The organism is Rhizobium sp. 10N414 (genome assembly GCF_056394785.1).
Genome location: NZ_JBFTIN010000010.1, coordinates 1 through 55950, shown reverse-complemented (window position 1 = coordinate 55950; position 55950 = coordinate 1). Strand labels below are relative to the sequence as shown.

55 protein-coding genes and 1 pseudogene (1 of these 56 only partly in view) are annotated in these 55950 nt (G+C 60.8%); 30 read left to right on the top strand and 26 right to left on the bottom strand.

All coding sequences use genetic code 11. The features are described 5' to 3' along the window. From leuC to rplS, 5 genes are all read right to left on the bottom strand, one after another. Window positions 1–454: the start of a 3-isopropylmalate dehydratase large subunit gene (gene leuC, locus AC1DE4_RS11920; RefSeq protein ID WP_018855831.1), read on the bottom strand. The gene continues 956 nt to the left of window position 1, outside the view; the window shows 454 of its 1410 coding nt (coding positions 1–454); its start codon is at window positions 452–454; the stop codon falls past the left edge of the window. A 245-nt stretch (window positions 455–699) separates the two neighbouring features. Beyond that, window positions 700–1521, bottom strand: a complete 822-nt coding sequence (locus AC1DE4_RS11915; protein WP_477881421.1) for an amino acid ABC transporter permease — start codon at window positions 1519–1521, stop codon at window positions 700–702. Between the two features lie 22 nt (window positions 1522–1543). After that, on the bottom strand, window positions 1544–2341 hold the full coding sequence (locus tag AC1DE4_RS11910; RefSeq protein ID WP_112665701.1) for a transporter substrate-binding domain-containing protein: 798 nt from the start codon (window positions 2339–2341) through the stop codon (window positions 1544–1546). A 165-nt stretch (window positions 2342–2506) separates the two neighbouring features. Beyond that, window positions 2507–3376 (bottom strand): aldo/keto reductase family oxidoreductase, encoded by an 870-nt coding sequence (locus tag AC1DE4_RS11905; protein WP_477881419.1) that lies wholly within the window; start codon window positions 3374–3376, stop codon window positions 2507–2509. Window positions 3377–3599: 223 nt separating this feature from the next. Beyond that, window positions 3600–4136 (bottom strand): 50S ribosomal protein L19, encoded by a 537-nt coding sequence (gene rplS / locus AC1DE4_RS11900; protein ID WP_018855826.1) that lies wholly within the window; start codon window positions 4134–4136, stop codon window positions 3600–3602. A 345-nt stretch (window positions 4137–4481) separates the two neighbouring features. Between rplS and AC1DE4_RS11895 the strand changes: the two genes are divergently transcribed. Next, window positions 4482–5936, top strand: coding sequence for an NCS1 family nucleobase:cation symporter-1 (locus AC1DE4_RS11895; protein WP_062374075.1), 1455 nt, complete (start codon window positions 4482–4484; stop codon window positions 5934–5936). Window positions 5937–5975: 39 nt separating this feature from the next. Here AC1DE4_RS11895 and trmD read toward each other — a convergent pair whose 3' ends face one another. The 5 genes from trmD to ffh all read right to left on the bottom strand — a co-directional run bounded on the left by trmD (window position 5976) and on the right by ffh (window position 9675). Next, complete coding sequence (trmD, locus tag AC1DE4_RS11890) at window positions 5976–6656, bottom strand: tRNA (guanosine(37)-N1)-methyltransferase TrmD (protein ID WP_025658132.1); 681 nt, start codon at window positions 6654–6656, stop codon at window positions 5976–5978. An 8-nt stretch (window positions 6657–6664) separates the two neighbouring features. Further along, window positions 6665–7234 carry a ribosome maturation factor RimM gene (rimM, locus tag AC1DE4_RS11885; protein WP_018855823.1) on the bottom strand — a complete coding sequence of 190 codons (570 nt, stop codon included), beginning with the start codon at window positions 7232–7234 and terminating at the stop codon, window positions 6665–6667. A gap of 117 nt (window positions 7235–7351) precedes the next feature. Next, a complete protein-coding gene (gene rpsP / locus AC1DE4_RS11880; protein ID WP_016556657.1) occupies window positions 7352–7720 on the bottom strand; it encodes a 30S ribosomal protein S16 in 369 nt (122 codons plus the stop codon). 49 nt (window positions 7721–7769) lie between these two features. After that, window positions 7770–8090: a chorismate mutase gene (locus AC1DE4_RS11875; RefSeq protein WP_016556656.1), complete on the bottom strand. Its 321-nt coding sequence runs from the start codon at window positions 8088–8090 to the stop codon at window positions 7770–7772. Between the two features lie 16 nt (window positions 8091–8106). Next, the gene (gene ffh, locus AC1DE4_RS11870) at window positions 8107–9675 is read right to left on the bottom strand and encodes a signal recognition particle protein (RefSeq protein ID WP_025658134.1); all 1569 of its coding nucleotides are present in this window, start codon (window positions 9673–9675) and stop codon (window positions 8107–8109) included. 303 nt (window positions 9676–9978) lie between these two features. On the opposite strand from ffh, the gene AC1DE4_RS11865 reads away from it, so the two are divergent. Beyond that, window positions 9979–10983 (top strand): MBL fold metallo-hydrolase, encoded by a 1005-nt coding sequence (locus AC1DE4_RS11865; RefSeq protein WP_062374086.1) that lies wholly within the window; start codon window positions 9979–9981, stop codon window positions 10981–10983. On the opposite strand, the gene AC1DE4_RS11860 is transcribed toward AC1DE4_RS11865, so the two are convergent. Further along, window positions 10984–12936: an elongation factor G gene (locus AC1DE4_RS11860; protein WP_025658136.1), complete on the bottom strand. Its 1953-nt coding sequence runs from the start codon at window positions 12934–12936 to the stop codon at window positions 10984–10986. 206 nt (window positions 12937–13142) lie between these two features. On the opposite strand from AC1DE4_RS11860, the gene dapF reads away from it, so the two are divergent. The 5 genes from dapF (at window position 13143) to AC1DE4_RS11835 (ending at window position 18220) form a co-directional block, all read left to right on the top strand. After that, window positions 13143–14048, top strand: a complete 906-nt coding sequence (dapF, locus tag AC1DE4_RS11855; RefSeq protein ID WP_025658137.1) for a diaminopimelate epimerase — start codon at window positions 13143–13145, stop codon at window positions 14046–14048. Next, entirely contained in the window at window positions 14045–15319 is a 1275-nt protein-coding gene (mtaB, locus tag AC1DE4_RS11850) for a tRNA (N(6)-L-threonylcarbamoyladenosine(37)-C(2))-methylthiotransferase MtaB (protein ID WP_025658138.1), read from the top strand. The genes dapF and mtaB overlap by 4 nt, the downstream gene beginning before the upstream one ends. Before the next feature lie 15 nt (window positions 15320–15334). After that, a complete protein-coding gene (ftsY, locus tag AC1DE4_RS11845; protein ID WP_477881413.1) occupies window positions 15335–16927 on the top strand; it encodes a signal recognition particle-docking protein FtsY in 1593 nt (530 codons plus the stop codon). 64 nt (window positions 16928–16991) lie between these two features. Continuing rightward, window positions 16992–17636, top strand: a complete 645-nt coding sequence (locus tag AC1DE4_RS11840; RefSeq protein WP_018855815.1) for a septation protein A — start codon at window positions 16992–16994, stop codon at window positions 17634–17636. Next, window positions 17633–18220, top strand: coding sequence for a DUF2585 domain-containing protein (locus AC1DE4_RS11835; protein ID WP_025658140.1), 588 nt, complete (start codon window positions 17633–17635; stop codon window positions 18218–18220). The genes AC1DE4_RS11840 and AC1DE4_RS11835 overlap by 4 nt, the downstream gene beginning before the upstream one ends. On the opposite strand, the gene AC1DE4_RS11830 is transcribed toward AC1DE4_RS11835, so the two are convergent. The 5 genes from AC1DE4_RS11830 to ccmA are packed head-to-tail and all read right to left on the bottom strand — an operon-like array spanning window position 18221 to window position 21106. Next, the gene (locus AC1DE4_RS11830; protein ID WP_025658141.1) at window positions 18221–18826 is read right to left on the bottom strand and encodes a DsbE family thiol:disulfide interchange protein; all 606 of its coding nucleotides are present in this window, start codon (window positions 18824–18826) and stop codon (window positions 18221–18223) included. It abuts the gene before it with no gap. Beyond that, complete coding sequence (gene ccmD, locus AC1DE4_RS11825; RefSeq protein ID WP_025658142.1) at window positions 18823–18990, bottom strand: heme exporter protein CcmD; 168 nt, start codon at window positions 18988–18990, stop codon at window positions 18823–18825. The genes AC1DE4_RS11830 and ccmD overlap by 4 nt, the downstream gene beginning before the upstream one ends. Before the next feature lie 2 nt (window positions 18991–18992). Next, window positions 18993–19754 (bottom strand): heme ABC transporter permease, encoded by a 762-nt coding sequence (locus AC1DE4_RS11820; RefSeq protein WP_018855811.1) that lies wholly within the window; start codon window positions 19752–19754, stop codon window positions 18993–18995. A 48-nt stretch (window positions 19755–19802) separates the two neighbouring features. Next, window positions 19803–20462 (bottom strand): heme exporter protein CcmB, encoded by a 660-nt coding sequence (ccmB, locus tag AC1DE4_RS11815; protein WP_025658143.1) that lies wholly within the window; start codon window positions 20460–20462, stop codon window positions 19803–19805. After that, on the bottom strand, window positions 20459–21106 hold the full coding sequence (ccmA, locus tag AC1DE4_RS11810; RefSeq protein ID WP_025658144.1) for a heme ABC exporter ATP-binding protein CcmA: 648 nt from the start codon (window positions 21104–21106) through the stop codon (window positions 20459–20461). Before ccmA ends, ccmB begins: the two co-directional genes overlap by 4 nt. 258 nt (window positions 21107–21364) lie before the next feature. Between ccmA and acnA the strand changes: the two genes are divergently transcribed. The 3 genes from acnA (at window position 21365) to AC1DE4_RS11795 (ending at window position 25795) form a co-directional block, all read left to right on the top strand. After that, a complete protein-coding gene (gene acnA, locus AC1DE4_RS11805) occupies window positions 21365–24055 on the top strand; it encodes an aconitate hydratase AcnA (protein WP_025658145.1) in 2691 nt (896 codons plus the stop codon). 235 nt (window positions 24056–24290) lie between these two features. Beyond that, window positions 24291–25028: a DUF1223 domain-containing protein gene (locus AC1DE4_RS11800; RefSeq protein ID WP_018855807.1), complete on the top strand. Its 738-nt coding sequence runs from the start codon at window positions 24291–24293 to the stop codon at window positions 25026–25028. A gap of 365 nt (window positions 25029–25393) precedes the next feature. After that, window positions 25394–25795, top strand: a complete 402-nt coding sequence (locus AC1DE4_RS11795) for a DUF2794 domain-containing protein (protein ID WP_018855806.1) — start codon at window positions 25394–25396, stop codon at window positions 25793–25795. A gap of 7 nt (window positions 25796–25802) precedes the next feature. Here AC1DE4_RS11795 and AC1DE4_RS11790 read toward each other — a convergent pair whose 3' ends face one another. From AC1DE4_RS11790 to AC1DE4_RS11775, 4 genes are all read right to left on the bottom strand, one after another. After that, window positions 25803–26360, bottom strand: coding sequence for a GNAT family N-acetyltransferase (locus AC1DE4_RS11790; protein ID WP_025658146.1), 558 nt, complete (start codon window positions 26358–26360; stop codon window positions 25803–25805). A gap of 109 nt (window positions 26361–26469) precedes the next feature. Beyond that, window positions 26470–27198 carry a Bax inhibitor-1/YccA family protein gene (locus AC1DE4_RS11785; RefSeq protein WP_025658147.1) on the bottom strand — a complete coding sequence of 243 codons (729 nt, stop codon included), beginning with the start codon at window positions 27196–27198 and terminating at the stop codon, window positions 26470–26472. A gap of 178 nt (window positions 27199–27376) precedes the next feature. Further along, window positions 27377–29920 (bottom strand): ABC transporter permease, encoded by a 2544-nt coding sequence (locus AC1DE4_RS11780; RefSeq protein WP_025658148.1) that lies wholly within the window; start codon window positions 29918–29920, stop codon window positions 27377–27379. Further along, a complete protein-coding gene (locus AC1DE4_RS11775; protein ID WP_025658149.1) occupies window positions 29917–30624 on the bottom strand; it encodes an ABC transporter ATP-binding protein in 708 nt (235 codons plus the stop codon). The genes AC1DE4_RS11780 and AC1DE4_RS11775 overlap by 4 nt, the downstream gene beginning before the upstream one ends. 53 nt (window positions 30625–30677) lie before the next feature. Here AC1DE4_RS11775 and AC1DE4_RS11770 point away from each other — a divergent pair, with 53 nt between their 5' ends. Both AC1DE4_RS11770 and thpR read left to right on the top strand, forming a co-directional pair. After that, window positions 30678–31322 (top strand): arylesterase, encoded by a 645-nt coding sequence (locus AC1DE4_RS11770; RefSeq protein ID WP_025658150.1) that lies wholly within the window; start codon window positions 30678–30680, stop codon window positions 31320–31322. Between the two features lie 68 nt (window positions 31323–31390). Continuing rightward, the gene (thpR, locus tag AC1DE4_RS11765; protein ID WP_025658151.1) at window positions 31391–31984 is read left to right on the top strand and encodes an RNA 2',3'-cyclic phosphodiesterase; all 594 of its coding nucleotides are present in this window, start codon (window positions 31391–31393) and stop codon (window positions 31982–31984) included. Here thpR and AC1DE4_RS11760 read toward each other — a convergent pair. Next, window positions 31891–32391 (bottom strand): low molecular weight protein-tyrosine-phosphatase, encoded by a 501-nt coding sequence (locus AC1DE4_RS11760; protein WP_025658152.1) that lies wholly within the window; start codon window positions 32389–32391, stop codon window positions 31891–31893. The genes thpR and AC1DE4_RS11760 overlap by 94 nt on opposite strands. Before the next feature lie 34 nt (window positions 32392–32425). Between AC1DE4_RS11760 and AC1DE4_RS11755 the strand changes: the two genes are divergently transcribed. Both AC1DE4_RS11755 and AC1DE4_RS11750 read left to right on the top strand, forming a co-directional pair. Further along, entirely contained in the window at window positions 32426–32731 is a 306-nt protein-coding gene (locus tag AC1DE4_RS11755) for a 4a-hydroxytetrahydrobiopterin dehydratase (RefSeq protein ID WP_018855798.1), read from the top strand. Between the two features lie 51 nt (window positions 32732–32782). After that, window positions 32783–33172, top strand: a complete 390-nt coding sequence (locus AC1DE4_RS11750) for a YkvA family protein (protein WP_018855797.1) — start codon at window positions 32783–32785, stop codon at window positions 33170–33172. 7 nt (window positions 33173–33179) lie between these two features. On the opposite strand, the gene AC1DE4_RS11745 is transcribed toward AC1DE4_RS11750, so the two are convergent. Then, window positions 33180–33740, bottom strand: coding sequence for a sigma-70 family RNA polymerase sigma factor (locus tag AC1DE4_RS11745; protein WP_025658153.1), 561 nt, complete (start codon window positions 33738–33740; stop codon window positions 33180–33182). Between the two features lie 333 nt (window positions 33741–34073). Here AC1DE4_RS11745 and AC1DE4_RS11740 point away from each other — a divergent pair, with 333 nt between their 5' ends. From AC1DE4_RS11740 to AC1DE4_RS11720, 5 genes are all read left to right on the top strand, one after another. Continuing rightward, window positions 34074–34643 carry an invasion associated locus B family protein gene (locus AC1DE4_RS11740; RefSeq protein WP_025658154.1) on the top strand — a complete coding sequence of 190 codons (570 nt, stop codon included), beginning with the start codon at window positions 34074–34076 and terminating at the stop codon, window positions 34641–34643. Window positions 34644–34870: 227 nt separating this feature from the next. Continuing rightward, window positions 34871–36103, top strand: a complete 1233-nt coding sequence (gene rlmN / locus AC1DE4_RS11735) for a dual-specificity RNA methyltransferase RlmN (RefSeq protein WP_025658155.1) — start codon at window positions 34871–34873, stop codon at window positions 36101–36103. 94 nt (window positions 36104–36197) lie between these two features. Beyond that, a complete protein-coding gene (locus AC1DE4_RS11730; protein ID WP_477881404.1) occupies window positions 36198–37151 on the top strand; it encodes an ABC transporter substrate-binding protein in 954 nt (317 codons plus the stop codon). 122 nt (window positions 37152–37273) lie between these two features. Beyond that, a complete protein-coding gene (locus AC1DE4_RS11725) occupies window positions 37274–38155 on the top strand; it encodes an ABC transporter permease (RefSeq protein ID WP_016556625.1) in 882 nt (293 codons plus the stop codon). Next, a complete protein-coding gene (locus AC1DE4_RS11720) occupies window positions 38152–38946 on the top strand; it encodes an ABC transporter ATP-binding protein (RefSeq protein ID WP_025658157.1) in 795 nt (264 codons plus the stop codon). Before AC1DE4_RS11725 ends, AC1DE4_RS11720 begins: the two co-directional genes overlap by 4 nt. Before the next feature lie 42 nt (window positions 38947–38988). Here the strand turns inward: AC1DE4_RS11720 and AC1DE4_RS11715 are convergent, their stop codons facing one another. Then, the gene (locus AC1DE4_RS11715; protein WP_025658158.1) at window positions 38989–39630 is read right to left on the bottom strand and encodes a LysE family translocator; all 642 of its coding nucleotides are present in this window, start codon (window positions 39628–39630) and stop codon (window positions 38989–38991) included. Window positions 39631–39711: 81 nt separating this feature from the next. Further along, window positions 39712–40566, bottom strand: coding sequence for an SDR family NAD(P)-dependent oxidoreductase (locus AC1DE4_RS11710; RefSeq protein WP_025658159.1), 855 nt, complete (start codon window positions 40564–40566; stop codon window positions 39712–39714). Window positions 40567–40752: 186 nt separating this feature from the next. Here AC1DE4_RS11710 and AC1DE4_RS11705 point away from each other — a divergent pair, with 186 nt between their 5' ends. Beyond that, complete coding sequence (locus tag AC1DE4_RS11705) at window positions 40753–41976, top strand: argininosuccinate synthase (protein WP_025658160.1); 1224 nt, start codon at window positions 40753–40755, stop codon at window positions 41974–41976. A gap of 261 nt (window positions 41977–42237) precedes the next feature. Here AC1DE4_RS11705 and AC1DE4_RS11700 read toward each other — a convergent pair whose 3' ends face one another. Beyond that, window positions 42238–43422, bottom strand: coding sequence for a multidrug effflux MFS transporter (locus tag AC1DE4_RS11700; RefSeq protein WP_025658161.1), 1185 nt, complete (start codon window positions 43420–43422; stop codon window positions 42238–42240). Between the two features lie 202 nt (window positions 43423–43624). Here AC1DE4_RS11700 and AC1DE4_RS11695 point away from each other — a divergent pair, with 202 nt between their 5' ends. The 10 genes from AC1DE4_RS11695 (at window position 43625) to AC1DE4_RS11650 (ending at window position 55402) form a co-directional block, all read left to right on the top strand. Further along, the gene (locus AC1DE4_RS11695; RefSeq protein WP_025658162.1) at window positions 43625–44266 is read left to right on the top strand and encodes a LysE family translocator; all 642 of its coding nucleotides are present in this window, start codon (window positions 43625–43627) and stop codon (window positions 44264–44266) included. A gap of 158 nt (window positions 44267–44424) precedes the next feature. Continuing rightward, entirely contained in the window at window positions 44425–46512 is a 2088-nt protein-coding gene (locus AC1DE4_RS11690; RefSeq protein WP_477881399.1) for a M3 family metallopeptidase, read from the top strand. A gap of 138 nt (window positions 46513–46650) precedes the next feature. Next, complete coding sequence (locus AC1DE4_RS11685; protein ID WP_113162708.1) at window positions 46651–47766, top strand: ABC transporter ATP-binding protein; 1116 nt, start codon at window positions 46651–46653, stop codon at window positions 47764–47766. After that, the gene (locus AC1DE4_RS11680; RefSeq protein ID WP_477881396.1) at window positions 47759–48718 is read left to right on the top strand and encodes an ABC transporter substrate-binding protein; all 960 of its coding nucleotides are present in this window, start codon (window positions 47759–47761) and stop codon (window positions 48716–48718) included. The genes AC1DE4_RS11685 and AC1DE4_RS11680 overlap by 8 nt, the downstream gene beginning before the upstream one ends. A 10-nt stretch (window positions 48719–48728) precedes the next feature. Beyond that, window positions 48729–50408 carry an ABC transporter permease gene (locus AC1DE4_RS11675; protein WP_062374139.1) on the top strand — a complete coding sequence of 560 codons (1680 nt, stop codon included), beginning with the start codon at window positions 48729–48731 and terminating at the stop codon, window positions 50406–50408. A 138-nt stretch (window positions 50409–50546) separates the two neighbouring features. Beyond that, window positions 50547–52124, top strand: coding sequence for an alkaline phosphatase D family protein (locus AC1DE4_RS11670; RefSeq protein ID WP_477881393.1), 1578 nt, complete (start codon window positions 50547–50549; stop codon window positions 52122–52124). A gap of 125 nt (window positions 52125–52249) precedes the next feature. After that, window positions 52250–54067 (top strand): translational GTPase TypA, encoded by a 1818-nt coding sequence (gene typA, locus AC1DE4_RS11665; protein WP_018855781.1) that lies wholly within the window; start codon window positions 52250–52252, stop codon window positions 54065–54067. 201 nt (window positions 54068–54268) lie between these two features. After that, a complete protein-coding gene (locus AC1DE4_RS11660; RefSeq protein ID WP_018855780.1) occupies window positions 54269–54775 on the top strand; it encodes a GNAT family N-acetyltransferase in 507 nt (168 codons plus the stop codon). 70 nt (window positions 54776–54845) lie between these two features. Then, a complete protein-coding gene (locus tag AC1DE4_RS11655; RefSeq protein WP_477881391.1) occupies window positions 54846–54989 on the top strand; it encodes a hypothetical protein in 144 nt (47 codons plus the stop codon). After that, window positions 54986–55402: a hypothetical protein gene (locus AC1DE4_RS11650; RefSeq protein WP_477881389.1), complete on the top strand. Its 417-nt coding sequence runs from the start codon at window positions 54986–54988 to the stop codon at window positions 55400–55402. The genes AC1DE4_RS11655 and AC1DE4_RS11650 overlap by 4 nt, the downstream gene beginning before the upstream one ends. Before the next feature lie 328 nt (window positions 55403–55730). On the opposite strand, the pseudogene AC1DE4_RS11645 reads toward AC1DE4_RS11650, so the two are convergent. Next, window positions 55731–55950 (bottom strand): annotated as a pseudogene (locus AC1DE4_RS11645) (LysR family transcriptional regulator); the annotation flags it as partial.

Genomic DNA, 55950 nt, shown 5'->3' with positions numbered 1-55950 from the left:
CCTCAGACGTGCCGATGCCATGGGCGAGCGAGCCGAAGGCGCCATGCGTCGAGGTGTGGCTGTCGCCGCAGACAATCGTCATGCCGGGCAGGGTGAAGCCCTGTTCCGGTCCGATGATGTGAACGATGCCCTGGCGCTTGTCGTTTTCCGAGTAGTACTCGACATTGAATTCGGCGGCGTTGATGGCGAGTTGCTCGACCTGGATACGGCTCTCTTCGTTCTTGATGCCGAGATGGCGATCAGGCGACGTCGGGACGTTGTGGTCGACCACAGCCAGCGTCTTTTCCGGCGCGCGAACCTTGCGGCCAGTCATGCGCAGGCCTTCGAAGGCCTGCGGCGAGGTGACTTCGTGGACCAGGTGGCGGTCGATGTAGAGGAGACAGGTGCCGTCGTCCTGCTGATCGACCAGGTGGTCGTCCCAGATCTTGTCGTAAAGGGTACGCGGTGCGCTCATGGCGGTAGGTCCGTTCTTGGATGCGTATGGAAAAATGGAGCTGGTGGCGGTGAGGCCCGCCGGGCCGTCATTCGATCAACGAAGTCGGCTGTTGAGTGCACCGGAAACGGCCGCAAAGAAGCGTGCCGGCAGGCGGTAATGATCCTGCAGCACGAAAATATGCGCCCCAATGCAACTGAACTTGGATTCCATGCGCTGTCACATACCAATTTTTCGCGACGGCGGCAATTCGAATCATTCGGCCGCTAACGCCGGTCTTTCCCGCGCATCCGTTTCTCCACCTGCCTCAGGGCAAGCGACAAACCGATCGTCAGGATGAGGTAGATATAAGTGACGATCGAATAGGTTTCAAAGAAGCGAAACGAGCCGGAGGCGTAGATCTTGCCCATCTGGGTGATGTCGGAGACGCCGAGCACCGAGACCAGCGACGAGTCCTTGACCATCGCCACGAAATCGTTCGACAGCGGCGGGAAGATCACCCTGATCGCCTGCGGGAAGACCACAAAGCGGAAGCGGTGATAGCGCGACAGGCCGAGCGCCTTGGCCGCCTCGATCTGGCCGTGATCGACCGACTGGATCCCGGCACGGAAGACTTCCGCGATGAAGGAGGAGTAGCCGATCATCAGCGCGATGATGGCCCGCCACATCAGCGAGAAGTCGCGCACCATCACAGGCTCGCTGAGGCCGGCCTGGATCAGCGGACTGGCCAGGAAATTGTAGGCGGCGACGATGCCGGGGGCGCCGACGAAGGCCACGTAGAACAGCAGCACCAGCATCGGCACGCCGCGGATGACTTCGACATAGAAGCGTGAGATCTGGCGGAGCGCGACACTGTCGGACAATCCGAGCAACGCGACGCCGAGGCCGAGAAGGGTCGCCAGCGCAAAGCCCACTAGCGTCACGAAGATGGTAACGCCGACGCCATTGAAGACGGTGCGGAAGACCTGCGCATAGATGTCGTTGGCGATGATGACGACGGCAAGGACGATGCCGATCGCGACAAGAGCGACCAGCCACCAGGGGTAGTCGCCCATAACATGCCCGCCAGGGGCTGGCTGCGGAGCCATCACGCGTTAACCGAAGACGGGATCATTCGCCCATCTTGTAGTCGAGGAACCACTTCTTGTTCAGTGCGTCGAAGGTGCCGTCAGCCTTCAGGCTTGCGATTGCGGCATTGACCGGGGCGACGAGATCGGAGCCCTTCGGGAAGATGAAACCGAAATCCTCGGTGCCGAGCGGACCGCCGATGACCTTCAGGCCGCCGTTCGAGGCGTCGACATAACCCTTGGCAGCGACGCTGTCGGTCAGCACCACGTCGACATCGCCGGCCTTGAGCGCCTGGACGGTGGCGCCGAAGGTTTCGAAGAGCTTGACGCGCGGGTTTTGCTCGTTGCCATCAAGGATTTCGTAGACGGCGGTGTAGAAAGGCGAGGTGCCCGGCTGCGCGCCGACGAGGCCGTCATTGAAGGCGCCGAAGGTCTTGGCGTCGGTGAAGCGGCTTTCGTCGCCGCGCACCAGCATGAACTGCTGCGAGCGCATGTAGGGATCGGAGAAGTCGACCTTGGCCTTCCGGTCATCCTTGATGGTGATGCCGGTCATGCCGATGTTGTACTGGTTGTCGGAGACAGCCTGGATCATCGCGTCCCAGCTGGTGTTCTGATACTCGACCTTGAAGTTCAGCCGCTTGGCGATCTCGTTCATCGCATCATATTCCCAGCCGATCGCCTTGCCCGACTTCGGATCGACGAACTGTAGCGGCGGATAGGCGTTCTCGGTGACGACGACGACCGACTTGCCCTTGAGGTCGGGAAGGTCGGCGGCGAGGGCGGCGAGCGGCGACAGGACAAGGGCGGTCAGTCCTGCAAGAACGGTGCGACGGAACGGCATTAAATATCTCCCCGAAATATAGTCCGCGAAACCTGTCATAGTTGCGAAGCGGATGGCAAGAGAATTGCCGCGTGTCGCCATTCAAAAACAGAAAAGGCGGTCCAAAGACCATCCAAAGACCGCCCTTCCATGCAAAGATTTTTGCGGGACAGATTGCAAATGTCGTCAGCGAGACGCGATACCATCCAGTTTCTGAATGGCTTCGGTGGGCAAGGTGATATCGGCGACCGCGAGGTTCTCCCTGAGGTGGAGACGTGACGAGGTCCCGGGTATGAGCAAGATATTCGGCGCGCGTTGCAGAAGCCACGCAAGAGCAACCTGCATCGGTGTTGCATCAAGCTCCGCAGCGACATCCGACAGCGTGGACGATTGCAATGGCGAGAAGCCCCCGAGCGGAAAGAAGGGCACATAGGCTGTTCCTTCCGTCGCGAGCTGTTCGATCAGCGGATCGTCCCCGCGGTGCACAAGATTGTACTGGTTTTGAACGCAAACGATTTCGGTGATCTTTCTGCCGTCCGCGACTTGCTTGGTGGTGACGTTGGAGAGGCCAACGTGTCTGACAAGGCCCTGGCGCTGAAGATCGGCGAGGATGGTGAGGGGTTCTTCCAGAGATCCCTCCGCCGGGCCATGGACATCAAACATGGCCCGCAGATTGACTACATCGATCACCTCGAGGCCGAGATTCATGAGGTTGTCGTGAATTGCCTGCGTCAGCGCTTCTTTTGAGAAGGCCGGATTCCAAGACGCGTCTGGCCCACGCGTTGCTCCGATCTTCGTGACGATCACAAGATCATCCCGATAAGGATGCAGCGCCTCCCTGATGATCTGGTTGGTGACGTGCGGGCCGTAGAAGTCGCCGGTGTCGATGTGGTTGACTCCGCTTTCGACTGCTTCGCGTAACACAGCGATTGCCTCGGCACGATCCTTCGGTGGCCCGAAGACGCCTTTGCCGGCGAGTTGCATGGTCCCGTAGCCAAGCCGCGCCACCGTGCGGTCGCCGAGCGTGAATGTGCCCGATTTTTCGAGATTGGACATGATCTGCTCCGTTTAAAGATAGGGCAGAAATAGGTCAGACCGGCTCTTGCGATAACGGCATACATTCCGCACGGGCTGTTCGGAATTTCGGACAATGACGGGTAGAGGACCGGACGTCAGGCCCAACCGCTACGCGGTCCGACCTGCCAGTGACTCGCTATTGCCAGCAACAAAAAAAGGCGACCCGAAGGCCGCCTTTCCGACAATCACGAAGGATTGAAACTTATTCTGCTGCCGGCTCAGCTGCTGCGGCAGCTTCTGCTGCTGCCTTGGCTTCTGCAGCTTCCTGTGCTGCCTTTTCGGCTGCGAGCGCCTGAGCTGCTGCAACCTTTTCGGCTTCCAGGCGTGCCTTTTCCTCGGCAACGGCCTGACGCTCGGCGTCGTTGAGCTTGCGAGCGCGGGTGCCGGTGTTCTCGACGATACGAGCCGACTTGCCGCGACGATCGCGCAGGTAGTAGAGCTTCGCGCGACGGACCTTACCGCGGCGAACAACTTCTACGCTTTCGATAGCAGGGGAGCAGACCGGGAATACGCGCTCGACGCCTTCGCCGTAGGAGATCTTGCGAACCGTGAAGTTCTCCTGCAGACCGCCGCCGGAGCGAGCGATGCAAACGCCTTCGTAGGCCTGTACGCGGGTACGGTTGCCTTCCTTGACGCGGACGTTGACGCGAACGGTGTCGCCCGGGGAGAATTCCGGAAGCGTGCGCTGGGCTTCGATCTTGGCGACCTGTTCGGCCTCAAGCTGCTGAATGATATTCATGACTCAACCTCTTTGTTGGTTCAACAGCCAGAGCGCTCTGAACGATCTATCCTTGGTCGAGCCGCAGATATTTGCCGGTGAGGGCAGGAGCGAATTCGTCTGTTTTTCTTTACGTGGTTGATGGGAGTTTTCCCATTCCGGGCGTGCGCATACCGTATTGCGCAGGCTTTGTCACCCCTTTGGCCCGGAAATTTCGCCGTGCCGACCGCCAAACTGGGCTTTTGCCAGTGCTGCACGATATCAAGCCTGTGACTCATTTGATTAAATATTTGTCAAATGCACAACAGGGGAGCAGATTCTCATTTGGGTCAAATTGTGATCCGTGGGAGTTTTGGAGGGGAATGAATGACAATAAGTAATCCGTCGTCCTCGCTCTATAATGAGGACTTGGCGCCCGCTCAGGAGAGGAAGTGGGGCGCCTTCAGTATTTTCAATGTGTGGACCTCGGACGTTCACAGCCTCTGGGGTTATTATCTCGCCGCCAGCCTTTTCCTGCTGTGCGGCAGCTTTATCAACTTCGTGATTGCGATCGGCTTCGGCTCGCTCGTCATCTTCTTCCTCATGAGTCTCGTCGGCAACGCCGGCGTCAAGACGGGTGTGCCGTTCCCGGTTCTTGCCCGCGCCTCGTTCGGTACGTTCGGGGCCAATGCGCCGGCGCTCGTGCGCGCCGTCGTCGCCTGCTTTTGGTACGGCGCGCAAACGGCGGCGGCATCGGGCGCGATCGTGGCTCTTCTCATCCGCAATGAGAGCATGCTTGCCTTCCACCAGAATAGCCACATGCTTGGTCATTCCACGCTTGAGGTCATCTGCTACGTCGTCGTTTGGTCCCTGCAGCTCCTGATCATCCAGCGTGGTATGGAGACCGTGCGCAGGTTTCAGGACATGGCCGGGCCCGCTGTCTGGATCATGATGCTTGTCCTGGCGGTTTATCTTGTCGTCAAGGCCGGCACCTTCTCCTTCGGCAGCGAGATCCCACGCGACGTTCTGCTCGAGAGGACGAAGGAAGTCGGCATCGCCGGCGAGCCTGGCTCGTTCGCGGCTCTTGCCGCGGTTGCCGCGACATGGATCACCTACTTTGCGGCTCTCTACCTAAATTTCTGCGATTTCTCGCGCTACACCAAGGACACCAAGACCTTGCGCAAGGGCAATCTCTGGGGTCTGCCGATCAACCTGCTCGCCTTCTGCCTCGTCGCGGGCGTCACAACCACGGCTGCATTCACCGTCTACGGCGAAGTACTGCTGCATCCGGAGGCGATCTCCGCGAAGTTCGACAACTGGTTCCTGGCACTGCTTGCGGCACTGACTTTCGCCGTTGCAACGCTCGGCATCAACGTGGTCGCCAACTTCGTCTCGCCGGCCTTCGATTTCTCGAATGTCTTCCCGCGCCAGATCAGCTTCAAGCGGGGCGGTTGGATTGCGGCCCTGATTGCGCTGGTGCTCTATCCGTTCGCGCCGTGGGAAACGGGTGCCGCGCACTTCGTCAACTTCATCGGTTCGACGATGGGCCCGATCTTCGGGATCATGATGGTCGACTACTATCTGATCCGGAAGGGTGAGCTGAACGTCGCGGATCTTTATCAGGAGAATGGCGAGTTCCGCTTCCAGAATGGCTGGCACACGAATGCCTTCATCGCCTTCGTGGTCGGCTCGCTGTTCTCATCGATCCTGCCGACGTTCACGTCGATCTTGCCGGAATGGTGGGGGACCTATGGCTGGTTCTTCGGCGTCGGCATCGGCGGCGTTGTCTACTACGCATTGCGCGCGAGCGCACGCGGCTCTGCGGTGGGCGCTACCAACTGACACCCGAAATTCGAATGCCCGGCTTTGGCCGGGCATTTTTCATTCTTCCAGCAGATCCGGGCGTCGTTCCCGGGTCAGCTGCAACGCCTGCTCGCGGCGCCATTTCTCGATCGCGCCGTGATTGCCCGATGTGAGGATCGCCGGAATCTCGCGGCCCTCCCATACTTGTGGGCGCGTGTAGTGCGGATGCTCGAGCAGGCCGCCTTCGAAGCTCTCGTGCAGTCCGGAAAGATCATTGCCCATGACGCCAGGCAGGATGCGGACGATCGCATCCAGTATGGTGAGTGCAGCCGGTTCGCCGCCCGACAGCACGTAGTCGCCGATCGAGACCTCTTCCAGCTCGCGCGCATCGATGACGCGCTGATCGACGCCCTCAAAGCGACCGCAAACGATGATGACGCCATCGCCGGAAGCAAGCTCGCGTACGCGTTCCTGCGTCAGCGGTTTTCCGCGCGGGCTCATCAGCAGCCGGGGGCGGCTGTCGTTCTCGGAAGTGCTGTCGATGGCGCGGGCGAGAACATCGGGCTTGAGCACCATGCCCGCGCCGCCGCCAGCGGGCGTATCATCGACAGTGCGGTGTTTGTCGGTGGCAAAGTCGCGGATCTGCAGGGTATCGAGCGACCATTGGCCACGCTCCATCGCCTTCCCGGCGAGGGAGTAGCCGAGATGGCCCGGAAACATTTCCGGATAGAGGGTCAGCACGGTCGCGCGAAACGCCATCGACGGCCTCACTTCTTCTTTTTCGGCTTGTCGGGCGTGAAGTTCGGTGCGTCATCCTCACTATCGACGAGGCCAGCGGCGAGCGGATCGATGGTGATCCTGCCGCTTTCAAGGTCGATATCGAGAACCGAGGCTTCAGAGAAGGGGATCAATACCGGGCGCTTGCCGGGACCCTTGAGCTCCAGCAGATCGCCGGCGCCGAAGTCGAAAACGCCGGTCACGGTGCCATAGCTGACGCCCTGGTCGTCGAGCGCTTCCAGACCCTCGAGATCGGCGTAGAAGAATTCGTCTTCTTCCAGCTCCTCGTCCGGCAGGTTGTCGCGCTCGATGTAGAGCTCCAGTCCGTTCAGCGCCTCGGCGGCATTGCGGTCGTTGATGCCGCGGAATCGGACGACGACGACGTTCTTCATTTCCCGGATATCGAGAATCTCGAAGGTGCGGCCATCAAGGCTGTGCAGGTTGCCGTAGTCGCCGAGCGCGGTCGGATCGGCGGTATAGGCCTTAGCGCGTACTTCGCCGCGCAGGCCTTGGGCGCCACCGATCGTTGCCATCAGAACCGGATTTTCAAGCTTTGGCATGACGTCCTTCACATGAAGCCGCAAATCTGGGCTTCTCTTAAACGAAGTGCAGCGGAATGGAAACGAAAACGGGCGGCATGTCGCCATGCCGCCCGTTCGATAAGGGAAGGTTCCCGATTATTCTGCGGAAGCAGCAGCTTCAGCAGCGTCGGCGGCCTTCTGAGCCTTTTCAGCAGCGCGCTCCTGAGCCTTCTTGCCCGGCTTTGCCTTTTCCGGGTTGCTCTTGGCATCGCGCTTTGCGAGGCCGGCTTCGTTGAGGAAGCGCAGAACGCGATCGGTCGGCTGTGCGCCCTGATCGAGCCAGTGCTTGATGCGGTCGTTGTTCAGCGTGATGCGAGCGCCGTTGTCCTTGGCGAGCATCGGGTTCCAGGAACCGAGGTTCTCGAGGAAGCGGCCATCGCGCGGCGAACGGGCGTCGGCGAGAACGATGTGGTAGTACGGGCGCTTCTTGGAACCACCGCGTGCGAGACGAATTTTCAGTGCCATTTTCTTTACTCCTTGGACTTTTCTGGACCGCCTGATCCGGCGGTATGGTTCATTTTGCTGCGGCGCCGTTTTCGGCGTGGTCTGCAGCGATCTGCTCATGATGCCGGATGACTTCCTTGATGATGAAGTTCAGGAACTTCTCGGCGAAATCCGGATCCAGATTGGCATCCTTCGCCAGATGGCGGAGACGTTCGATCTGGTATTCTTCGCGCGCCGGATCGGCCGGCGGCAACTTGTACTTGGCCTTGAGAACGCCGACCTCTTTGGTGCAGCGGAAGCGTTCGGCCAGGATATGGACCAGCGCGGCGTCGATGTTGTCGATCGACTGGCGATAGTTCGAAAGTTGGGCTTTGATTTCAGGATCAATCATTGTCTACGCGACCCCTTCACTTCTTCTTGGGCAGGCCGGGAAGGCCTGGGAAACCACCGCCGAGACCCGGCAGCTTGGCGCCGCCCAGACCCGGCAAACCACCACCGCCGAGGCCGGGCAGCCCGCCGCCCGGCTTTCCTAGACCGGCAGCTTCAGCTTGCTTCTGGAGCGCTTCGAGCTGCTTGGGGTCGATATTCGAAAGATCGGGCATGCCACCGCCAAGGCCACCAAGGCCCATCTTGCCGGCAAGGCCACCCATCATCTGCTTCATCAGGCCGCCCTTACCCTTGCCGCCCATCATCTTCATCATGTCCGCCATCTGGCGATGCATCTTCAGAAGCTTGTTGATGTCGGCGGCATCGGTGCCAGAGCCGGCGGCGATGCGCTTCTTGCGCGAATGCTTGAGAATATCGGGGTTGGCGCGCTCGGCCTTGGTCATCGAGCCGATGATGGCGAGCTGACGGCCGAACAGGCTGTCGTTCAGACCGGCCGAGGCCATCTTGTCCTTCATCCCAGCCATGCCGGGCATCATGCTCATGATGCCGCCCATGCCACCCATCTTCTGCATCTGGCGCAGCTGGTCGGCGAGGTCGTTGAGATCGAACTTGCCCTTGGCCATCTTGGCGGCCATGGCAGCCGCCTTCTCGGCGTCGATGTTTTCAGCGGCGCGCTCGACGAGCGAAACGATATCGCCCATGCCGAGGATGCGGTCAGCAATACGGCGGGGATGGAACTCTTCGAGTTCGCCCATACGCTCGCCGACACCGATGAGCTTGATCGGCTTGCCTGTCACCGCGCGCATCGAAAGTGCTGCACCGCCACGGCCATCGCCGTCCATGCGGGTGAGCACGAGGCCGGTGATGCCGACGCGCTCGTCGAAGTTGCGCGCCAGGTTGACGGCGTCCTGACCGGTCAGCGAGTCCGCGACCAGCAGGATTTCATGCGGATTCGACTTCTTCTTGATGTCGGCCATTTCGACCATCAAGGGCTCGTCGATATGCGTGCGGCCGGCGGTGTCGAGGATGACGACGTCATGGCCACCGAGTTTCGCTGCCTGTACGGCGCGGGCGGCAATGTCGGTCGGCGACTGGCCAGCGATAACAGGAAGCGTGTCGACACCAGTCTGGACACCAAGCTGGCGCAGCTGCTCCTGGGCGGCCGGACGTCGCGTATCAAGCGACGCCATCAGCACCTTCTTCTTCTCGCGGTCGGTGAGCCGTTTGGCGATCTTCGCGGTCGTCGTCGTCTTACCGGAGCCCTGCAGACCGACCATCATGATGACGACGGGGGCGGCCGCATGCAGGTCGACGCCGACGCCTTCGCCGCCGAGCATCTCGATCAGCTCGTCATGGACGATCTTGACGACCATCTGGCCGGGCTTGATCGACTTCAGGATCTCGGCGCCGACGGCCTTTTCGCGGACGCGATCGGTAAAGGAGCGCACGACATCGAGCGCCACGTCAGCCTCCAGAAGCGCGCGGCGAACCTCGCGCAGCGCTGCGGAAACATCGCTTTCCGAAAGCGCGCCACGGCCTGTCAGTCCATTCAGAATGGATCCAAGACGGTCCTGGAGGTTCTCAAACATCGGCTCTTCCTTGTGATTTCCTGAAGACGGAAACCTTGTGCTTTTCCTTGACGAAAACAAGACGCATAGCCAAAAAGCACCCGAGGGCGCATCGCGCTGTCGGGTGTGGACCTCCGGGATCTCTTTATACCTTTACGGGTCCCGGTCGGTGGCTCGAGTCTTGAAGCTCGTCGCAGATTGAGCGGCGGTAAACAGGAAAACGGGCCGCGAGTCAAGGGAAGGCCGAGAAAAGACGGCGTTTCGACCTTTCAAAAGCGCGCGCCCGATCCCAGATCTGCTTTCCCTGCAACGGAATCGCTTTGTATGCCTACGGCCAAAAGACGCAATCCCTACTATCAAGGGCCTGTCTCCGATCACTTCGATGGCACGCATTTCTTCAATCCGGATGGTATCGAGCCTCTCGGTTTTCGAGATCTGATGCGATGGCAGTTTGGCGGCAACCGCGATCGCTGGCCGAAGTCGGTTCCGAGCCCCTTCGTACCGGCCAAGCCGGATGCGCGCGTTGATGGCGACGATCTGCGGGTAACCATGGTCGGCCACGCGACGATGCTGGTGCAGGTCGCGGGGCTCAATATCCTGACAGATCCCGTATGGTCCGATCGGGCCAGCCCCTTCGCCTTCGCCGGACCGAAGCGCGTCGTGGCACCCGGTATCGCGTTCGACGACCTGCCGCCGATCGACCTCGTTCTCGTTTCGCATAACCACTACGATCATCTCGATGTCGCGACGCTCAGGCGGCTGCAGGCGAGGCATCGGCCGCATGTCGTAACGCCGCTTGGCAACGATACGATCATTCGTCGCGCCGTTCCCACCATGCAGGTGACGGCGATGGATTGGGGCGAGCGCATCCCGCTTGCCGGCATCCGCATCGATGCCGAGCCGGTGCATCATTGGTCGGCACGCGGCACCGGGGATCGTCGCATGGCGCTCTGGGCCGCCTTCGTCCTGTCAACGACCGCCGGGAAGATCTACCATGTCGGGGATACGGGCTTTCATGGGGGCGTCAACTACAGGGCTGCCCAGCAGAAGCATGGTGCCTTTCGCCTCGCCGTCCTGCCTTTCGGAGCCTATGAACCGCGCTGGTTCATGAAGGGCCAACATCAGAATCCTGATGAAGCGGTGATGGGAATGGAGCTTGCCAATGCTGCCTATGTGGCCGGCCATCACTTTGCGACGTTCCAGCTGACCGACGAGGCAATCGAGACGCCGGTCAAGGCGCTAAAGACAGCCTTGGCCGAGCGCGAAATACCGCAGGAGCGGTTCAGGCCGCTTAGAGCCGGCGAGGTATTCGACGTGCCAGCGGCATGATCAATGCGCGTGGGCTCCGGCACCATGCGCATTGATGATGGTGTCGGCCTCCTTGCCGTAGAGTTCTTCGAAATGATCGAAGGTCTTGGAGAAGTGGCCGATGCCCTGCGTTGCCGATCTGAGCGACCGGGCCAATTCATCAAGCACGCCGCCAGGCACGAGCGCTCGAAATATATCCCAGCCCTTCGCGTTCTCGTCCCGGTCGAAGCCGAGCACCTGTCCCTTGAGCGAGGAGACGAGCGTCACCATTCCGCCGGAATAGACCGAGGGGATATGGATCTCCACCCGCACCACAGGCTGCATGAGAACGGCGGAAGCTTGTGAAAGCGCTTGCTTGACGCCCATTTTCCCAGCGGTCCGGAAGGCGAAATCGGAGCTGTCAACCGAGTGATACTGGCCGTCGGTCAGCACGACGTCGACATCGACGACCTGGAAGCCGAGCGGACCTTTCTCCATGGCTTCGCGGGCGCCGGCTTCAACAGCTGGGATGTAGTTTCGGGGCACGGTCCCGCCCTTGACGCTTTCGCCGAAGGTGAAGCCCTGGCCGCGCTCGTTCGGCCTGACGCTGAGTTGCACGTCTGCGAACTGTCCGGCGCCGCCCGTTTGCTTGCGGTGCCGGTAGCGCACATCCGAAGGTTTGGAAATGGTTTCTCGGTAGACGGGGTTTGGTGCGCGTTCGGAAACTTCGACGCGGAAGACCTCCGACAGTGTTTTGCGGAGATCACGCAGATGGACCGGCCCCTGGGCGCAGATCAGCGCCGCGCCTGTGCCTTCCTCCTGCATCACCTTCAAGCCGCGATCGGTTTCCGCCAGTTTCGCCAGCGTCGCGGAAAGCTTGGTTTCGTCCCGTTCGCTGCCGGGAACGAGAATTCTTTCCAGCATCGGTGTCGGCGGTGTCGTCCAATCGGGTGGCTCGACGCTGGCTGTCTGCGTCAGCAGGGCAGTCGCTGGCAGATGGTCGGATTTTAGTGCGGCAAAGACGCTGCCAGCCTCCACGCTGCCGCTGATTGGCTTTCCGTTGCCGGCCTCCTGCAGCGGACCCAGCGTGGCGCCGCCCAAGGGAGCGCCCTGCTTCAAGCCGTCGGCGAGCGCCCGCACCAGCACCGTCTTGCCGACATTAGCCTTGTGGTAAGCGTGGAAACTCACGGCAGAAAGGGCCGCTTCTTCCACACTTCCTGCGAGCCTCGACCGCAGTGCCGCTGCCGGCGGCGCTTCGTGGCGAAGGGCCTTCATCAGGCGCATGATGCCGTTGCTGTGCGAGGCTGAGCCGAACAGCACGGGGATAACCCGGTTCTCCTTGAGAATGCGCGAAGAGATCGTAAACAGCGTATCGCTTGCCGGCTCCCGGTCTTCGATGAGCTCCTCGAGAAGCCAATCATCGAACTCCGAGAGCTGTTCCAGCATTTCGGCCCGCGCCTCGTGCTCCCGCTCGACGGCATCCTGCGGCAGCTCGATCAGCGCGGACGGCTGACCTTCCCGATAGCGCCAGGCGCGTTCGGAAATCAGGTCACAGCTGCCGACGATCCGGTCGCCTTCGCGGATGGGTACTTGCCGCAGGACAAGCGGATGGTTGGAATAGGTCTGAAGTGCGGCAATGACATCGCGCAACCGGCCGCGCGGCTCGTCCATCCTGTTGATGAAAATCAGGCAGGGCGTGCCGGAGGCCTCGATGGCGCGCAGATAGGGTGCTGCCAGCACGGCTTCATCAGGCGTCGGCGATATGCAGAGGATACAGGCGTCGCTGACGAGCAGGGCATCCTGCGCCAGGGCCAGTGCCTCATTTGCCCCGGGAGTGTCGATCGCACACCACGCTTCGTCCTTGAAGTCAAATTCCGTCAGGCTTGATCCATATGGAGAGGCTGACTTTCTGGGCGTTCCCTCGAGCGAGGCCAGCTTTGCGACGAGTGTCGTTTTTCCCGTCTGCGAGGGCCCAAGTACGGTGACGCAGCGCATCGGCGATCCTCCCTGCCAAAAGCACCATCCCAGAGCAAGAATGCCCCGAAGCGGCGAAAAGCGCTAGATATCTGCGCTCATTCTTAAATATGAGGTCACGGCATTTCCTCTCTGGCAATGTGTGGCTCATCCACCGCCAGTCAAGCCACTGGTAATTCCCCCGCATTTCCGCCATATACAGCCCAAACAGAGACGGACATGACACTATGAGCGCAACGGTCGAATTCGCGAAGATGAACGGGCTTGGCAACAAGATCCTGGTCGTCGACATGCGCGGCCGCACAGACAAGGTAGCGCCTGCGGCGGCAATCGCGCTGAATGCCGCTGACGACACACAGTTCGACCAGATCATGGCGATCCATGATCCAAAGGCAGCTGGCACAGATGCCTGGATCGATATTCTGAACTCCGACGGCTCGAAGGCGCAGGCCTGTGGCAACGGCACGCGCTGCGTTGTGCAGGCGCTTGCTTCGGAAACCGGCAAGAAGGTTTTCACATTCCAGACGGTGGCCGGCATCCTCAATGCCACCGAGCATGAAGACGGGACGATCTCAGTCGATATGGGCAAGCCGGTCTTCGACTGGGACAAGATCCCGCTCGCCGAAGAATTCCACGATACCAGCCGCATCGAGCTGCAAATCGGGCCGATCGACAATCCCGTGCTGCATTCGCCCTCCGTCGCTTCGATGGGCAATCCGCATGCGATCTTCTGGATCGACCGTGATCCGATGTCGTTCGATCTCGGCCGCTTCGGGCCGCTGCTCGAAAACCATCCGATGTTCCCCGAGCGCGCCAATATCACGCTGGCGCAGGTGACCTCTCCGAACTCGATCACGACGCGCACCTGGGAGCGGGGCGCGGGACTGACGCTCGCCTGCGGTTCTGCCGCTTGTGCGACGGCGGTATCCGCCGCTCGCACCGGACGGACCGGGCGCGAAGTCGCGGTGAAGGTTGCAAGCAGCCCCAATCAGGGCGTGCTGACGATCGAATGGCGCGAACGCGATGCTCACGTCATCATGACCGGCCCGGCTGAATGGGAATGGTCGGGCACGCTCGATCCGTCGACGGGTGCGTGGTCGCGCGATGCGGCGCCGGGAGCCGAAGCGCGGTGAGCGGCGTCGAGGTCATCACCTTCGGCTGTCGTCTCAATACCTACGAATCCGAAGTGATGCGGGCGCAGGCCGAGAAGGCCGGGCTCAATAATGCCATCCTCGTCAATACCTGTGCGGTTACCGGCGAAGCTGTGCGTCAGGCACGCCAGGCGATCCGACGTGCGCGGCGCGACAATCCTCATGCCCGCATCATCGTCACTGGCTGCGCGGCCCAGACGGAAAAAGAAACCTTCGCCGATATGGCCGAGGTCGATGCTGTCCTCGGCAACGAGGAGAAACTGAAGCGCGCTTCCTATCGCTCCCTGCCGGATTTCGGCGTTTCGGCGGAAGAGAAGCTGCGCGTCAACGACATCATGAGCGTGCGCCAGACGGCGCCGCAGATGGTCAAGCATATCGATGGTCATGTGCGGGCTTTCATTCAGGTCCAGAACGGCTGCGACCACCGCTGCACCTTCTGCATCATTCCCTATGGCCGAGGAAATTCGCGGTCGGTGCCGATGGGGGCGGTTGTCGATCAGGCGCGGAAACTCGTCGAAAGTGGCTACCGGGAGATCGTGCTGACCGGGGTCGACGCGACCAGCTATGGTGCCGGTCTTCCCGGAGAGCCGACGCTCGGGCTGCTTGCCAAGACGCTGTTGAAGCAGGTGCCGGATATTCGCCGCCTGCGGCTTTCGTCGATCGACAGCATCGAAGCGGACAAGCATCTGTTGGACCTCATTGCCGACGAAGCGCGGTTCATGCCGCATCTCCACCTTTCGCTGCAGCATGGCGACGACATGATCCTGAAGCGGATGAAGCGTCGCCATTCGAGCGCGGATGCCTTAGCTTTCGTCAACGACGTGCGCCGTCTGCGGCCGCAGATGAGCTTCGGCGCGGACATGATCGCCGGCTTTCCAACCGAGAGCGAAGAAATGTTCGCCAATGCGGTGCGGCTGGCGGAAGAGGCCAATATCGCTCATCTCCACGTGTTCCCTTACAGCCCGCGGCCGGGGACACCTGCCGCGCGCATGCCGCAGCTCGATCGCGCGCTGGTCAAGGAGCGGGCAGCGCGACTGCGCGCCACTGGACATCGCCTGCATCAGTCCCATCTCGACGGAATGGTCGGAACGCAGCAATGGCTGCTGGTGGAAAACAACGGTTTGGCGCATACCGAGAACTTCACGCTTGTCGCAGCGGCGGGACTTGCGCCCCGAAGCTTCGTGCAGGCTGTCATCACCGGACACAACGGCAAACACCTCGACATGCAATTGACGGCCGCCGACGCGGCCTGAGTTTACGGAATCCTCATGGCGTTCAATTTCATCAAAAAGGTCTTCACCTTCGGCCCCAAGCCGGAGGAAGAGCATGCGCCGGGGGCGGTCGAGACGAAAGCGCTCGAAACCGAGCTGGAGCCGCATTCGCGCGAGGAGAACCTTCCGGTTGCCGCAGACCTGGTTCTGGCGGAAGAGGTGGATACGGCCGGCGGGCCTGCCGATGACGTAGCTGAGGACGCCTCGATCGAGGAGCTTGCCGAGCAGGCCGAAGCGTTCACACCCGTTGAGGACGACGTTTCCGAGGTCTTGCCGCCTGAGATGTACGTAGGCGATGTGGGTCTTGTGCCGCTCTCGTTGCTTGTAGACGAAGCGGAGCTCGATACTCCTGCTGGAAGCACGCTCGGAGAGACGGTTCCTGTTGCGCCTTCCCTGCAGCCGGAAATCGGCGATGGGGCAGAGGATGATAGTGTCGCGGAACTAGCATCTCTCGGCGAAACCGAAGAGACGTCGGCTGCAGAGCTTACAGCTGAAGCCGATGTGGAACAGCAGCCTATCGCTGATCGGGCCTCTCCCGCCGAGCATGAGGTATCCACGCCGGCGGAGGATGATAGCGTTTCCGGAGATATCTCCGTGACTCCCGTTCTTCCAAAGGGATTTGCCACCGGTCCCGCGGCTTCCGAGTCCGCGCCTCCGGTGCCTGCCTCAAGACTTTCCTGGTTCCAGCGCCTGCGCGCCGGCCTTGCCCGCACCTCGTCGCAACTTACCGGCCAGATCGCGGCCCTTTTTACCAAACGCAAGCTCGATGACGACACGCTGCAGGATCTCGAGGATCTGCTGATCCAGGCCGATCTTGGCGTCGAGACGGCCATGCGCGTCACCGATACGCTGGCCTCCGAGCGCTACGGCAAGGACGTCACCGGCGAGGACGTGAGCCGCATCATGGCAAGCGAGATCGCCAAGGTGCTGAAGCCGGTCGCCAAACCATTGCAGCTCGATCTCAGCCACAAGCCGCACGTCATCCTCGTCGTCGGCGTCAACGGAACAGGCAAGACCACGACGATCGGCAAGCTAGCGGCCAAGCTCTCGGGCGCTGGCCTCAAGGTGATGGTTGCCGCCGGCGATACCTTCCGCGCCGCTGCCATCGAGCAGCTGAAGATCTGGGCCGACCGCACCAAGTCTGAATTCATCGGCACCAAGCTCGGTGCCGATGCGGCGGGTCTCGCCTACGATGCCTTCGAGCAGGCCAAGGCAAAGAAGTGCGATGTGTTGATCATCGATACCGCCGGCCGCCTGCAGAACAAGGCGGAGCTGATGGCAGAGCTCGAGAAGATCGTTCGGGTTCTCGGCAAGCTCGATCCGGATGCGCCGCATACGGTGCTGCAGACGCTCGATGCGACGACGGGGCAGAACGCCCTGTCGCAGGTGGAAATCTTCAGGAACGTTGCCGGCGTGAACGGACTGATCATGACGAAGCTCGACGGCACGGCGCGTGGCGGCATTCTCGTGGCGATCTCTGCCAAGCACAAGCTGCCGGTCTATTTCATCGGCGTCGGCGAAGGCGTCGATGATCTCGAGCCTTTCGAGGCCGAGGATTTCGCCCATGCCATTGCCGGGCTCGGCCAATAATGCCACAGATATGCCGACAAACACGGGCAAGCGTCTCGTGTGGCACAAACGGATTTGAGATAGAATGACGACAGAGAGCGATATCACCCCAAGCGCGGCCGACCGGCATCACCCGATGCTGAAGCTGGCGCTGGAGCTTGGCCCGCTGCTGATCTTCTTCTTCGCCAACCTGCGCGGCGCCTGGCTGGTCGAAAGGTTTCCGGCTCTGTCGGAGCTTGGCGGACCACTGTTCGTGGCGACGGCCCTCTTCATGGCGGCGACGGTGACCTCGCTGGTGGTCTCGAAGATCATTCTCGGGCATCTGCCGATCATGCCTTTCGTGTCGGGTATCGTGGTCGTCATCTTCGGATCGCTGTCGATCTACTTGCAGAACGAGACCTTCATCAAGATGAAGCCGACCATCGTCAACGCGCTCTTCGGCGTTGCGCTGCTGGGCGGCCTGGCTTTCGGCAAGTCGCTGCTCGGCTACGTCTTCAATGCGGCCTTTCAGCTCGATGCCGAGGGATGGCGCAAGCTGACGATCCGCTGGGGGATCTTCTTCCTCTTCCTGGCGGTGCTGAACGAGGTCGTCTGGCGCAACTTCTCCGATGACTTCTGGATCGCCTTCAAGGTCTGGGGCACGATGCCGATCACCATCATCTTCACCATGGCGCAGATGCCGCTCATCATGAAGCACACTGTGACCTCGGCGGGAGAGACCGAGAAGTGACGACACTGGATACGGCAGAGAGAGCCAAGCACCAGACCTTCTGGTTCGCCGCATGCGGTGCGGTCCTGCTGATCCAGATCATCGCCGAATATATGATGGGCCGCACCCCCATCTGCACCTGCGGATACATCAAGCTTTGGGAAGGTAGCGTCAATTCCAGCGGTAACTCTCAGCATATTTCCGACTGGTACACGCCGTCTCACATCATTCACGGCTTCATATTCTACGGCGTTACGTACCTTCTTTTGCGCGACAAGCCGATTGCCATGCGGCTGCTTCTGGCGCTCGTCATCGAATCCGGCTGGGAACTGCTGGAAAATTCGCCTGTCATCATCGACCGCTATCGAACGGCGACGATCTCGCTCGACTATTACGGCGACAGCATCCTGAATTCTGCAATGGACACGATCTTCATGGTGATCGGGTTCTTCTTCGCCTCGCGGGCGCCGGTCGCACTGACGATCGCAATCGCGATCTTCTTCGAGCTTCTGACCGGCTACCTGATCCGCGACAACCTGACGCTCAACGTGCTGATGCTGATCTGGCCCGTCGAGGCGATCAAGACCTGGCAGAGTGCGCTCTGATCAGGAGGCCGGCTTGCCGAGCGCCGTCTCCACGGCGGGGAAGAGGCCTTCCCTGAGACTGACATCGTCGAACGGGCCGACCCGCTTGTAGAGGATCGTGCCATCAGGGGCGACGAGATAGCTTTCGGGGATGCCGTAGACACCCCAATCGATGGCCGCCTGCCCTTTGGGATCGACGCCGATGGCGGTAAAGGGATTGCCGAGTTCGCCGAGGAAGCGAAGCGCGTTGTCGTTCTTGTCCTTGTAGTTGATGGCAACCACATTGAGCCGGCTGTCCTTTGCTAGTTGCATCAGGATCGGATGCTCGTCGCGACAGGGAATGCACCAGGAGGCAAAGACGTTGACAAGCGTCAGTTTTCCCTTGATGGCACTGTCGGTCAGCGCCGGCAGGTTGGCACCTTCGAGCGGCGGAAGGTTCAGCGCCGGCGCCTTCGTGCCGATCAGTGCGGAGGGGATTTCCGAGATATTCTTGCCGTGGACGTCCTGATCATAGAGCATCTTTGCTGCGGTGGCTGCGATGCCGGCGAAGACAACCAACGGGATCAAGGCGACGGCATAGCGTCCAAATCCGCGCTTGGCGGAGTTAGTTTCAGGGGTGGTGCTCATTGGCCATCCGTTGTTCGCGCCGAGCGGCGGCGGATGCCGGAGGCTTCAAGGGCTGCCAGTTCCTTCCGGCGAGCGCGGCCATCGGCCCAGGTCCAAAGGGTAACCGCGGCCGCGACAAGGGCGGCAAAGCCGTAGGCGCCATAGACATAGAAAGCGTGTGTCATGACTATCCCTCGCGGCTTGCCAGGCGGGCGGCCAGTCGACGCTGAGCGGCGACGCGGCGACGCCAGATCTCGTTGCGGATCGCCATGATATGCAGCGTGAGGAAGAGCGCGGTGAATGCAACGGCCATCACCAGCAGCGGCCGCAGGAACTCGGGATCGATGGCCGGACCATCGAGGCGCAGCACACTCGCGGATTGATGCAGCGTATTCCACCATTCGACCGAAAACTTGATGATCGGGATGTTGACGAAGCCAACCAGAATGAGGACGGCGCTGACGCGGGCGGCCTTTGAAGGGTCGTCGATCGCGCGATTAAGGGCGATGAGCCCGAGATACATCAGGAACAGAACGAAGACGGAGGTGAGCCGGGCGTCCCAGACCCACCAGGTGCCCCACATCGGCTTGCCCCAGAGGGACCCAGTCACCAGGGCAATCAGCGTGAAGGCGGCGCCGAGCGGGGCTGCGGCCTTCGCCGACACATCCGCCAGCGGATGGCGCCAGACCAGCGTGCCGACGGCCGAGAGGCTCATGATCGTGTAGCCCATCATCGCCAGCCACGCGGCCGGCACGTGGACATACATGATGCGAACCGTTTCACCCTGCTGGTAGTCGCCTTCTGTCGTGAAGCTGAGATACAGCCCCACGATAAAACAGAGGGCCGTGAAACCGGCCATCCACGGGAGGATGCGTGCGGCCAGCGCCAGAAACCGTGTCGGATTGGCGAGGTCGCTGAATTTCGTGATGGCAAGGCTCGTTTCGCTCATGCCGTTTTCCTTACCGCGATATGCCTGACGCCGCAATCGAGTGCCCGATCAATCCGACGTGTGACGCAGCGCAAGCGCGGCAGCCACCGGTCCGATCACCGCGAAGAAGAGGGTCAGCGCCATCAGGATGAGGAAGGGCGGCAGAAAGGGCGATGGCCCCTCGACCGCCGCGTAAGTGGCACTGACGCCGAAGATCAGCACGGGGATCGTCAGCGGCAGCACCAGAATCGACACCAGCAGACCGCCACGCGGCAAGGCGACAGCAACGGCCGCGCCGACGGCACCGATGAAGGTAATCGCGGGAGAACCGACGAGCAGCGTCAGCATGGTCGCGCCGATGGCGGTCTCGCTCATATTCATGAAGAGGCCAAGCAACGGCGAGGCGATAACCAGCGGCAGGCTGGTGGAGACCCAGTGCGCCAGGCATTTGACGAGCACCGTCAGCACCAGCGGCGTTTCCTGCATCAGCATCAGATCGAGTGAGCCATCATCGCGCTCGGCTTGAAACAGGCGGTCAAGGCCGAGCAGCGCCGCAAGCAGCGCACCGATCCAGACGATTGCCGGGCCGATGCGGGACAACAGTGCGAGATCGGGCCCGACACCGAAGGGGATGACCGCGACAATGGTCAAGAAAAAGAGAACGCCGATCAGCGCGCCGCCGCCGGCGCGTATCGAAAGCTTGAGGTCTCGCAGAAGCAGGGCAGTCATTCCCACACTCCCGGTCCGGCGTGGGCAAATCCCGCCATCTGCAATTCCTGCGCGCCTTCCAGTCCTAGCGGCTGGTGGGTTGCCGCGAGCACGATGCCGCCGTTGCAGCGATGCGCTTCAACAAGCTCGGCAAACAGACGGTCGCCGCTTTTATCGAGCGCAGCAGTCGGCTCATCAAGGATCCAGACCGGCCGGTGGGCGATAAGCAGCTTGGCGAACGCGAAGCGGCGCTGCTGCCCGGCGGAGAGGTAGCCGAACGGGAGGTGCGTGATGCCCTCGAGACCGACCGCCTCGGCTGCCTCGTCGATCGAGACGGTGGAAGCGCCATGGCTATCGCCAAGAAAGCACCGCCAGAAATCGAGGTTTTCGGCGACCGTCAACTCGCTCTTCATTGCATTGCGGTGACCGAGATAATGGCTGATTTCCCCGACGCGCCCGTGTGTGTTGCCGAGCGAATCGGTGAAGCTGACCGAGCCCTTTTCCTGATGCAGCAAACCGGCGACGACGCGCAGCAAAGTTGACTTTCCCGATCCATTTTTGCCTGTCAAAACCAGTGCTTCGCCCGATTCCAGGCGAAAGGACAGGCCTTCAAAAATCAGGTCTTCGCCCCGGCGCGCAGCCAGATTGGCAGCCTCAAGATGCATGACTTTTCCGTGGTTTAATTTTTCAGTCATCGCAATGCAAAAAAATCCGAAATGGGTCACGCACTCTCTGGCACCTTTCATAGAAATTATCTATAAGACCCGCAACCACGCCAGCGGTCGGCGTGAATTTCATCCTTGCGCCGAACATGGGCTTCGCTCCACGTGCGGACAGCGGAAATGGCCGTACCCGCATCCTGATGTGCATTACGTGCATAGGCGTCCGCACGATTGTGTTCGCTATCAGAAACGGGGTCTCTCGTGTCTAAATCTCTTGACAGCTTTAATTGTCGTTCCACGCTCACCGTGAACGGTAAGGACTACGTCTACTACAGCCTGCCGAAGGCTGAGGCGAATGGCCTTCCGGGCGTTTCGAAGCTTCCCTATTCGATGAAGGTTCTGCTCGAGAACCTGCTTCGCTTCGAAGACGGTCAGTCGGTGACGAAGGACCACATCATTGCTGTTGCCGAATGGCTGAACAACAAGGGCGCTGTCGAAAACGAAATCGCCTATCGCCCAGCGCGCGTGCTGATGCAGGACTTCACGGGCGTTCCTGCCGTCGTCGACCTCGCCGCGATGCGCGACGCGATGGTGTCGCTCGGTGGCGACCCAGAGAAGATCAACCCGCTGGTACCCGTCGACCTCGTCATCGACCACTCGGTTATCGTCGACGAATTCGGTACGCCGCAGGCATTTGCCAAGAACGTCGAGCTGGAATACCAGCGCAACGGCGAGCGCTACCGCTTCCTGAAGTGGGGCCAGCAGGCATTCAAGAACTTCCGCGTCGTTCCTCCGGGCACCGGCATCTGTCACCAGGTCAACCTCGAATATCTCGGCCAGACCGTCTGGACGAAGGAAGAGGACGGCGAGACGATCGCTTATCCGGACACCTGCGTCGGCACCGACTCGCACACGACGATGATCAACGGCCTTGGCGTACTCGGTTGGGGCGTCGGCGGTATCGAAGCGGAAGCGGCCATGCTCGGCCAGCCGGTCTCGATGCTTCTGCCGGAAGTCATCGGCTTCAAACTCACCGGCAAGCTCAAGGAAGGCGTCACCGCGACCGATCTCGTGCTGATGGTCGTGCAGATGCTGCGCAAGAAGGGCGTTGTCTCGAAGTTTGTTGAATTCTTCGGCCCTGGCATGGACAACATGCCGCTCGCCGACCGCGCGACCATCGGCAACATGGGTCCGGAATACGGCGCGACCTGCGGCTTCTTCCCGGTTGACGGCGAAACCATCAACTACCTCAACATGTCCGGCCGCAGTAAGGACCGTATCGCTCTCGTCGAAGCCTACTCAAAGGCACAGGGCATGTGGCGCGAAGGCGATGGTTCGGACCTCGTCTTCACAGATACGCTGGAACTCGACCTCGGCGACGTTGTGCCTGCCATGGCCGGCCCGAAGCGTCCTGAAGGCCGTATCCCGCTCGAAAACATCGCTTCTGGTTTCGCCGGCTCGATGGACACCGATTACAAGAAGCCCGGTCAGCTCTCCAACCGCTACGCGGTCGAAGGCACCGACTTCGATCTCGGCCATGGCGACGTGGCGATTGCCGCCATCACCTCCTGCACCAACACCTCCAACCCGTCGGTTCTGATCGCTGCCGGTCTTCTTGCCCGCAACGCCGTTGCCAAGGGCCTGAAGTCCAAGCCGTGGGTCAAGACCTCGCTGGCACCGGGATCGCAGGTCGTTGGTGAGTATCTGGCGAAGTCCGGCCTGCAGGCCGACCTCGACAAGCTCGGCTTCAACCTCGTCGGCTTCGGTTGCACGACCTGCATCGGTAACTCCGGTCCGCTGCCGGCGCCGATCTCGAAGACGATCAACGACAAGGGCTTGATCGTTTCAGGCGTGCTCTCGGGCAACCGCAACTTCGAAGGCCGTATTTCTCCGGATGTTCAGGCGAACTACCTGGCTTCGCCGCCGCTCGTCGTTGCCTACGCGCTGGCCGGCACGGTCCAGAAGGATCTGACCAAGGAGCCGATCGGTGAAGACCAGAACGGCAACCCTGTTTATCTCAAGGACATTTGGCCGACCTCGCACGAAGTGCAGGACTTCATCCAGAAGTACGTCACCCGCGAACTTTACGAAACGAAGTACGCCGACGTCTTCAAGGGTGATGAAAACTGGCAGGCCGTCAACGTTCCGGCCGGACAGACCTACGCCTGGGATGACAAGTCGACCTACGTGCAGAACCCGCCCTACTTTGTGGGCATGGGCAAGACCGGCACCGGCATCTCCGATATCAAGGGTGCGCGCGTTCTCGGCCTATTCGGCGACAAGATCACCACCGACCACATTTCGCCTGCCGGTTCGATCAAGGCTGCGTCTCCGGCTGGTGCTTACCTGCTTGAGAACCACGTCGCTGTCGCCGACTTCAACCAGTACGGCACGCGCCGCGGTAACCATGAAGTCATGATGCGCGGCACCTTTGCCAACATCCGCATCCGCAACCACATGCTCGGCCCGAACGGCAAGGAAGGTGGCTACACCATCCATTACCCGTCGAAGGAAGAGGAATCGATCTACGACGCGGCTATGCAGTACAAGACCGAGGGCGTTCCGCTCGTCATCTTCGCCGGTGTCGAATACGGCAACGGCTCGTCCCGCGACTGGGCCGCGAAGGGCACCAACCTGCTCGGCGTCAAGGCGGTCATCGCACAGTCCTTCGAGCGTATCCACCGCTCGAACCTCGTCGGCATGGGCGTCATCCCCTTCGTCTTCGAAGAGGGCACGACGTGGCAGAGCCTCGGCCTGAAGGGTGACGAGATGGTCACCATCGAAGGTCTCGAGAACATCAAGCCGCGCGAAAAGAAGATTGCAAAGATCACCTACGGGGACGGCACCGTGAAGGAAGTTCCGCTGCTGTCGCGCGTCGATACGCTCGACGAAGTGGTCTACCTCAACAACGGTGGCATCCTGCAGACGGTTCTGCGCGATCTCGCTGCCTGATTGTTAACAGACTTGCATGACAATGACCGCCGGAAAGAGATTTCCGGCGGTCTTTTTGTTTGAGCACGAGGTATTAGATGGCCAGTCACGCTGATGTGTTTCAGCTTGGCTTCTCCGAAGCTTGGTCTCACCCCTTCGTGACTTTCCGTTTAGATCGAGAACCATTATCTCTACGTTCAGACATCGGAACCTGCGGCGAAGGGTGGCGGTGGTTGCTGAAGAAAAGGTGCAGTGAATGTCCCCGCGGTTTCTGATTTCTCTGGTTGCAGGTGTGGCGCTTGCCGGCCCACTGTTTGCCCAGGACGCGCCAAAAGGCGTGGTCGAACTCTTCACCTCGCAGGGATGTTCTTCTTGTCCTCCAGCCGATGCGGCTTTCCGCAAGATTGTCGAGGCTGGCGGCGTTATCGCCCTCGCTTATCACGTCGACTACTGGAACTACATGGGCTGGGCCGATACGCTGAGTTCGAAGGAAAACACCGAGCGCCAGTATGGCTACGCGCAGACCATGGGCCGCGCCAATGTCTATACGCCGCAGGTTATCGTCAATGGTCGTGACCATGTGGCAGGGGCCGATCTGGGCGCGATCAATAAGAAGATCGATAGCTATGCAGCCGAAGGCAAGGGATTGTCGGTGCCGGTCACCGCACAGATGCGCGACGACCAACTCGAGATCAAGATTGGCGCGGGCCAGGGCAAAGCCAATGTCGTCATGGTCTATTTCAACCGGGAGAAGACCATCGAGGTCGAGAAGGGCGAAAACAGCGGTCAGAAGATTGCTTATCTGAACAGCGTTGCCGATGTCGAAACCGTCGGCATGTGGGAGGGCAAGGAAACGAGCTTGACGCTGCCGGCCAGCGTGATGCAGAAGCCGGATCTTGAGGGCTGCGCGATTCTACTTCAATCCTCCACCGCCGACGGCAATCCATCGGCGATTCTCGGAGCGACGGTCGTCATGGCTGGGAAGAATATCTGACCGTTTCATCTGCCTTGCGGATGGAAAACGGGGCGGCCCGGCTGATCGTATTCGGGGCTGGGGTTAAGGTCGATACGGTCAGCCGGGCCCTTTGGCGCGCTGGCGCCAAACTCGCACAAAACCTTTTCAGCAGACCAAATCCGGCAAAAAGATCATGCGCAAATCAGGTGCGACGCGGGTCCGAACGGCCCCGCGGCGCAGTCGTGAGGGAATTTCTCCTCCAAATGAGGCGCTGTTTTGACTGAATTGCGGCGCTCGGGAGATTGCACAGACTATGATTAATGTGACTGATCGCCCGCTTGCAATTTGTAAACGCTAAGGCAAACTGTCATGTACCCGTCACAAGCGGAGGCACAGGGAGACTGATGACAGATCAGCCGGATTTGCGGCGCGGCGAGAGCCGGTCAGCCGACAACAGTTCCTCAGTCGTCGTAGATCTCAAGGAATACAAGCAGAGCAAGGATCCAGCGCCGGTCACATTCCACCGACGCGAGCTCGACGCGATTTTATGGATTTATGGCCGCATGGTCGGCGAGGGCGAGTGGCGGGACTATGCGATCGATCATCTGAAGGATCGTGCCGTCTTCTCCGTTTTCAAGCGATCAGGTGAAATGCCACTCTTTCGCATCGAGAAGAATCCGAAGCTCACTGCCAAGCAGGGTGCTTATTCCGTTATCAATACGCACGGCGTTATCCTGAAGCGTGGGCACGAACTCCCCCAGGTTCTGAAGGTCTTCAACAAGGCGTTGAAGCTGGTCGAGAAGTAGCTCGAGCTCAGGCCTTGAACAGCGTGCCTGGATAGGTCGAGGCATCGGGGTCGGTCGCCGCCCCATCACCCAGGGCACGCTGCATGATCATCGTGTCGAGCCAGCGACCGTGCTTGTAGCCTGTTGCCTTGAGTCGGCCGGTTTCTGCAAAGCCCAATGTCTGATGCAGGGCAATGGATGCCGGATGCGCGCCGCCGATCACGGCCACCATCTGGCGAAAGCCGAGATCGGTGCAGCGTTGGATCAGTTCGGCGAGCAGCAGCCTTCCAATTCCTTTGCCGCGCGCTTCCGGCGCCAGGTAGATCGAATCCTCGACCATCCAGCGATAGGCCGGCCGCGTGCGGAAGGCCGAGGCGTAGGCGTAACCAAGCAGCCCGCCATTCTCATCGATCGCGGCGATGTAGGGGTAGCTCTGGCCCGTGATTGCGGAAAATCGTGCCGCCATCTCGCTCTCGTCCGGTGGGACGATCTCGTAGCTTGCGACACCGTTCAGTACGGATTCGCGATAGATGGCCGTGATGGCAGGGAGATCGGATGAGGAAGCGTCGCGGAGGAAGATGGGCATTCGGTCGGCCGGCAGATATGACGATGGACTCTTCCAGAAATCATCCTCGGCATGATCGAGCAACAAAAAAGGCGGCCGAAGCCGCCTTTTTCGATAACGTTCCTGTTCCTTATTTGCGGTCGCCCATGAACTGCAGGAGGAACATGAAGAGGTTGATGAAGTCCAGATACAGGGTCAGTGCGCCCATGATTGCCTTGCGGCCGGCAACATCCGCGCCGTCTGCTGCGTAGTACATTTCCTTGATGCGCTGCGTGTCGTAGGCGGTAAGGCCTGCGAAGATCAGCACGCCGATCACGGAGACCGCGAACTGCAGGGCAGACGATGCCAGGAAGATGTTCACGATCGACGCGATGATCAGGCCGAAGAGACCCATGATCAGGAACGAGCCCATCGCGGAGAGATCACGCTTGGTCGTGTAGCCGTAAAGCGACAGCGCACCAAAGGAGGCGGCCGTCACGAAGAACGTCTGCGTGATGCTCGACTGCGTGTAGACCAGGAAGATCGACGAAAGCGACAGGCCCACCAGCGCGGCGTAGACCCAGAAGGTCGTCTGCGCGGCGGCAACGCTCATCCGGTTAATCCTGAAGCTCAGGAAGAACACGGCAGCCAGCGGTGCAAGGATGATCACCCAACGGAGCGGCGACTGGAAAAGCAATACGCCAAACTGCGTCAGCTGGCCGTCCTGGACGGCGAAATTGAAGCCCAGATAGGCGGCTACACCCGTGATCGCCAAACCCAGCGCCATCAGGTTGTAGACCTTGAGCATATAGCTGCGCAGGCCCTGGTCGATCATCTCGCCAGTCTGTACGCGGCCTTGGTAATTACGAAGGTCAGCCATAGTTTCCTCTTATAAGCTCCGGTGTGGACACGGTGGCGGGTCAACGACCCGGGCGCCGCTGCGGAGCCCAGCATGCCTGCACACAATATGAGCCTTTCGGCTTTCGCAAACAAGGCCCTTGCAACCCGCGATCGGGTTAAATCGCCGTAAGGTGAAGGAAATTTCTCCGTTTGATCAATCAGAGTTCGCGCAAAACGGGTGCCGCTTTCTGGCCGAGGATGCGCCAGGTGCCGATGAGTCCGATACCAACGGTCAGAACCAGAGCCGTCACAAGTGTCAGGCCGGCAACATCGGGCAGGAAGTGCGAGGGGATGCGCATGATCCGGGCGGTGATGAACCAGGCCGCAACGCCGCCGGCAAAAAGGGCGAAGACTGCGGTCGCCGCCCCAAGGATCAAATATTCGTAGCAGAAGGCACGGATCAGCATTCGCCTCGTCGCGCCGAGTGTCTTGAGGACGACCGCGTCATGGGTACGGGCGCGGTTACCGGCGGCCAGCGCGCCGGCCAGAACCAGGACCGAGGCGATCAGCGCAACGGAGGCAGCGGCGCGGATCGCAGTCGCCAACTGCGCCACCAGCGTGTTGACGATGTCGATCGCGTCCTTGACCCGCACGCTTGTGATGGTCGGATACGTGTTTGTAACGGACTTCAAGATCGCGGCCTCCTGGCCAGAGGTCGCCGTCGGGTCGGTGAGCGTCGCGAGCCAGGCGTGCGGGGCGCCGCGAAATGTATTCGGCGAGAAGATCATCACGAAGTTGATGGAAAGCGACTCCCACTCGACCTTGCGCAGGCTCGCAATCCTCGCGGTGATGTTGCGGCCGAGCACGTTGACGGTGACGGTGTCACCGATCTTCAGGCCGAGTTCATTTGCCTCCTCGGCAGAGAAGGAGACGAGCGGTTCGCCGCTATAGTCCTTCGGCCACCATGATCCCTCGGTCAGCGATGCATTTTCCGGCAGCGCTTCCGAATAAGTGATGCCGCGGTCGCCACGCAGCACCCACTGGCCGCCGGGCGGAACCTTGCGCTTGGTAACGTCCTCGCCGTTAAAGGCGAGGATCCGGCCGCGCAGCATCGGCACTTCGACCAGTTTGCCATCCGGCGAACCGGCTTTGACGACGCTGCGAAATGTCTCGAGTTCCGACCCCTGAATGTCCACGAAGAAAAAATTCGGCGCGCCGGCGGACATGCGCCCGGTCAGTTGCTGGCGCATGTTGCCGTCGATGAGGGTGAGCGTCACGAGTAGTGCGAGGCCAAGACCGAGAGACAGGACGACGGAGGGCGTCAGTGCGCCAGGCCGGTGGATGTTGCCGATTGCGAGCCGCAAGGCTGGCGAATTCACCCGCGGGCTGCGGCGCGCCAGCCAAGCAATGCCGGCTGCGACAAGCCGCAGGATCACGAAAGCGAAGGCGATCGCGCCGACAAAGACCATCGCGATGAAACGATCATACGCGGTTACGACGGCAAGGCCGGCAAGGGCAACAAGAAAGGTCGCAGCGAGAAGGATGTAGGGCCAGGAAGGCAAGCCCCGCGCCTCGAAGCCCTGCTCGCGGAACAGGGCCGTTGCCGGAACCTCTCGTGAATGCCCGAGCGGCATGATGGCAAAGGCCAGCGTTGTCAAAATACCGAAAAGGACTGCGAGGGCCAGAGCCCCGGGGTAGAACGTCAGAGCCGTGGAGACCGGCAGGAACTGCGCCAGAAATTGCGACGCTACGATTGGCGCCAGCGCCCCGATGACGAGGCCGATCACCATCCCGCCCAAGGCAATGATGGCGATCTGGAAAAGATAGATCAACACGACGGTCGCGGCGGGCGCCCCAAGGCATTTGAATGTCGCAATGGTCGTGCGCTTGGAATCGAGGAAGGCACGCACGGCATTCGCGACGCCGACACCACCGACGATCAGGGCCGTCAGTCCGACCAGCGTCAGGAACTGCGAGAAACGCTCAATGTTCTCCGTCAGCGCAGGGGCTGCCCGGTCGCTGGTGCGGATCGACCAGCCGGCGGATGGAAATTCCTTGCCGGCCCGATCGCGCAGCGTGGATCTCTCGGCCTGGTCGTCCATGCGAATCTTGTAGGCATGTTCGACCAGGCTGCCGGTCTGGATGAGGCCGGACGCCTTCAGTGCTTCCCTGCTCACAAGCAGCCGGGGCGCGAAACCAAAACCTTCCGAAACCGCGTCCGGCTCCGTCTTGACAGTACCGGTGATATTCAGAATGACATTGCCCAGGAGGATCTCATCTCCGATGGAGAGGCCGAGCCGATCCAGCAGAAGCGGAGCGGCCACCGCGCCATAGGTGCCGCTCTGCCCCGACAGAAGCGCGTGCAGCGGATAATTCGGTTCGGCCGCGAAGGTGCCGTAGAGCGGATAGGCGCCATCGACTGCCTTGACCTCGACCAGCGCCTGATCCGAGCCGTCGGGCTTGCGCGCCATCGAGCGCAGGCCTGTCGACACCGATACTTTGCCGAAGCCGCGCAGGAAGTCCATTTCGGCTTCCGTCGCCTCGCGATTGTTGAGCTCGAAGCGTGCGTCGCCAGCCAGAATCTCCTGACCTTGCGTGGCGATCGTGTTGGTGATGGACTGCGAAACCGAGTTGACGGCTGCAATCGCGCCGGTGCCGAGAGCGATGCAGGCCAGAAAGATGTAGAAGCCGCGAAGCCCGCCGCGCAGCTCGCGGAGCGCGAGACGAAAGGCGAGGGAGACGCGCGGGGTCAGCAATGTCATGCAATCGCCGCCTCAGGCTGGACAGGCGCACTATCGCTCTCGATCTGGCCCGAACGAACCCGAATCTGCCTGGAGCAGCGTTTGGCGAGCGCGGTGTCGTGGGTGACGAGCAGCAGCGTCATCCCCCGCTCGGCCTGTTTGGAAAACAGGAGATCCGCAATCTGCCGGCCGGTGTCGGTGTCGAGATTGCCGGTGGGTTCGTCGGCGATCAGCAGCGCCGGTGACGGTGCGAGCGCGCGTGCAATCGCCACCCGTTGCTGTTCGCCGCCGGAAAGCTGGCCGGGATAGTGGTTCAACCGATCGCCAAGCCCGACGGATTTCAATTCACGGCGGGCGATTTCGAACGGATTGGGAAGGTTGGCAAGCTCCAGCGGCACAGCGACGTTTTCCAGGGCCGTCATGTTGGCGATCAGGTGGAAGGATTGGAAGACGATACCGATATTGCGGCCGCGGAAGTCGGCCATCTGGTCTTCACTCAGGGCATGTAGCGGTGTGCCGCTGACATTGATTTCGCCACTATCGAGTCTTTCCAGCCCTGCGAGCACCATCAGCAACGTCGATTTTCCGGAACCTGATGGTCCGACGATGCCAACCGACTCTCCGGTGCCGATCGTGAGGTCGATGCCCTTCAAAACATGGACGGAGGCGGCGGCGCTGCCAAGCGTCAAATCGGCGCGCTTCAACTCGATGATGGTTTTTGCCAACAGTATTCGCCCTATATAGATGCCGATTGTCTTGCCAATCTAGGGAAAGCGGAATGAGTTTTAAAGTTGCCGGCCTTCACATCGCCGTCATTGTTGCGACGATGGCCTTTGCGGTCGTAGCCAATGCAAAGACAATCAGCCTGGTCGGTTTTGGCGACAGCCTTATGGCGGGCTACCAACTCCCTCCCGGAGATGGCTTTCCAGAAAAGTTGCAAGCAGCCCTGACAGCCAAGGGTGTCGACGTATCGATCGCGAACGCGGGCGTGTCCGGCGACACGACGGCCGGTGGTCTTGCGCGAATCGATTGGTCGGTCCCCGACGGCACCGATGGCGTGATTCTCGAACTGGGCGGCAATGATGCCCTGCGCGGCATCCCTCCGGAGGAAAGTGAAAAGAACCTCGATCAGATAATTGCTCGGCTAAAGGAACGTGGTGTTGCGGTCCTTCTCGTCGGTATGCTGGCGCCGCCGAACATGGGCGGCGACTATGCGGGGCGCTTCAACTCGATCTACGCGAAACTCGCGCAAAAACATGGCGTTGCGCTATATCCCTTCTTTCTCGACGGTGTCGCGCTCGATGCCGGTCTGAAGCTTGAGGATGGGATGCACCCGAACAGCAAAGGGATCGATGTGATGGTCGAAAAGATGGAGCCGGCTATCACGCAATTCTTAGGAACGATTTCTACTGTGAAGAATTAGGGACTTGCGCAGGTGTTCAATGCGTGATTCCGTGTGAGCACCTGCAAAAGATTCGGGGAGTGCTCGTTATGCCGAGACTGTTTACCGCCCTCGAAATTCCGCGCAATGCCGCGATGAGCCTCTCATTGCTGCGCGGTGGTCTCCCTGGTGCAAGATGGATCGATGTGGAAAACTACCACATCACTTTGCGCTTCATCGGCGATGTCGATGGACGCACGGCAGACGAAATTGTCGATCGGCTCGACCGCATCGACCGGCCCGAATTCCAGATACGTCTCGATGGTATCGGCGCATTCGGGTCCAAAAAACCGCATTCGGTGTGGGCCGGCGTCTCGTCTTCACCCGAGATGTACGCCCTCCAGGCCGAAATCGAGCGGATCTGCCAGCGCATCGGATTGCCGCCTGATCCCCGCAAGTTCACGCCGCATGTCACGCTGGCGCGGTTGAAGTCGTCGCGGGTCGACGATGTCGTGCACTATCTCGCCGGGCGTGGAAACTTCCAGACTTCGGCCTTCACCGTTCCGCGCTTCGTTCTGCTGTCGTCAAGGGAATCGGTCGGCGGTGGGCCTTATTTGACGGAGGAGATCTTCCCTCTCCACGAGGCATTGTCGGTGCCCAGCGTCTCGAGCAGCTTCCTGCAGCCGGCAAAGAGCCTGGCGTAGACGCGTTCGAAGCCGTCGCTGTCGCCGAAATAGGGGTCGGGTATATCCTCGCCGCTTGCCAAAGCGAAATCGCCGAACAGGCGGATATTTGCGGCTCCCGGGCTCATGCGATGCAGTTCGGCGACATTTGCGCGATCCATCGCGAGGATCAGGTCGAAGCCGCTGAAATCCTTCGTCCTGATCTGACGCGCGCGTTGCCGGGAAATGTCGATCCCGTGGCCTCTCGCGGTGGCGATCGAGCGCCGATCCGGATGCTCGCCCTCGTGCCAGCCGCCGGTGCCGGCCGAGTCGATCTCAAAACGCTCGGCAAATCCGGCCGCATCGACGAGGTGCGAGAAGATCCCCTCGGCAAGAGGCGAGCGGCAGATATTGCCCATGCAAACAAACAGGATGCTAATGCGTTTCATCTGTGGTCCATGACGGAAGAGAAGGGACAATCGCATGAAACGGGAAAAACTGGAACGTCAAGCAATCGCTGCCGAGCTCGCCAAGCTTGACGGCTGGTCGCTCGACGCTGCCGGCACGGCGATATCGCGAAGCTTCAAGTTTCGCAATTTCGTTGAGGCGTTCGGCTTTATGACCGAAGCGGCACTTGCTGCGGAACGGCTCAATCACCATCCCGAATGGTTCAACGTCTATTCGCGCGTCGACGTAAAGCTTAACACCCATGACGCCGGCGGCTTGACGGAGCTCGATTTCAAGCTGGCGGCAGCGATGGAGAAGGCGGCGGCGCGCCGACTTGATTGAATCCGGTGCCGCCGTCACCATATGTGCGCGTGAAAGAGAGGACCAATCGGAATGGACGACGTCAAATTCGGTGAGATCCTGCTGCCGGGCGACGATGATACGCAAAGCCGGCGCGAAGAGACGGTGCGCAAGAAATTCTGGCCGACCTTCAAGAAGGCCGTACGGCAGATCCCGTTCGCGCGTGATGTCGTCGCTGCATTCTACTGCGCGATGGATCCCCAGACGCCGACAAGGGTGCGCGGCGTTCTGCTGGCGGCACTCGCCTATTTCGTCATGCCTGTTGACATGATCCCTGATGTTTTTGCCGTGATCGGGTTTTCGGATGACGTAGCGGTCCTTTCCGCGGCCTTCGCCATGGTCAGCAGGCATCTGAAACCGAAGCACTATGAAGCAGCGGACCGTGCGCTCGCCGATAAGCCTGAAGGCATGAAGACGATCTAGCGTTACCTCAGGCGCCCTCGGCCTCCAGAACCTTTCGGAGCTTTCCGAAGGCAAGCCGGATGCGGGATTTTACCGTCCCGAGCGGCAAGCCGGTCGCCTCGGCGATTTGCGAATGGGATTGGCCGAGAAAGAAGGCGGCGCGGAGCATCTCCCGCTGTTCTTCCGGGAGTCGGCTGACAGCGGCGCGAATATGGGCATCGCGATCGTCGTTTACGAGGATCTCGTCTGCGCCGCTTTCCGCGACCGGCTGCAATGCCGGGTCTGCCTGGTCCAGTGTGCGCGCTTTGGCCCGGCGCTGGAGATCGATCCGACGGTTGCGGGCGATGCGAAAAAGCCAGGTCGACAGAGAGGATCGCGCTGGATCGTAAAGCTCGGCTTTGTGCCAGAGCACGATCATCACTTCCTGAACAAGCTCCTCGGCCTCGCCGCTCGACATTCTTTGGCGCAGTAACCACGATTTGAGGCGCGGTGCGAAGTAATCGAACAGCACGGTGAATGCCTCCTGGTCGCGGCGTTCCGCAACGGCCCTTGCGAGGGCGGCGAAGCGCTGTTTCTCTTCGGCATCCATGTCTGGCCTAAAGCCCCCTGGCTCAGCGAATTCTCCAGCGGATTTCTAATACTTATTGACGTACAACGGTTTCTGAAAAGGTCAAACTCTTGCCTGAATCTTTATGTCTTAGATTCATCCGTGACATTGATCCGTGTGCGCACGCGGCATCACTTCATTACGGGCGAGGCGCCGCGTCCGATGTTGACACTTGGGTGAGAATGGAACAGGCAGGGACTTCTAGCAGTCCCCGTTGACGCTTTGGTAACCTGAATTAAGTCAAAATAAAGCAGATCGTGATTATGCGCCGCCCGTTCGCTTCGGGCTCGAATCGCAAGAACCGGCAGGATATCCATGTTTCTTAGAAGTACCGCAATCGCCATTTCCCTCGTTCTCGCCGGCGCCGGCATTGCATCCGCTCAGACCAAGAAGTCGCAGCCCGCGGCGCAGCCACAGGCAGCGCAGCCGCAGGCTACTCCGGCTTCGACAGCGCCGACACGGATCCAGCAGTTCCAGGCTTGGGGCGCCTATTCCTACAAGTCCGGCGCGAACACTGTCTGCTACGTTCTGTCCGTACCCACGGAAAAGAAGCCGGCCGGCATCGATCACGGCGACAACTTCTTCATCGTCTCTCAGCGCCCCGGCCAGAACATTTCCTACGAGCCGCAGGCAATGATGGGCTACACCGTCAAGGAGAACTCGAAGATCGATGTCGTGATCGACAACAAGACCTTCGTGATGTTCACCAAGGACAAGGCCGGCTGGGTCGAGAACGCAGCTCAGGAGCCGGCGCTCGTCGCGGCGATGAAGGGGGGCCACTCGATGACGGTCAACGCGACATCGCGCAAGGGCACGTCGACCTCCTACAGCTACTCGCTGTCCGGCATTTCTGCTGCACTAAAGCAGGTTGAAGGCTGCAAGTAAGCCTCCTGTTACGGTGACGAAATTTCAGGAGGCCGGCCTTGTGTCGGCCTTCGTCGTTTCCATCTATAGTGACGCGCGGCGAAAATGATGCTAAAGGCCCGCGCAACAGCGGATAGATTGCGGCTTTGCCGCCCGGTCCGCATTCAATTTCTGCCATCATGCCTGTCGTGCCCGCAAGTCATCCGGCTTACCGGGGCGATTGCATGTTGAATTCGGGATAAGAGACTATGTCCGTCATGGATGCGATGACTGTTACGAAGCCTGCCGGCGTGTTGCCGCAGCTCGACGCCGGCCAGAAACCCTCGCTGATCGGCTTGAGCCGCGAAGAGATGGGTGCTGCGCTGCGCGAAAAGGGCGTGCCGGACAAGCAGATCAAGATGCGCGTTGCCCAGCTCTGGAACTGGATCTACGTGCGCGGCGTCTCCGATTTTGATCACATGACGAATGTCGCCAAGGACATGCGCGAGATGCTGAAGCAGCATTTCACCATCGCGCGTCCTGATATCGTCGAGGAGCAGGTGTCCAACGATGGCACCCGCAAGTGGCTGCTGCGTTTCCCGCCGCGCGGGGCGGGGCGACCGGTCGAGATCGAGGCCGTCTACATCCCGGAAGAGGGTCGCGGTACGCTTTGCATCTCCAGCCAGGTGGGCTGCACGTTGACCTGCTCCTTCTGTCATACCGGAACGCAGCGTCTGGTGCGCAATTTGACGGCTGAGGAAATACTCTCGCAGCTTCTGCTGGCTCGCGATCGGCTGGGCGACTTCCCGGACCGTGAAGCGCCGCAGGGCACCATCATGCCGGCGGAAGGCCGCAAGGTCAGCAACATTGTGATGATGGGCATGGGCGAGCCGCTCTATAATTTCGACGCCGTGAAGCAGGCGTTGCTGATCGCCACAGATGGCGACGGGCTTTCGCTCTCCAAGCGTCGCGTGACGCTTTCCACCTCGGGCGTCGTGCCTGAAATCTTCCGCACCGGCGATGAGATCGGCGTGATGCTGGCGATCTCTCTGCATGCCGTCCGCGACGACCTGCGCGACATCCTGGTGCCGATCAACAAGAAATATCCGCTGAAGGAGCTGATCGACGCGTGCCGGAAGTATCCCGGCCTGTCGAACGCCCGCCGCATCACCTTCGAATATGTGATGCTGAAGGACGTCAACGACAGCCTCGAGGACGCTAAGGGCCTCGTCCAGCTGCTAAAGGGCGTGCCGGCGAAGATCAACCTCATTCCGTTCAATCCGTGGCCGGGCACCAACTACCAGTGTTCCGACTGGGCGCAGATCGAGAAGTTCGCCGATTTCATCAATTCGGCCGGCTATGCCTCGCCGATCCGCACGCCACGCGGCCGCGACATTCTCGCGGCCTGCGGTCAGCTGAAGTCGGAGTCGGAGCGCATGCGCAAGACCGAGCGGCTGGCCTTCGAGGCGATGATGATCGCCAACCATGGCGCCGACGACTGATCAGCAAGTTTGATCCGTTCAGTGTTTTCTTATGATTGATTTCATGGCCTGCTTTTCCTAGAAGCGGGCCAAAATCATGTCTGGAGGATACCCAATGCGTTCAATTCTGCTTGCTGTCGCGGCCACGCTGGCCCTGACCCTTCCTGCCAAGGCCGAAGACGTGACCGTCGCGGTCACGGCGATCGTCGAGCATCCGGCTCTCGATGCCGCACGCAAGGGTGTCCTCGATGTGCTGACGGCCGCCGGCTACAAGGAAGGCAAGAACCTGAAGTTCATGTTCGAGTCGGCCCAGGGCAACCCGGCGACGGCTGCGCAGATCGCCCGCCAGTTCGCCGGCGAGGGCCCGAACGTTATCGTTCCGATCTCCACGCCATCAGCGCAAGCTGTCGTTTCCGCAACGCGCGACATTCCGGTTGTCTTCACGGCCGTTTCCGATCCGCTCGGCGCGCAGCTCGTGAAGGATATGGACAAGCCGGGTGGCAACGTCACCGGCCTTTCCGACATGTCCCCGGTTGCCGAGCATCTTGCGCTCATCAAGGAAATCCTGCCGAACGTCAAAACGATCGGCTACCTCTACAACTCCGGTGAGGCCAACTCCGTATCGTTGCTTGCCGTCCTGAAGGCGGAGGCTGACAAGGCTGGCCTGAAGGTTGTCGAATCCGCCGCCACCAAGTCCGCTGAAGTGCAGGGGGCTGCTCGCGCGCTCGTCGGACGTGCCGATGCGATCTACGTTCCGACCGACAACACCATCATCTCGGCACTCGAAGGCGCCGTTGCCGTTGCCGAGGAAGCCAAGCTGCCGCTCTTCACGGCGGATACCGACTCCGTTTCGCGCGGCTCGGTCGCGGCGCTCGGCTTCAACTACTACGATGTCGGCAAGCAGACGGGCGAAATCGTCGTTCGCATCCTCAAGGGTGAAAACCCGGGCGACATTCCGGTGAAGGTTGCTGCCGGCAGCGACCTGGTCGTCAACAAGGGTGCAGCCGCCAAGATGGGCGTCACGCTTCCGGAAAGCGTCTTGAAGCGCGCGACGAAGACGATCGACTGATCGCAGCATATTTGGGAAAAACCAGCCATCCAGCCGCTCCCGTTTAACGCGGGGGCGGCTGATGGTATTAAAAACTTGGGTCCGGTAACAGGCGGACGGAGTCAGAAGAAAGGGCATGAGCCTTGAGTCAGATCGCATTCTGGGGAGCCGTGGAGCTGGGGCTGGTTTATGCCTTCGTGGCGCTCGGCGTTTACCTCGCATTTCGTGTGCTGGATTTTCCGGATCTGACGGTTGACGGCTCCTTTCCTCTCGGTGCTGCCGTAACGGCGGTGTTGATCATCGCTGGCGTCAATGCCTGGCTTGCTGCGCTTATCGCCATGGTCGCGGGTGCTGCGGCAGGTCTCGTTACCGCGATGCTCAATGTGCGGTTCAAGATCCTCAACCTGCTTGCGTCGATCCTGACGATGATCGCGCTGTTCTCGGTCAACCTACGCGTCATGGGCAAGCCCAACGTCGCGCTGATCAATGCGGATACGATGATCAGCCCGTTCTTCGGCCATGGCCTGCGGGATTTCTATGTTCGACCGCTCTTCGTCGGCGTTCTTGTGGTGGTTGCCGTGATCGTCGTTTGGCGCTTCCTTGAAAGCGACTCGGGTCTGGCGATGCGCGCGACGGGTGCGAATGCTCGCATGGCGCGCGCGCAGGGCGTCGACACAAGCCGCCAGATCTATCTCGGCATGGCGATCTCGAATGCGCTGGTTGCCTTCGGTGGCGCGCTCTTCGCGCAAACCAACGGTTTTGCGGACGTTACTTCGGGCGTTGGAACGATCGTCGTCGGTCTTGCGGCTGTCATCATCGGCGAAACGCTGCTCGGTCGTCGTGGCCTGCTGATCGCGCTGGTCGGTTGCGTGCTCGGCTCCATCCTCTACCGTATCGCCATCCAGCTGGCACTCTCGACCGATGTCATCGGGCTGCAGGCGTCGGACCTTAATTTCGTGACGGCCGTTCTGGTTACAATAGCGCTTATTCTTCCCCGTCTTCGCCGCGGAGGTGCCGCATCGTGATCACGCTCAAGGACATCAAGGTCGTCTTCGGCAAGGGCACGCCGCTGCAGAAACAGGCGCTGAACGGCGTCAGCCTGACCATCGAGGAAGGTTCGTTCGTCACCGTTATCGGTTCGAACGGCGCCGGCAAATCGACGCTGCTTGGCGTTCTTGCCGGTGATGTTCTCGCGAGCGAAGGCCAGGTTCTCATTGGCCATAACGATGTCACGCGCAAATCGACGGCCGCTCGCGCGGGCCTCGTTGCCCGTGTCTTCCAGGATCCGTTGACGGGAAGCTGCGGCTCGCTGTCGATCGAGGAAAATCTTGCGCTTGCGGCGCGTCGTGGTGAAAGGCGCGGGCTCGTATCAGCGCTCGGTCCGAAGCGGCGCGAACATTTCCGCGATCGGATTGCCGAGCTCAATCTCGGTCTCGAGAATCGGATGCGGGACCGCATGGACCTGCTATCGGGTGGTCAGCGTCAGGCGGTGTCGCTTGTGATGGCGACGCTTGCCGGCTCCGAAGTGCTGCTGCTCGACGAGCATACGGCAGCGCTCGACCCTGGCATGGCAGAGTTCGTCATGGGCCTCACGCAGAAGATCGTCTCGGAGCGCAAGCTGACGACGCTGATGGTCACGCACTCCATGCGGCAGGCGCTCGATTATGGTCACCGGACGATCATGCTGCATGGTGGCGAGATCGTTCTCGACGTCAGCGGCGACAGCCGCAAGACGCTGCAGGTCGAAGACCTGATCGCGATGTTCCGCAAGATGCGCGGCCAGACCCTGGACGATGACGCGCTGCTGATCGGCTGAAGATAGACAGCTTCCGGGAAGCCAGAGCTTCCCGGCGATCGCTTACCGCGCCTGCGTCAGCAGGATTTTTGCCGCGAAGACGGAGAAGACACCGGCGAAGGTAAAGTCCATGCCGCGCAATACTTTCTTGTTGGTCTGCAGCCAGCCGGCGAGCCAGTCGGCCGCGAAGACCACGGCCGCGTTGACAGGCATGCCGATCAGGATGAAGCAGAAGCCGAGAAACAGCAGCTTCTGCGTCACCGTCGGATCGCCGGCGCTGACGAACTGCGGCAGGAACGTCATGAAGAAGATAATGACCTTCGGGTTCAGGAGGTTGACCCAGAAGCCCGAGGAAACGTTGGCGAGCGGCGTGCCCTTTGCCGTTTCGACCTTGTTGACCGAAAACTTCGAGCCGAAGCGGATCGCCTGGACGGCGAGCCACAGGAGATAGGCAGCGCCTCCGGTCTTCAGGATCAGGAAGGCTGTCGGCGACGCGGTGATCAGTGCCGAAACGCCAAAGGCGACCAGCATGGTGTGAACGACGATACCGAGGCTCGTACCGAGAACGACGAACAGCGCAGCCTTCTTGCCCTGCGCCAGTGCGCGGCTGATGGACAGCGTCATGTCGGGGCCGGGCGTCGCAGCGAGCAGCAGGGTCGCGGCTGCAAAGGCGAGAAGGGTCGGAAAGCTGGGCAGGAAGCTCATGGTACACTCTGAAAGCCGGATGAAAGCTTAGCCGTCATATCCGGCTTTCAGAAAATGTCTAATCAAACCTTCTAATACGACCTATTCCTTGCGTTCGAGATAGGCCTTGAACTTGTCGGCATAATCCTTGTGCCAGCGCGACAGCGGTGGGCGGTTCTCGATGATGTCGCCCATCGCCCAGGCCATGCGGCGTTCGTCCACGGGACGGGCGACGTCGTTGTCGGGGCAGAGGATGTAGAAGTCGCCGCGTTCCAGGCTTTTGATCATGAAATCGACAGTCTGTTCCGGCGTCCATGCGGCAGCCGGCTTTTCGGCGCGATCGCCCTTGGTGAGGCCGGTATAGACGAAGCCGGGGATCAATAGATGAGCGGAGATCTTCGAGCCCTCGGTATTGCGCAATTCATGCTCGAGCGCTTCGGTGAATACCTTCACGCCGGCTTTCGAGACGTTATACGCCGGGTTGCCAGGTGGCGTGGTGATGCCCTGCTTGGAGCCGGTATTGATGATCAGGCCCGGTTCGCCATGCGAGAGCATGTGCTGGCCGAAGGTCCGCGTGCCGTTGATGACGCCGAGCAGGTTGACGCCGAGAATCCCGTCCCAATTAGCCTGGGCGCTGAAGATTGACGTCTCGGGGCCGACGCCGGCGTTGTTCATGAGAATGTGCACTCGGCCGAAGCGCTGGATCACAGTCCGTTCGAGCGCTTCGAGGGACTCCTTCTGTGCGACGTCGGTTCCGACGGCGAGCACATGCTCCTCTCCCGAGATCGTCTTCAGTTCCTCTGCGGCGGCTGCCAGCCGATCGCCGCCGAGATCGGCAATGGCGACGCTCATGCCCGATCGGGCAAAGTGTTTCGCGGCGGCAAGTCCGATGCCCGAGGCGCCACCGGTGATGACAGCGACGTTTGATTTCTTGATGATGTCTTGGATTCTCGTCACGGCCAGCTCTCCTCCGCATTGTCAGGACGCTGGCAGATATGGGCTGCGCTTTCGGCCTGTCAAACATTATCTGGGTCGCCGATAGCCGCCGTTGCCCTTGCGTCGTCCGCCAATCTCGCTAAAAGTGCCCAGCCATACCGGGCGTGGCGAGTTTGCCGCTGCCCTCTTGCAACGGACCTCATCATCATGGCATCGCACAAAGACGTAAAGAAAGTCGTCCTCGCCTATTCCGGCGGCCTCGACACCTCGATCATCCTGAAGTGGCTGCAGACGGAACTCGGCGCAGAAGTCGTGACCTTCACCGCCGACCTCGGCCAGGGCGAAGAGCTGGAGCCAGCCCGCAAGAAGGCCGAGTTGCTCGGCATCAAGGAAATCTACATCGAGGACGTGCGCGAAGAGTTCGTCAAGGACTTCGTGTTCCCGATGTTCCGCGCCAACGCCGTCTACGAGGGCGTCTACCTGCTCGGCACCTCGATCGCCCGTCCGCTGATCTCCAAGCACCTGATCGACATCGCCCGCAAGACCGGCGCCGATGCGATCGCGCATGGCGCCACCGGCAAGGGCAACGACCAGGTTCGTTTCGAACTTTCCGCATATGCCCTGAACCCCGATATCAAGATCATTGCGCCGTGGCGCGACTGGTCGTTCAAGAGCCGGACCGACCTGCTGGCCTTTGCCGAAGCGCACCAGATCCCGGTTGCCAAGGACAAGAAGGGCGAGGCGCCGTTCTCCGTCGACGCCAACCTGCTGCACTCCTCGTCCGAGGGCAAGGTTCTCGAAGATCCGGCACAGGAAGCGCCTGAGTACGTGCACATGCGCACGATTTCTCCGGAAGCGGCTCCCGACAAGGCGACCACCATCAAGGTCGGCTTCGAAAAGGGTGATGCCGTTTCGATCAACGGCGTACGCATGAGCCCGGCAACGCTGCTCGCAGCGCTCAACAATTACGGTCGCGACAACGGCATCGGTCGCCTCGACCTCGTGGAAAACCGCTTCGTCGGCATGAAGTCGCGCGGCGTTTACGAGACGCCCGGCGGCACGATCCTGCTTGCCGCGCATCGCGCCATCGAATCCATCACGCTCGACCGCGGCGCCGCGCATCTCAAGGACGAGATCATGCCGCGTTACGCCGAGCTGATCTACTACGGCTTCTGGTTCTCGCCGGAGCGCGAAATGCTGCAGGCGCTGATCGACAAGAGCCAGGAGCATGTCGAAGGCGAAGTGACGCTGAAGCTCTACAAGGGCAATGTCATGGTTACCGGCCGCGAGAGCCCGAAGTCGCTCTATTCCGACAAGCTGGTTACTTTCGAGGACGACCAGGGCGCCTACGACCAGAAGGATGCAGCCGGCTTCATCAAGCTCAACGCGCTGCGCCTGCGCACGCTCGCCAAGCGCAATCTCTCGAAGTAATCGCGAGCAGCTTGCAAGAGATCGAAGGCCCGCCTCGTGCGGGCCTTCCGCTTGTTGACAAAGCCTTATGCCCCACCCGTCGTCACCCCGGCCGACGAGCCGGGGTCCAGCACGCGCAAGTCTTTGCGCGCAACAGGCCTTTCGCACCGCAGACGCGGTGCCGCTGGATGCCGGCTCAAGGCCGGCATGACGGATAAAACGATCGTTCCGCAAAAAAGAACACGTCCTCATCAGTCTGAAGGCCCGTCGTGCGGACACTTTTCATTCGCACGACGTGGCGTGAGGGAGCTTTGCTGCGTGCCGCGACGCGCGCACGAACCAGACGTAGCTCATGATCGAAATCAGCGACATGATCGGGATCACCGTTCCGAAAGCGAGCAGCGGCATGCCGATCAGCGAACCGGCGACGCCGCCGGCAAAGCCACCACCCATCTGAATAAAGCCCATCATCGCGGATGCCGAGCCGGCGATATGCGGGAAGGGGTAGAGGCCCGAGGTCGTCATATGCGGCGTCAGGAACGCCAGTCCGAAGGCCAGGAACGCGATCGGCCCCATGATCGAGAGATAGGAGGGCGTGACGAAATGGACTGACAGAGCGATCATGATGCCGGCGAGCCCGAGCAGGCCAAGCCCGACGCGCACGGAGCCGTCGCCGCCCAAGCGTGGCGCCGCGTAGCGCAGGCAGACGGATCCGAGGAAGTAGGAACCCGACTGCATCAGCATTCCCAAGCCGAAGGCTGTCGGTGACAGGCCGACGACCTTGATCAAGATGAAGGGGAGCAGTGTCGCCTGCGCATAGAGTGCGCCGATCGAGCCGCCGAGGACGAGCGAGGCGGAGACGAAGCGACTTTCGCGCGCAAGCTCCAGGTAGGCGCGAAGCAGCGGAACCGGGAGCGCGCGGCGCGGATCCGGCACGCTCGTCTCGAACATGAAGACGATCACGCCAAAACAGATCAGCAGTCCGAAGCCGATCAGCAGGAAGAAGACCGACTGCCAGCCGAAGGCAGCGAGTGCCAATCCGCCGATCGTCGGCGCCGCCGCCGGTCCGATGGCGATCATGATGCCGATCAGGTTCATGATGCGGGAGGCTTCGGTCCCGGTGAACTGGTCGCGGACGATGGCGCGCGCCACCGTAATCCCGACAGACGCACCAATGCCCTGGATCAGCCGGCCGGCAAGCAGCCATTCGATGCCGGGCGCAAAGGCGGCAAGCAGGCTGCCGATCACATAGATACCGATGAACAGCAGCGTCGCCGCGCGTCGGCCGAAAGCATCCGAGAGCGGACCGGCAAGCAGCTGCGCAACCGAGAAGCCGGCGAAATAGACTGACAGCGTCAGCTTGATCGCCGAGTCGGATGTCTGGAACGCATGGACGAGCTCCGGCATTGCCGGCGTATAGATCGACATCGAGATCGGGCCGATGGTTGCGAGAAGCGCGCCGAGCATGCTCGTTCGCCGTTCGCTCATCCTGAATGGGGGCATAGGGGTACTCGGTTCTAGTGACTTGCGCGGTCAGCGCGAAGGCTGCGGCTTTTCTTCTGTCGGAAGCTGCGTGATCCGGCAATTCAAAAATCTCATGGGTTGCCATCATGGCTTGACGCCCTTCGATTGGCGCATAAGCTGCGGCTGTCCTTTCCGGAGTTTCTCGATGACGCAATCCTTGCTCGCGGGCGCCTTTCTGGCAGCCCTTCTCTACGTGCTCATTCCAGGGCCTGCCTTCCTGGCGCTGCTCGGCATCGGCGCGGGGCAGGGGCGCCGGGCAGGCGCCTTGTTCGTTAGCGGTCACCTGGTCGGCGACCTACTGTGGGCATCGCTGGCGTTGATCGCGATCATCGGGGCGAAGACGATTGGCACCTTTGTCTTCGACGCGCTCGGTCTTCTCTGCGGTTTCTACCTTGCCTGGATCGGCTGGAATGCCGTGCGGGCAAAGCCGAAGGGTGACGGGCGGGCCTTGATGGTGGTGGAGCGGCCGTTCCGTCGCGGCCTGATCTTCGGGGTGACCAATCCCAAGGGATATCCTGTGGCACTGGCGACGTTTACTGCCCTTGTTGCTGGCTCGGCGAGCGCATTGCAGTTTCATACGTTGCCGCTCCTGCTCGCCGTTTCGTTCCTGGGCTTCATCGTTGCCGACATGATCCTGGTCACGATTATCGGTGCCGGCACGGTGCGGCGTTTCTATCGCTCGCACGAGCGGCTGATCGTCCGTTGCTCCGGCGTGCTGTTCATGGGTTTTGCCGTGCAGGCACTCTGGCATGCGACGCCGGGCCTACTCGGTTGGCGGAAGGCCTGAGATCGCGCGTGGATTGCTTCAATCCCTAGCGATTGGTTGATTCTCTTGCCGTGAACTTTTCGCAGTCGGGCTCGGGACGTGCGTCCGATCGGCAATACCAATTGCGAACGTGCCTCCCTATATTGCCTGTTCAGTTGCCTGCCACAGAGGATCTCCGCATGCCTTCCACATCAGAATTCAACCCGGCGCTTGTCGAATGGAACGGTCTCCACGGCCTGCCGCGCTTCGATGCTCTCAATGACGGCGACTTCGCGCCGGCATTCGACGCAGCACTTGCCGCGCATGAGAAAGAGATCGACGCGATCGCTGATAACCCCGAGGCGCCGACATTCGAGAATACCGTCGTTGCTCTCGAGATCGCCGGCGATGCGCTGTCGCGGGTGTCGGCTCTGTTCTGGAACCGGGCGGGTGCTCACACCAACGATACGATCCAGACGCTCGAACGGGACATCTCGCCGAAGATGTCACGTCACTATTCCAAGATCGGCATGAATGCGGCGCTGTTTGCGCGTATCGATACCTTGTGGGAAGCCCGCGAAAGCCTCGGCCTGACGCTGGAGCAGACGCGCGTGCTGGAGCGGCACTGGAAGGGCTTCGTCAAATCGGGCGCGAAGCTGCCGAAGCCCGAGCAGGAGAAGCTCGCGGGCATGAATGAAAAGCTTGCCGGCCTTGGCACCCAGTTCGGCCAGAACGTGCTGGCCGACGAGAAGAGCTGGGCGCTGATCCTTTCCGACGGCGCGGACCTCGACGGTATTCCGGACTTTCTGAAGGATGCGATGGCGGCGGCTGCGCGCGAGCGCGGCGAAGACGGCAAGTTTGCCGTGACGCTGTCGCGCTCGATCATCGAACCCTTCCTGACCTTTTCGGAGCGACGGGACCTGCGAGAGCAGGCCTTCAAGGCATGGGTTGCACGCGGCGAGAACGATGGCGCGACTGATAATCGCGGCATTATCAGGGATACGCTTGCGCTCCGCGACGAGGTGGCGAAGCTCCTCGGTTACGGCAACTTCGCCGAACTGAAGCTCGACAATACGATGGCGAAGACGCCTGACGCCGTGAACCATCTGCTTCGGGAGGTTTGGGCAAAGGCCGTCAAGCGTGCCGGCGAGGAAGAAGCCGACATCGCCAAGCTGATCGCTGATGAAGGCAAGAACCACGACGTCATGCCTTGGGACTGGCGGCACTATGCCGAGAAGATCCGGGCGCAGCGGTTCAATTTCTCAGAGGCTGAGCTGAAGCCCTACCTGCAGCTGGAGAAGATCATCGACGCCTGCTTCGATGTCGCTGGCCGGTTGTTCGGCATTCGCGCCGTCGAGAAGAAGGGTGTCCCTGCCTACCATCCCGATGCGCGCGTGTTCGAGATCCGCGATCGCGAAGACAGGCTGGTCGCACTCTTCCTCGGCGACTACTTCGCCCGCAGTTCCAAGCGTTCGGGTGCCTGGATGAGCTCGTTCCAATCGCAGCACAAGCTGCCGCTGAAGAATGGCCGTAGCGGCGAACTGCCAATCATCTACAATGTCTGCAATTTCGCCAAGCCCGCCGAAGGCAAGCCGGCGCTGCTGTCGCTCGACGATGCGCGCACGCTGTTCCACGAGTTCGGCCATGCGCTGCATGGAATGCTGTCAAACGTCACCTACCCCTCGGTTTCGGGCACGGGCGTTTCGCGCGACTTCGTCGAGCTGCCGTCGCAGCTCTACGAGCATTGGCTGACGGTGCCGGGGATCCTGAAGCAATATGCCGTGCATTTCGAAACCGGTGAGCCTATGCCGCAGGCTCTACTCGACAAGGTTCTGGCAGCACGCACCTTCAATTCCGGCTTCAATACGGTCGAATTCACCTCGTCCGCGCTTGTCGATATGGCGTTCCATACCCGCGACAAGGTCGAGGATCCGATGGCTGTGCAGAAAGAGGTTCTGTCTGAACTCGGCATGCCGAAGTCGATCGTCATGCGGCATGCCTCACCGCACTTCCAGCACATCTTCTCCGGCGGTTATTCAGCCGGCTACTATTCGTACATGTGGTCCGAAGTTCTCGATGCGGATGCCTTTGCTGCCTTCGAGGAAACGGGCGACGCTTTCAATCGCGAGATGGCGGCCAAGCTCAAGGACAACATCTATTCCGTCGGCGGCGCGATCGACCCTGAAGATGCCTACAAGGCCTTCCGCGGCAAGCTGCCGAGCCCGGATGCCATGCTGGTCAAGAAGGGCCTCGCGACCTTTGAAGAACTGTCCGGAAGCGATGCTTGAGACGCGATGTATTGGATATCGTCAATGCGGAAATTCTAAAGTATTGGCGATAACGAACATCTGATTTCGTCGTCACATGACTGTCACTGAACCTCAATAAGCAACCGGCATCAGTTTTCAACCGATGCCGGTTTTTTCATGACCCCTCAACCTTCAGAGACCAATGCGACCGTTTCGACGGCCGGCGTGGAATTGCACTATGGGGCGACGCCCGTTCTGAAGGGCATTGATATCTCGCTTTCCGAGGGCAAGACGCTGGCGCTGCTTGGGCCGTCCGGCTGCGGAAAGACCACTCTTCTGCGGCTCGTCGCCGGATTGCTCGCGCCGACGAAGGGCTCTATCGCGATTGCCGGATGCACCGTTGCCGATGCCGCAACTGGCGCCTTCTCGCCGCCGGAAAAACGCAATCTCGGCATGGTCTTTCAGGACTATGCGCTCTGGCCGCACATGACTGTTGGCGGCAACGTCTCCTTTCCGCTCGAAATGCGCGGTATTGCCAGATCCGAGCGGGAATCCCGAACTATGCGGGCGCTAGAACGCGTCAGCCTCGGCGCCTATGCTGACCGCAGGCCGAGCGATCTCTCGGGTGGCCAGCAGCAGCGTGTTGCGATCGCGCGAGCGATCGTTGCCGAACCGCAGCTCATTCTCTTCGACGAGCCTCTGTCCAATCTCGATCGCGAACTGCGCGAGAACATGGTGGGCGAACTGGCCGAGCTGATCACGACGCTCGGCCTGACGGCAATCTATGTCACACACGATCATAGCGAAGCGCTGACGCTGGCCGACGACGTCGCCGTCATGCGTGGCGGCGTGATCGAGCAGCTGGCATCGCCCGACGAGCTGATCGAGAAGCCGGCAACGCCCGAGGTTGCCGACTTCCTTCGCCTCGGCGGCGTCGCAGAGCTCGAATATCGCGATGAGCATTGGTTCTTCAAAGGCAGCGGCCTTGCGCTGCTGCGCAGCGTTGATGGGGTCGATTGCGCCGTTCGTGTCCTCATTCCCACAGGATCGATCACAGCGGGAGAGATCTTGCCCGGCACGCTTGCCGCAACGGTGCTGCGCTCGCAGTTCCGCGGCGATGGCCATCTGGCGACTGTCTCTCTGGTCGGCGCCGAGACAATAGAATTGCAGGTTTTGAGCCGCGCTAAGCTGCGACCCGGCGAGGGCATCGGTCTGTCGATCGATCCCAGCCAGATTCGCTGGTTCGGCAATCAGGTTTATTCGTCCAAAGAGGAGAATTTGGAGCATGCTTAAGTCGTTGAAGAGCATCACTTTCGGCGTTCTCGCCGCAACATTGATGGCCGGCGTCGCCCATGCCGACATCACGGTCTACACGGCTGGTCCGCAGGGGTTGATCGACAAGCTGTCGGCCGGTTTCACCAAGCAGACCGGTGTCAAGGTCAACGTTTTCCAGGCAACGACCGGCAAGGTCATGGCCCGTATCGAAGCCGAAGCCTCGAATCCGGTCGTTGACGTTCTCATTTCGGCTTCCTGGGATACGGCAACCGACTTCGCCAAGCGCGGCTGGCTCGTGTCCTACACCAGCCCGAACTCGGCCAAGGTTCCTGATTTCCTGAAAACCGACACGGCCGTTGCCCAGGGCATCTCGGCGCTCGGTATTGCCTGGAACACCAAGAGCGGCACGCCGAAGCCCGCCGAGTGGGAGGACCTGACGAAGCCCGAATACAAGGACCTCGTCAATATTCCGGATCCGGCGCAATCCGGCTCGTCCTTCGAGCTGACGGCGGCTCTGGCGGGCCAGGACGACTTCAAGCTCTTCAAGGATCTGAAGGATAATTGCGCGATCATCGCCGGCGCCAATGCCGAAGCGCTGAACCCGGTTCTGCAGGGCGCGAAGGCTGCCGTCTTCGGTGCCGTCGATTACATAACGCTCAACGCCAAGGAAAAGGGCGAGGCCATCGATGTGATCTTCCCGGAATCGGGCACCGTCATCGCGCCGCGTCCGGCCATGATCCTCAACTGGTCGAAGAACCAGGACGAGGCGAAGAAGTTCATCGACTACATGCTCTCCGACGAAGGCCAGGAGCTCGTTGCCGATCAGATGCTGATGCCGGCTCGTAGCGACATTCCGGCCAGCCGTCCGCTGATCAGCGATCTGAAGCTGCTGAAGTACGACACCGCTGATGTCTACGGCAAGCGGAAGGAAACGCTGAAGCAGGTCACCGACACCTTCGGCGGTAAGTAAGGGCAGGGCGATGAGGACGCACGATAGTAGCGGCGCTGCGCCGGCCGCCTGGCTGGCGATCGCGGGATTGACCGTTATCGTCGCCGTTCCCTTCATCGCCGTTGTGCTTCAGGGCATCTTCCCCAACATCGGACAGGGCTCGTTCGCGGGCCCTTTCTCTTCGCTTGTTGCGACGCTCTTCGATAGCGCGCTGATCGGCATGGCCGGCAACACCATTCTGCTCGGCAGCTGCGTGGTGCTGGCCTCGGCGCTGGTGGCGGTGCCGCTCGGCGTGTTTCGGGCACTCTACCGCATCCCGCTTGCACCGCTGTGGGATGTGCTGCTGCTCGTCCCCTTCATGATCCCGCCTTACATCGCGACGCTCGGCTGGATCATGACGCTGCAGCCGCGCGGCTATATTCAGCAGATCGCGGGCTTCAACCTCGCGCCCTTCCTGTTTTCGCTCTTCGGCATGACCATGGTTATGGCCTTCAACACTTTTCCGGTGGTCTATTTCGCCGTATCGCGCACGCTGGAGGCGGTCGGCGCGCGTTATGCGGATGTCGGTCGCGTGTTTGGCGCGTCGCCGGCGCGTGCCTTCTGGCGGATCACGCTGCCGCTGTCGGCACCCGGACTCGTTGCCAGCCTGATGCTGGTCTTTGCCGCGGCGATCGAGGAATACGGTACGCCCGCTGCCCTTGGTCGTCGCGCCGGCTTCCAGGTCCTGGTTACCGGCATCGACCTGCGGATCTCGGATTGGCCGATCGATCTGCCGGGCGCTGCGATCCTGTCGATCCTGCTCGTCATCATGTCTCTGCTGACATTCCTGCTGCAGCGATGGATCCTGGCCCGCCGGTCCTATCAGACCGTGGGCGGCAAACCGGCTGCCAAGGACAAGCGGCCGCTTGGGGCGATGAAGGTTCCCGTGATCATCGCCTTTGCCGTCGTCGCCTTCCTGGCGACGGGCGTGCCGCTGCTGTCGATCCTGTTCACGGCGCTGTCGCGGACGATTTCCGGTGGGTTGGCGCTCGACAACATCAGCGCCGAGAACTTCCTGTCCGTCTTCAACAACGGCGCCGGTGCCCTGGTGGCGCTCGCCAACAGCTTCTCGCTTGGCATCGGCACGGCCTTGATTACCGGGCTCATCGGCGTGCTGGCCGCCTATACGGTCGTCAAGACGAAAATCCGCGGGCGCGCGGCGATCGACACGATGACGATCCTGCCGAATGCTTTGCCGGGCATCGTCGTTGCCGTCGGGCTGATCCTTGCCTGGAACATGCCATGGCTGCCGGCGACCCCATACAACACGGCATTCATTCTACTGCTTGCCTATTGCTGTATCCTGCTGCCGCAACCGGTGCGCTACACGACGGCGGCCTTCCAGCAGATAGGGGACAGCCTGGAAGCGGCTGCCCGGGTCTTTGGTGCAAGCGGAGTGACCGCCTTTCACCGCATCCTCCTGCCGCTTGTCTTCCCGAGCCTTGCTTCGGCGATGCTGCTGGTCTTTGCGCTTGCCTCGCGCGAACTGGTGGCCTCGGTTGTCGTGGCACCTGTCGGTATGCAGACCATCGCCACCTTCATCTGGCGCCAGTTCGAGCAGGGGTCGATCGGCCTCGGCATGGCGATGGCCTTCATCGCAATTCTCATCACCACGCTTTTGCCGCTTCTGCTGCTCACGCTGCTTCGCCGCAGCGGATTGGTGGCGGAATAGCGCCTCACCAGCGGCGCTCTCGTAACAAAACTGTCGTTGAAGTTTCGAAAAACCGTCATGCCGCCTTCAAGCGGATGACATGACAGCCGCCATAGGTTCGGCGCGGGCCTCCCTCCCGTTAGCCGGATAGACCTTGGCATGACATTGACTGAAACGACCCGCCGACGCTTCCTCTCATCCATGGGCGCCGTTGGCGGATTTGCACTGGCGGGGCTGGCGATGCCCTACTACGCGCGCGGCTCGTCCAGTCGCCCGGTCTTTACCTCGGGAGTGCAATCCGGCGATGTCGATGCGAATTCGGGCGTGGTCTGGGCGCAGGTGAACCGGCCGGCACGGCTGCATGTCGAATATTCGACGAGCGACCGTTTCGCTAATGCGGTGCGTCTCGCGCCCATAGACGTGACGCCCGACACCAATCTCGCGGGAAAGCTGCTGCTCCAGAATCTCCCTGATGATCAAGAGATATTCTATCGCTTCCGCGCGGCCGATCTGCAGGACGTCAACGATCTGTCGGAACCCATCCATGGGCAGTTTCGCACGGCGCCATCAGGCAAGCGTAGCATCCGCTTCGCATGGTCCGGCGATACGGCCGGCCAGGGCTGGGGCATCGACGAGGAGGGGATGCGGACCTATTCGACGATTGCTTACCACCGGCCGGATTTCATGATCCACTCCGGCGACACCATCTACGCGGACAATCCTGTTACCGATGAGGTCAGGCTGCGAGACGGTAGTGTCTGGAAGAACCGTATCGTCTCCGAGGCAAAGCGAGAGATTGCGCAGACGCTCGACCAGTTTCGTGGCCAGTGGGCCTATAATCTGCTCGACGACCATGTGAAGGCGTTCAACGCGGTCTGTCCGGTGCTCTATCAATGGGACGATCATGAGGTGTTGAACAACTGGTCGCCCTCGACCGACCTCCGCCACGACGATCGTTACAAGGAAAAGTCCATCGCCACGCTTGCAGCCCGCGCAAGCCGTGCCTTTCACGAGATGACGCCAATACGCTACATGGCCGATGAGCCCGGCCGCATCTACCGCAAGGTGTCTTACGGTCCGCTGCTCGATGTCTTCTTCATCGACCTGCGCTCCTATCGTGGCCCGAATAGCCATGGGCTCGATGTCGAGCCGACGGCGGAGTCGCGGCTTTTGGGCGAGCGCCAGGTGGCGTGGCTGAAGCGGGAACTGGTGCGCTCGACCGCGACCTGGAAGGTGATCGCCTGCGATCTGCCGATCGGGCTGGTGATCTGGGACGATTACGGCCACCGGACGGGCAGCGAGTCGATCTCCAACGGCGACAATGGCGCCCCGCTTGGCCGCGAGCTGGAGTTCGCCGATCTGCTGCGCTTCATCCGCGATGCCGGCATAGCGAACATGATCTGGCTGACAGCCGACGTTCACTACACGGCTGCACACTATTACGATCCCGGTAAAGCCAAGTTCCGCGAGTTCCTGCCATTCTGGGAGTTCGTTGCGGGTCCGCTGCATTCCGGAACCTATGGGCCGCAGGAACTCGACATGACTTTCGGGCCGGAGGTGAAGTTCATGAAAGCCGCACCCGGCGGTGCGGAGCAGAACCTGCCGCCGTCAGCAGGCATGCAGTTCTTCGGGCTTGTCGACATCGACGGGCAGACCGAGCAACTGACCGTGAGGCTGATGGATCGGAACGATACCGAGCTGTGGCGGACGACGCTCGATCCGCAGATATCGAGTTGACGTCCATGCATGGCAGGCAATCCGGCCTCCCCCCTTTCGCAAACGCGAAAAACACTGTATGAGCCGCCCAAATGAAATTGGCGCCTTCTCCCAGCGCGGCGCCCCAGCTTCAGAGATATAGACATATGGCACTTCGCAACATCGCGATTATCGCGCACGTTGACCATGGCAAGACGACACTGGTTGACGAACTCCTGAAACAGTCCGGCTCGTTCCGCGAGAACCAGCGCGTTGCAGAACGCGTCATGGACTCGAACGACCTGGAAAAGGAACGCGGCATCACGATCCTTGCCAAGGCGACATCGGTCGAGTGGAAGGGCGTTCGCATCAACATCGTCGACACTCCCGGCCACGCCGACTTCGGTGGTGAAGTCGAGCGTATTCTCTCGATGGTGGATGGCGCGATCGTTCTGGTCGACTCCTCCGAAGGCCCGATGCCGCAGACGAAGTTCGTCGTCTCCAAGGCGCTGAAGGTCGGCCTTCGCCCGATCGTCGCGATCAACAAGATCGACCGTCCCGATGGCCGCCATGAAGAAGTCATCAACGAAGTATTCGACCTCTTCGCTAGCCTCGACGCGACCGACGAGCAGCTCGATTTCCCGATCCTCTACGGTTCGGGTCGCGATGGCTGGATGAACGTCAATCCTGAAGGCCCGAAGGACCAGGGTCTTGCACCGCTGCTCGACCTCGTGCTCAACCACGTTCCGGAGCCGACGGTTGCCGAAGGCCCGTTCACGATGATCGGCACGATCCTGGAAGCCAACCCCTTCCTCGGCCGCATCATCACCGGCCGTATCAATTCCGGCTCGATCAAGCCGAACCAGGCCGTCAAGGTTCTCGGCCAGGATGGCAAGCTGATCGAATCCGGTCGTATCTCGAAGATCCTCGCCTTCCGCGGCATCGAGCGCACCTCGATCGATGAAGCGCATGCAGGCGACATCGTCGCGATCGCCGGCCTCTCCAAGGGCACGGTTGCCGACACCTTCTGTGATCCTGCGATCACCGAGGCGCTGACCGCGCAGCCGATCGATCCGCCGACCGTCACCATGTCCTTCATCGTCAACGACAGCCCGCTCGCCGGCACCGAAGGTGACAAGGTCACCTCGCGCGTCATCCGCGACCGCCTGTTCAAGGAAGCCGAAGGCAACGTCGCGCTGAAGATCGAAGAAGCCGAAGGCAAGGATTCGTTCTACGTTTCCGGCCGCGGCGAATTGCAGCTCGCCGTTCTGATCGAAACCATGCGTCGTGAAGGCTTCGAGCTCGCCGTGTCGCGTCCGCGCGTCGTCATGCACCGCGACGAAAACGACCAGCTGATGGAGCCGATCGAAGAAGTCGTCATCGACGTCGATGAAGAGCATTCCGGCGTCGTCGTGCAGAAGATGTCCGAGCGCAAGGCCGAGATGACCGAGCTGCGTCCTTCGGGCGGCAATCGCGTTCGCCTGGTCTTCAACGCGCCGACCCGCGGCCTGATCGGCTACCAGTCGGAACTCTTGACGGACACGCGCGGCACTGCCGTGATGAACCGCCTGTTCAAGGACTACCAGCCCTACAAGGGTGAAATCGGCGGCCGCACGAACGGCGTTCTCCTGGCCAACGCTCCGGGCGAAGCCGTTGCATACGCCATGTTCAACCTGGAAGATCGCGGCCCGATGATGATCGAGCCCGGCGAAAAGGTCTACATGGGCATGATCATCGGTATCCACTCGCGCGATAACGACCTCGAGGTCAACGTCCTCAAGGGCAAGCAGCTGACCAACATCCGCGCCGCCGGCAAGGACGAAGCCGTCAAGCTGACGCCGCCGATCCGAATGACGCTCGACCGCGCTCTCTCCTGGATCCAGGACGACGAGCTGATGGAAGTGACGCCGAAGTCGATCCGCCTGCGCAAGATGTATCTCGACGCCAACGACCGCAAGCGCTTCGCCAAGGCGAAGTCCGCCTAAGCGACTGAAGTCTTTCAGCCTTCAACCCCGGCCATTGCGCCGGGGTTTTTTATTTGTGCAGTCTGCCGAATCTCGCTTGTCGCAATAGTTAAAAAAGCGTTAAATTTCAGCTGTCGTCCACATGTTTAGCCTGTGGGCAAACAACCTGAATGCGCCGGGCGCATATGGTTAATTGCCGACAATGGGACCAGAGTACGCATTATGAAGACGTTGTCGATCGATGTTCGGCGGGCCGAACCGCACGATTCCCGAGCCATATCGGAAGTGCATCGGCTTGCGTGGCAGCACACCTATGCGGGGATCATTCCGCATCGTGCGTTGCGGCAAATGATCGAGCGTCGCGGCGAGAACTGGTGGCGCAAGGCCACCCGCGGGCCGGCAACGCTTCTCGTTCTCGACGTGGCCGGCACTGTCGCAGGCTACGCAACGCTCGGCCTCAATCGCGCCCGCGCCCTGCCCCAAGAGGGCGAGATCTACGAACTCTATCTTCGGCCGGAGTACCAGGGCATTGGCCTTGGCCACATGCTGTTCGGCGAAGCACGGCGGCTCCTTAAGTCGCTTGGCTGCAACGGATTGGTCGTCTGGTGCCTCGAGGAGAATGAGACCGGCGCGCAGTTCTATCGCAGCCATGGCGGCGTCGACTATTGCGAGGGCATGGAAACGTTCGACCAGAAGCGGCTAAAGAAAATTGGCTTCATTTGGGGTTGAGGCTCTTCCTTGCCCTATCGCTCTTTCCAGCGAAATTGACAGTTGCTGTCGTCACGAAAACTTGCAAATCTTGAACATAAACGACTACGAGCGGCTCATGAAGGGCGCCGATGCCCGAGCGATCGGGTCGATCGACACCATGTCCGACGCCTTGTTCGTCGACATGGAGCGCGCGGTCGAACAATATGCTGATGACGACGAGGTCGGGCGATGAGTGTTTACGACGACATCCAGACCGCAGCCGTCATTCGCTATCCTTATCTCCGGCATCGAGAAGCAGGAAAAGGTGAGACGGAGGGACGAAGGAGCGCCCCCGTCGCGGTCGGCGTGCGGATAGCGCGTGCCGATGATGACCTGGTGTTATTTTTCCCGATCACCACGAAACAGCCCGAGCGGGATCGGTTCGCCTTCGAGATCCCGGCAATCGAAAAACGTCGCGCCGGCCTCGATGCAGATCGCCATCTCTGGATCATCATGGACGAATTCAACAGCGACGTCATCGGTCACTCGTTCTATCTCGAACCGGAGCCGCCAATTGGCCGGTTCAGCAAGGACTTCTTCCTGCCGATACTGCGCGAATTCGTCGCCCGCCGTAAATCGCTCTCCGAAGTCAGGCGCCATCGCTAAGACGGCAATTCTCCATTTGAGCCCCCTGAAACGGCATCAATCCTTCCGACAGGCAATGTGTTGATTGCGGCAGATGCGGCCATGCACAGTTGGCGGACGCGAAGCGCGCCCATTCTTCGTTACCGATATGGACGACGAACGTCGAATTCCACAGAGCACCGCAAAAATATCGGCCTTAGCAAAAACCGAAGACGTTGCGTTCGTTGTTTATGGCCACGACGCTGCCCGGTAGGCATCCCTGTGTCGATCTCCAGCCGCAGCGGCTCGGCCGACGCTAACCCAGTGTGCCCTGCACCGACCGTCCCTGGCATCCGGCTAGGCTATGCTGTCAGCCGCGCCTTGCCAGCGACCGTGCGATGTCGACAATATCATCGCGGCCAGCGGTTGGGTCTTCCTTGCTCCAGGCGATCCCAAGCCCGATCCGGAAGTCGATCCCGCTTACCTTCTTCAGTTCAAAGCCGCGATTGGGAAGATCAAGCGTCCATTCCGGCGCAAAGCCGATGCCAAGCCCGGCAGAGACCAGCGACACCAGCGCATAGGTGTCATCG

Bases quoted from the DNA above. Each gene is read 5' to 3' on its own strand.
- AC1DE4_RS11700 (WP_025658161.1), bottom strand. From the start codon at position 43,422: ATGCTCGGCGCGCTTCTCGCAACCATCGGCCCGATCTCGATGTCGATC.
- AC1DE4_RS11770 (WP_025658150.1), top strand. From the start codon at position 30,678: ATGAGTTTTAAAGTTGCCGGCCTTCACATCGCCGTCATTGTTGCGACG.
- rplS (WP_018855826.1), bottom strand. From the start codon at position 4,136: ATGAATATCATTCAGCAGCTTGAGGCCGAACAGGTCGCCAAGATCGAA.
- AC1DE4_RS11865 (WP_062374086.1), top strand. From the start codon at position 9,979: ATGCCTACGGCCAAAAGACGCAATCCCTACTATCAAGGGCCTGTCTCC.
- AC1DE4_RS11915 (WP_477881421.1), bottom strand. From the start codon at position 1,521: ATGGCTCCGCAGCCAGCCCCTGGCGGGCATGTTATGGGCGACTACCCC.
- ccmD (WP_025658142.1), bottom strand. From the start codon at position 18,990: ATGACACACGCTTTCTATGTCTATGGCGCCTACGGCTTTGCCGCCCTT.
- AC1DE4_RS11650 (WP_477881389.1), top strand. From the start codon at position 54,986: ATGAGTGTTTACGACGACATCCAGACCGCAGCCGTCATTCGCTATCCT.
- AC1DE4_RS11685 (WP_113162708.1), top strand. From the start codon at position 46,651: ATGACCCCTCAACCTTCAGAGACCAATGCGACCGTTTCGACGGCCGGC.
- ccmB (WP_025658143.1), bottom strand. From the start codon at position 20,462: ATGACTGCCCTGCTTCTGCGAGACCTCAAGCTTTCGATACGCGCCGGC.
- AC1DE4_RS11840 (WP_018855815.1), top strand. From the start codon at position 16,992: ATGACGACAGAGAGCGATATCACCCCAAGCGCGGCCGACCGGCATCAC.
- ftsY (WP_477881413.1), top strand. From the start codon at position 15,335: ATGGCGTTCAATTTCATCAAAAAGGTCTTCACCTTCGGCCCCAAGCCG.
- AC1DE4_RS11730 (WP_477881404.1), top strand. From the start codon at position 36,198: ATGCGTTCAATTCTGCTTGCTGTCGCGGCCACGCTGGCCCTGACCCTT.
- AC1DE4_RS11830 (WP_025658141.1), bottom strand. From the start codon at position 18,826: ATGAGCACCACCCCTGAAACTAACTCCGCCAAGCGCGGATTTGGACGC.
- AC1DE4_RS11760 (WP_025658152.1), bottom strand. From the start codon at position 32,391: ATGAAACGCATTAGCATCCTGTTTGTTTGCATGGGCAATATCTGCCGC.
- AC1DE4_RS11740 (WP_025658154.1), top strand. From the start codon at position 34,074: ATGTTTCTTAGAAGTACCGCAATCGCCATTTCCCTCGTTCTCGCCGGC.
- AC1DE4_RS11680 (WP_477881396.1), top strand. From the start codon at position 47,759: ATGCTTAAGTCGTTGAAGAGCATCACTTTCGGCGTTCTCGCCGCAACA.
- AC1DE4_RS11715 (WP_025658158.1), bottom strand. From the start codon at position 39,630: ATGAGCTTCCTGCCCAGCTTTCCGACCCTTCTCGCCTTTGCAGCCGCG.
- AC1DE4_RS11695 (WP_025658162.1), top strand. From the start codon at position 43,625: ATGACGCAATCCTTGCTCGCGGGCGCCTTTCTGGCAGCCCTTCTCTAC.
- AC1DE4_RS11905 (WP_477881419.1), bottom strand. From the start codon at position 3,376: ATGTCCAATCTCGAAAAATCGGGCACATTCACGCTCGGCGACCGCACG.
- ccmA (WP_025658144.1), bottom strand. From the start codon at position 21,106: ATGCATCTTGAGGCTGCCAATCTGGCTGCGCGCCGGGGCGAAGACCTG.
- AC1DE4_RS11670 (WP_477881393.1), top strand. From the start codon at position 50,547: ATGACATTGACTGAAACGACCCGCCGACGCTTCCTCTCATCCATGGGC.
- AC1DE4_RS11790 (WP_025658146.1), bottom strand. From the start codon at position 26,360: ATGCCCATCTTCCTCCGCGACGCTTCCTCATCCGATCTCCCTGCCATC.
- AC1DE4_RS11750 (WP_018855797.1), top strand. From the start codon at position 32,783: ATGGACGACGTCAAATTCGGTGAGATCCTGCTGCCGGGCGACGATGAT.
- trmD (WP_025658132.1), bottom strand. From the start codon at position 6,656: ATGGCGTTTCGCGCGACCGTGCTGACCCTCTATCCGGAAATGTTTCCG.
- AC1DE4_RS11705 (WP_025658160.1), top strand. From the start codon at position 40,753: ATGGCATCGCACAAAGACGTAAAGAAAGTCGTCCTCGCCTATTCCGGC.
- AC1DE4_RS11800 (WP_018855807.1), top strand. From the start codon at position 24,291: ATGTCCCCGCGGTTTCTGATTTCTCTGGTTGCAGGTGTGGCGCTTGCC.
- AC1DE4_RS11780 (WP_025658148.1), bottom strand. From the start codon at position 29,920: ATGACATTGCTGACCCCGCGCGTCTCCCTCGCCTTTCGTCTCGCGCTC.
- AC1DE4_RS11795 (WP_018855806.1), top strand. From the start codon at position 25,394: ATGACAGATCAGCCGGATTTGCGGCGCGGCGAGAGCCGGTCAGCCGAC.
- AC1DE4_RS11820 (WP_018855811.1), bottom strand. From the start codon at position 19,754: ATGAGCGAAACGAGCCTTGCCATCACGAAATTCAGCGACCTCGCCAAT.
- AC1DE4_RS11860 (WP_025658136.1), bottom strand. From the start codon at position 12,936: ATGCGCTGCGTCACCGTACTTGGGCCCTCGCAGACGGGAAAAACGACA.
- AC1DE4_RS11785 (WP_025658147.1), bottom strand. From the start codon at position 27,198: ATGGCTGACCTTCGTAATTACCAAGGCCGCGTACAGACTGGCGAGATG.
- thpR (WP_025658151.1), top strand. From the start codon at position 31,391: ATGCCGAGACTGTTTACCGCCCTCGAAATTCCGCGCAATGCCGCGATG.
- rlmN (WP_025658155.1), top strand. From the start codon at position 34,871: ATGTCCGTCATGGATGCGATGACTGTTACGAAGCCTGCCGGCGTGTTG.
- rimM (WP_018855823.1), bottom strand. From the start codon at position 7,234: ATGCCAAAGCTTGAAAATCCGGTTCTGATGGCAACGATCGGTGGCGCC.
- ffh (WP_025658134.1), bottom strand. From the start codon at position 9,675: ATGTTTGAGAACCTCCAGGACCGTCTTGGATCCATTCTGAATGGACTG.
- rpsP (WP_016556657.1), bottom strand. From the start codon at position 7,720: ATGGCACTGAAAATTCGTCTCGCACGCGGTGGTTCCAAGAAGCGCCCG.
- AC1DE4_RS11895 (WP_062374075.1), top strand. From the start codon at position 4,482: ATGACAATAAGTAATCCGTCGTCCTCGCTCTATAATGAGGACTTGGCG.
- dapF (WP_025658137.1), top strand. From the start codon at position 13,143: ATGAGCGCAACGGTCGAATTCGCGAAGATGAACGGGCTTGGCAACAAG.
- typA (WP_018855781.1), top strand. From the start codon at position 52,250: ATGGCACTTCGCAACATCGCGATTATCGCGCACGTTGACCATGGCAAG.
- AC1DE4_RS11910 (WP_112665701.1), bottom strand. From the start codon at position 2,341: ATGCCGTTCCGTCGCACCGTTCTTGCAGGACTGACCGCCCTTGTCCTG.
- AC1DE4_RS11675 (WP_062374139.1), top strand. From the start codon at position 48,729: ATGAGGACGCACGATAGTAGCGGCGCTGCGCCGGCCGCCTGGCTGGCG.
- AC1DE4_RS11690 (WP_477881399.1), top strand. From the start codon at position 44,425: ATGCCTTCCACATCAGAATTCAACCCGGCGCTTGTCGAATGGAACGGT.
- AC1DE4_RS11745 (WP_025658153.1), bottom strand. From the start codon at position 33,740: ATGGATGCCGAAGAGAAACAGCGCTTCGCCGCCCTCGCAAGGGCCGTT.
- AC1DE4_RS11755 (WP_018855798.1), top strand. From the start codon at position 32,426: ATGAAACGGGAAAAACTGGAACGTCAAGCAATCGCTGCCGAGCTCGCC.
- AC1DE4_RS11875 (WP_016556656.1), bottom strand. From the start codon at position 8,090: ATGATTGATCCTGAAATCAAAGCCCAACTTTCGAACTATCGCCAGTCG.
- AC1DE4_RS11660 (WP_018855780.1), top strand. From the start codon at position 54,269: ATGAAGACGTTGTCGATCGATGTTCGGCGGGCCGAACCGCACGATTCC.